The organism is Salinicola socius, from assembly GCF_001937195.1.
Classification (GTDB): Bacteria; Pseudomonadota; Gammaproteobacteria; order Pseudomonadales; family Halomonadaceae; genus Salinicola; species Salinicola socius.
This window is the reverse complement of the sequence record NZ_MSDO01000026.1, coordinates 1-56,493: the sequence shown is the minus strand read 5'-3', so window position 1 is coordinate 56,493 and position 56,493 is coordinate 1. Positions and strand designations below refer to the sequence as shown.

54 protein-coding genes are annotated in these 56,493 nt (G+C 63.5%); 33 read left to right on the top strand and 21 right to left on the bottom strand.

All coding sequences use genetic code 11. From position 1 onward, the window contains the following. The first annotated feature begins 127 nt into the window (after positions 1–127). From BTW07_RS16850 to BTW07_RS16810, 9 genes are all read left to right on the top strand, one after another. Positions 128–436, top strand: coding sequence for a hypothetical protein (locus BTW07_RS16850; protein ID WP_075571343.1), 309 nt, complete (start codon positions 128–130; stop codon positions 434–436). Between the two features lie 16 nt (positions 437–452). Next, complete coding sequence (locus BTW07_RS16845; protein WP_110661618.1) at positions 453–1,409, top strand: hypothetical protein; 957 nt, start codon at positions 453–455, stop codon at positions 1,407–1,409. Between the two features lie 34 nt (positions 1,410–1,443). Continuing rightward, positions 1,444–1,758 carry a TM2 domain-containing protein gene (locus BTW07_RS16840; protein WP_208605429.1) on the top strand — a complete coding sequence of 105 codons (315 nt, stop codon included), beginning with the start codon at positions 1,444–1,446 and terminating at the stop codon, positions 1,756–1,758. 3 nt (positions 1,759–1,761) lie between these two features. Continuing rightward, entirely contained in the window at positions 1,762–2,067 is a 306-nt protein-coding gene (locus BTW07_RS20215) for a MerR family DNA-binding protein (protein WP_083941991.1), read from the top strand. 70 nt (positions 2,068–2,137) lie between these two features. After that, the gene (locus BTW07_RS16830) at positions 2,138–2,521 is read left to right on the top strand and encodes a nuclear transport factor 2 family protein (protein WP_075571341.1); all 384 of its coding nucleotides are present in this window, start codon (positions 2,138–2,140) and stop codon (positions 2,519–2,521) included. Positions 2,522–2,997: 476 nt separating this feature from the next. Continuing rightward, positions 2,998–3,378, top strand: a complete 381-nt coding sequence (locus BTW07_RS16825; RefSeq protein ID WP_144076948.1) for a hypothetical protein — start codon at positions 2,998–3,000, stop codon at positions 3,376–3,378. Between the two features lie 132 nt (positions 3,379–3,510). Beyond that, a complete protein-coding gene (locus BTW07_RS16820; protein ID WP_075571339.1) occupies positions 3,511–3,909 on the top strand; it encodes a DUF6228 family protein in 399 nt (132 codons plus the stop codon). Positions 3,910–4,064: 155 nt separating this feature from the next. Next, complete coding sequence (locus BTW07_RS16815; RefSeq protein ID WP_075571338.1) at positions 4,065–4,610, top strand: hypothetical protein; 546 nt, start codon at positions 4,065–4,067, stop codon at positions 4,608–4,610. Positions 4,611–4,712: 102 nt separating this feature from the next. Then, entirely contained in the window at positions 4,713–5,408 is a 696-nt protein-coding gene (locus tag BTW07_RS16810; protein ID WP_075571337.1) for a class I SAM-dependent methyltransferase, read from the top strand. 244 nt (positions 5,409–5,652) lie between these two features. Here the strand turns inward: BTW07_RS16810 and BTW07_RS19685 are convergent, their stop codons facing one another. From BTW07_RS19685 to BTW07_RS16785, 6 genes are read right to left on the bottom strand one after another with little or no spacing between them, the layout of a single operon-like run. Further along, positions 5,653–6,204, bottom strand: a complete 552-nt coding sequence (locus BTW07_RS19685) for a hypothetical protein (RefSeq protein WP_144076946.1) — start codon at positions 6,202–6,204, stop codon at positions 5,653–5,655. Between the two features lie 50 nt (positions 6,205–6,254). Then, a complete protein-coding gene (locus tag BTW07_RS16805) occupies positions 6,255–7,172 on the bottom strand; it encodes a hydroxymethylglutaryl-CoA lyase (RefSeq protein WP_075571336.1) in 918 nt (305 codons plus the stop codon). Position 7,173: 1 nt separating this feature from the next. Beyond that, positions 7,174–9,276 carry an acetyl/propionyl/methylcrotonyl-CoA carboxylase subunit alpha gene (locus BTW07_RS16800; RefSeq protein ID WP_075571335.1) on the bottom strand — a complete coding sequence of 701 codons (2,103 nt, stop codon included), beginning with the start codon at positions 9,274–9,276 and terminating at the stop codon, positions 7,174–7,176. After that, complete coding sequence (locus BTW07_RS16795) at positions 9,273–10,130, bottom strand: enoyl-CoA hydratase/isomerase family protein (protein WP_075571334.1); 858 nt, start codon at positions 10,128–10,130, stop codon at positions 9,273–9,275. The genes BTW07_RS16800 and BTW07_RS16795 overlap by 4 nt, the downstream gene beginning before the upstream one ends. Before the next feature lie 7 nt (positions 10,131–10,137). Further along, a complete protein-coding gene (locus BTW07_RS16790; protein WP_075571333.1) occupies positions 10,138–11,760 on the bottom strand; it encodes a carboxyl transferase domain-containing protein in 1,623 nt (540 codons plus the stop codon). A gap of 9 nt (positions 11,761–11,769) precedes the next feature. Beyond that, on the bottom strand, positions 11,770–12,939 hold the full coding sequence (locus BTW07_RS16785; protein ID WP_075571332.1) for an isovaleryl-CoA dehydrogenase: 1,170 nt from the start codon (positions 12,937–12,939) through the stop codon (positions 11,770–11,772). A 221-nt stretch (positions 12,940–13,160) separates the two neighbouring features. Between BTW07_RS16785 and BTW07_RS16780 the strand changes: the two genes are divergently transcribed. From BTW07_RS16780 to BTW07_RS16770, 3 genes are all read left to right on the top strand, one after another. Further along, positions 13,161–13,619: a hypothetical protein gene (locus tag BTW07_RS16780; protein WP_075571331.1), complete on the top strand. Its 459-nt coding sequence runs from the start codon at positions 13,161–13,163 to the stop codon at positions 13,617–13,619. After that, the gene (locus BTW07_RS16775; RefSeq protein ID WP_075571330.1) at positions 13,616–13,903 is read left to right on the top strand and encodes a type II toxin-antitoxin system RelE/ParE family toxin; all 288 of its coding nucleotides are present in this window, start codon (positions 13,616–13,618) and stop codon (positions 13,901–13,903) included. The genes BTW07_RS16780 and BTW07_RS16775 overlap by 4 nt, the downstream gene beginning before the upstream one ends. A gap of 76 nt (positions 13,904–13,979) precedes the next feature. Then, on the top strand, positions 13,980–14,405 hold the full coding sequence (locus BTW07_RS16770; RefSeq protein WP_075571329.1) for a hotdog fold thioesterase: 426 nt from the start codon (positions 13,980–13,982) through the stop codon (positions 14,403–14,405). Here the strand turns inward: BTW07_RS16770 and BTW07_RS16765 are convergent, their stop codons facing one another. From BTW07_RS16765 to BTW07_RS16755, 3 genes are all read right to left on the bottom strand, one after another. Continuing rightward, complete coding sequence (locus tag BTW07_RS16765) at positions 14,406–16,136, bottom strand: AMP-binding protein (protein WP_075571328.1); 1,731 nt, start codon at positions 16,134–16,136, stop codon at positions 14,406–14,408. A 78-nt stretch (positions 16,137–16,214) separates the two neighbouring features. Next, the gene (locus tag BTW07_RS16760; RefSeq protein WP_075571327.1) at positions 16,215–17,405 is read right to left on the bottom strand and encodes an acetyl-CoA C-acyltransferase; all 1,191 of its coding nucleotides are present in this window, start codon (positions 17,403–17,405) and stop codon (positions 16,215–16,217) included. 27 nt (positions 17,406–17,432) lie between these two features. Next, positions 17,433–18,203 (bottom strand): SDR family NAD(P)-dependent oxidoreductase, encoded by a 771-nt coding sequence (locus BTW07_RS16755; RefSeq protein WP_075571326.1) that lies wholly within the window; start codon positions 18,201–18,203, stop codon positions 17,433–17,435. 241 nt (positions 18,204–18,444) lie between these two features. Between BTW07_RS16755 and BTW07_RS16750 the strand changes: the two genes are divergently transcribed. The 5 genes from BTW07_RS16750 to BTW07_RS16730 all read left to right on the top strand — a co-directional run bounded on the left by BTW07_RS16750 (position 18,445) and on the right by BTW07_RS16730 (position 25,505). Next, the gene (locus BTW07_RS16750; protein ID WP_075571325.1) at positions 18,445–19,686 is read left to right on the top strand and encodes a thiamine pyrophosphate-dependent dehydrogenase E1 component subunit alpha; all 1,242 of its coding nucleotides are present in this window, start codon (positions 18,445–18,447) and stop codon (positions 19,684–19,686) included. Further along, positions 19,683–20,660: an alpha-ketoacid dehydrogenase subunit beta gene (locus tag BTW07_RS16745; RefSeq protein WP_075571324.1), complete on the top strand. Its 978-nt coding sequence runs from the start codon at positions 19,683–19,685 to the stop codon at positions 20,658–20,660. The genes BTW07_RS16750 and BTW07_RS16745 overlap by 4 nt, the downstream gene beginning before the upstream one ends. A 14-nt stretch (positions 20,661–20,674) precedes the next feature. Next, the gene (locus tag BTW07_RS16740) at positions 20,675–21,946 is read left to right on the top strand and encodes a 2-oxo acid dehydrogenase subunit E2 (RefSeq protein ID WP_075571323.1); all 1,272 of its coding nucleotides are present in this window, start codon (positions 20,675–20,677) and stop codon (positions 21,944–21,946) included. A gap of 4 nt (positions 21,947–21,950) precedes the next feature. Then, entirely contained in the window at positions 21,951–23,798 is a 1,848-nt protein-coding gene (locus BTW07_RS16735) for a protein kinase domain-containing protein (protein WP_075571322.1), read from the top strand. A 360-nt stretch (positions 23,799–24,158) separates the two neighbouring features. Continuing rightward, positions 24,159–25,505, top strand: coding sequence for a sodium-dependent transporter (locus BTW07_RS16730; protein WP_075571361.1), 1,347 nt, complete (start codon positions 24,159–24,161; stop codon positions 25,503–25,505). Positions 25,506–25,691: 186 nt separating this feature from the next. Here the strand turns inward: BTW07_RS16730 and BTW07_RS16725 are convergent, their stop codons facing one another. Beyond that, positions 25,692–25,880 (bottom strand): PA3496 family putative envelope integrity protein, encoded by a 189-nt coding sequence (locus BTW07_RS16725; RefSeq protein ID WP_075571321.1) that lies wholly within the window; start codon positions 25,878–25,880, stop codon positions 25,692–25,694. Positions 25,881–26,321: 441 nt separating this feature from the next. On the opposite strand from BTW07_RS16725, the gene hexR reads away from it, so the two are divergent. The 10 genes from hexR to BTW07_RS16675 all read left to right on the top strand — a co-directional run bounded on the left by hexR (position 26,322) and on the right by BTW07_RS16675 (position 39,906). Next, entirely contained in the window at positions 26,322–27,179 is an 858-nt protein-coding gene (hexR, locus tag BTW07_RS16720) for a transcriptional regulator HexR (RefSeq protein WP_075571320.1), read from the top strand. 292 nt (positions 27,180–27,471) lie between these two features. Further along, positions 27,472–28,083 carry a translesion DNA synthesis-associated protein ImuA gene (imuA, locus tag BTW07_RS16715; RefSeq protein ID WP_075571319.1) on the top strand — a complete coding sequence of 204 codons (612 nt, stop codon included), beginning with the start codon at positions 27,472–27,474 and terminating at the stop codon, positions 28,081–28,083. A 4-nt stretch (positions 28,084–28,087) separates the two neighbouring features. Then, positions 28,088–29,602 (top strand): Y-family DNA polymerase, encoded by a 1,515-nt coding sequence (locus BTW07_RS16710; protein WP_075571318.1) that lies wholly within the window; start codon positions 28,088–28,090, stop codon positions 29,600–29,602. Beyond that, positions 29,599–32,832: an error-prone DNA polymerase gene (locus tag BTW07_RS16705; protein WP_083941989.1), complete on the top strand. Its 3,234-nt coding sequence runs from the start codon at positions 29,599–29,601 to the stop codon at positions 32,830–32,832. The genes BTW07_RS16710 and BTW07_RS16705 overlap by 4 nt, the downstream gene beginning before the upstream one ends. A 199-nt stretch (positions 32,833–33,031) precedes the next feature. Further along, on the top strand, positions 33,032–33,679 hold the full coding sequence (locus tag BTW07_RS16700) for a ZapG family protein (RefSeq protein ID WP_075571317.1): 648 nt from the start codon (positions 33,032–33,034) through the stop codon (positions 33,677–33,679). A gap of 120 nt (positions 33,680–33,799) precedes the next feature. Continuing rightward, positions 33,800–36,040: a DNA helicase II gene (gene uvrD / locus BTW07_RS16695; RefSeq protein WP_075571316.1), complete on the top strand. Its 2,241-nt coding sequence runs from the start codon at positions 33,800–33,802 to the stop codon at positions 36,038–36,040. A 147-nt stretch (positions 36,041–36,187) separates the two neighbouring features. After that, the gene (phoU, locus tag BTW07_RS16690) at positions 36,188–36,913 is read left to right on the top strand and encodes a phosphate signaling complex protein PhoU (protein ID WP_075571315.1); all 726 of its coding nucleotides are present in this window, start codon (positions 36,188–36,190) and stop codon (positions 36,911–36,913) included. Between the two features lie 111 nt (positions 36,914–37,024). Continuing rightward, entirely contained in the window at positions 37,025–37,753 is a 729-nt protein-coding gene (gene cysZ / locus BTW07_RS16685; RefSeq protein ID WP_075571314.1) for a sulfate transporter CysZ, read from the top strand. Between the two features lie 308 nt (positions 37,754–38,061). Beyond that, positions 38,062–38,673 (top strand): superoxide dismutase, encoded by a 612-nt coding sequence (locus BTW07_RS16680; protein ID WP_075571313.1) that lies wholly within the window; start codon positions 38,062–38,064, stop codon positions 38,671–38,673. Positions 38,674–38,856: 183 nt separating this feature from the next. Further along, positions 38,857–39,906 (top strand): siderophore-interacting protein, encoded by a 1,050-nt coding sequence (locus BTW07_RS16675; RefSeq protein ID WP_075571312.1) that lies wholly within the window; start codon positions 38,857–38,859, stop codon positions 39,904–39,906. Between the two features lie 144 nt (positions 39,907–40,050). Here BTW07_RS16675 and BTW07_RS16670 read toward each other — a convergent pair whose 3' ends face one another. From BTW07_RS16670 to BTW07_RS16645, 6 genes are all read right to left on the bottom strand, one after another. Then, complete coding sequence (locus BTW07_RS16670) at positions 40,051–40,902, bottom strand: M23 family metallopeptidase (RefSeq protein ID WP_198651222.1); 852 nt, start codon at positions 40,900–40,902, stop codon at positions 40,051–40,053. Positions 40,903–40,991: 89 nt separating this feature from the next. Continuing rightward, positions 40,992–42,677, bottom strand: coding sequence for a methyl-accepting chemotaxis protein (locus tag BTW07_RS20285; RefSeq protein ID WP_075571311.1), 1,686 nt, complete (start codon positions 42,675–42,677; stop codon positions 40,992–40,994). A 128-nt stretch (positions 42,678–42,805) separates the two neighbouring features. Continuing rightward, complete coding sequence (gene phoR / locus BTW07_RS16660) at positions 42,806–44,155, bottom strand: phosphate regulon sensor histidine kinase PhoR (RefSeq protein ID WP_075571310.1); 1,350 nt, start codon at positions 44,153–44,155, stop codon at positions 42,806–42,808. A gap of 8 nt (positions 44,156–44,163) precedes the next feature. Continuing rightward, positions 44,164–44,853 carry a phosphate regulon transcriptional regulator PhoB gene (gene phoB / locus BTW07_RS16655; protein WP_075571309.1) on the bottom strand — a complete coding sequence of 230 codons (690 nt, stop codon included), beginning with the start codon at positions 44,851–44,853 and terminating at the stop codon, positions 44,164–44,166. A 141-nt stretch (positions 44,854–44,994) separates the two neighbouring features. After that, positions 44,995–45,945, bottom strand: coding sequence for a 4-hydroxybenzoate octaprenyltransferase (gene ubiA, locus BTW07_RS16650; protein WP_083941987.1), 951 nt, complete (start codon positions 45,943–45,945; stop codon positions 44,995–44,997). Positions 45,946–45,977: 32 nt separating this feature from the next. Next, positions 45,978–46,679 (bottom strand): chorismate--pyruvate lyase family protein, encoded by a 702-nt coding sequence (locus tag BTW07_RS16645; protein ID WP_075571308.1) that lies wholly within the window; start codon positions 46,677–46,679, stop codon positions 45,978–45,980. Positions 46,680–46,715: 36 nt separating this feature from the next. On the opposite strand from BTW07_RS16645, the gene BTW07_RS16640 reads away from it, so the two are divergent. The 3 genes from BTW07_RS16640 to BTW07_RS16630 all read left to right on the top strand — a co-directional run bounded on the left by BTW07_RS16640 (position 46,716) and on the right by BTW07_RS16630 (position 48,905). Next, entirely contained in the window at positions 46,716–47,954 is a 1,239-nt protein-coding gene (locus BTW07_RS16640; protein WP_075571307.1) for an NAD(P)/FAD-dependent oxidoreductase, read from the top strand. 168 nt (positions 47,955–48,122) lie between these two features. Next, complete coding sequence (locus tag BTW07_RS16635; protein WP_071230476.1) at positions 48,123–48,398, top strand: HU family DNA-binding protein; 276 nt, start codon at positions 48,123–48,125, stop codon at positions 48,396–48,398. Between the two features lie 150 nt (positions 48,399–48,548). Then, positions 48,549–48,905, top strand: coding sequence for a hypothetical protein (locus BTW07_RS16630; RefSeq protein ID WP_075571306.1), 357 nt, complete (start codon positions 48,549–48,551; stop codon positions 48,903–48,905). A 142-nt stretch (positions 48,906–49,047) separates the two neighbouring features. Here the strand turns inward: BTW07_RS16630 and BTW07_RS16625 are convergent, their stop codons facing one another. The 3 genes from BTW07_RS16625 to trpB all read right to left on the bottom strand — a co-directional run bounded on the left by BTW07_RS16625 (position 49,048) and on the right by trpB (position 52,032). Further along, positions 49,048–49,761 (bottom strand): pirin family protein, encoded by a 714-nt coding sequence (locus BTW07_RS16625; RefSeq protein ID WP_075571305.1) that lies wholly within the window; start codon positions 49,759–49,761, stop codon positions 49,048–49,050. Between the two features lie 130 nt (positions 49,762–49,891). Then, the gene (gene trpA / locus BTW07_RS16620; protein ID WP_075571357.1) at positions 49,892–50,731 is read right to left on the bottom strand and encodes a tryptophan synthase subunit alpha; all 840 of its coding nucleotides are present in this window, start codon (positions 50,729–50,731) and stop codon (positions 49,892–49,894) included. Between the two features lie 62 nt (positions 50,732–50,793). After that, entirely contained in the window at positions 50,794–52,032 is a 1,239-nt protein-coding gene (gene trpB, locus BTW07_RS16615; protein ID WP_110661639.1) for a tryptophan synthase subunit beta, read from the bottom strand. 127 nt (positions 52,033–52,159) lie between these two features. On the opposite strand from trpB, the gene BTW07_RS16610 reads away from it, so the two are divergent. Beyond that, positions 52,160–53,137, top strand: coding sequence for a LysR family transcriptional regulator (locus tag BTW07_RS16610; RefSeq protein ID WP_075571304.1), 978 nt, complete (start codon positions 52,160–52,162; stop codon positions 53,135–53,137). On the opposite strand, the gene nanR is transcribed toward BTW07_RS16610, so the two are convergent. After that, positions 53,095–53,835 carry a transcriptional regulator NanR gene (gene nanR / locus BTW07_RS16605; protein ID WP_075571303.1) on the bottom strand — a complete coding sequence of 247 codons (741 nt, stop codon included), beginning with the start codon at positions 53,833–53,835 and terminating at the stop codon, positions 53,095–53,097. The two genes, BTW07_RS16610 and nanR, sit on opposite strands and share 43 nt — an antisense overlap. 102 nt (positions 53,836–53,937) lie before the next feature. Then, on the bottom strand, positions 53,938–55,002 hold the full coding sequence (locus BTW07_RS16600; RefSeq protein ID WP_075571302.1) for a Gfo/Idh/MocA family protein: 1,065 nt from the start codon (positions 55,000–55,002) through the stop codon (positions 53,938–53,940). Positions 55,003–55,206: 204 nt separating this feature from the next. On the opposite strand from BTW07_RS16600, the gene BTW07_RS16595 reads away from it, so the two are divergent. Together BTW07_RS16595 and BTW07_RS16590 are read left to right on the top strand one after the other, a co-directional pair. After that, positions 55,207–55,956: a D-apionate lactonase family protein gene (locus BTW07_RS16595; RefSeq protein ID WP_144076944.1), complete on the top strand. Its 750-nt coding sequence runs from the start codon at positions 55,207–55,209 to the stop codon at positions 55,954–55,956. After that, on the top strand, positions 55,953–56,493 hold a 541-nt coding region (locus tag BTW07_RS16590), incomplete at its 3' end, for a D-apionate lactonase family protein (protein ID WP_208605428.1). The genes BTW07_RS16595 and BTW07_RS16590, both read left to right, overlap by 4 nt.

Genomic DNA, 56,493 nt, shown 5'->3' with positions numbered 1-56,493 from the left:
TGTAAGATTAACGATAATATTAGATGTGCGCGAACTACTGCTTGAGTCGAAAAGTGGTATGTCTTAATCTCCCGGCTTCCGCTCGGCCCCGGTTTTCCGCAGGAAAACGCTTACAAGGAGACTCCTCATGGGACTTGCCATCGCTGGCGTTATTTTGAATGTTCTGTTGGCTATAGCCGTCGTTCTCAACGTCGTTGAAGATCTTTCAGGTACAGCTTCGACGGTGTTTCTGACTCTCACCGCAGCTTCATTGGCGGCAACGATTGTCGGGTTTTTCATCGCCCTGAACCAACGTGATAAGCGATTGGGCCCGATTTTGATGATTGTGGGTTCTATCATTTTCGTTCCTGGCGGACTGGTTGCCATGTTTGGAGCGAAACGGCTGATGAACCAATCCAAACAGGATCAACGTGCCCAGGAAAAATTCAGCGACTGAGCGTCACGAGTGATGAATGAGTTCAGCCCAATTACATAAAGGATACTCCGTGTCAGAGTCTGAGCCCTTCGAAGATCACTGGTATTATCAAGGACGCAGGAAGATCAACGGGCCCTTCAATAAAGAAGCCATGATCGTTGCGATCATGGACCAAGATGTGGATTCGGATACACAAGTCTGGAACACAAGCTGGACTGAAAATGCTCCGACACAGGCGTTACGTGAGACAGAACTCGGTGGTTATCTAACCGATGAGGCAAGAGAAAAATATACGCCCACGCCCGTATCGGATAGGCTGGCTTGGGTACTGGCTTTATTTCCCCTTGCGTTTCTGTTTATCGATAGCGTACTTATTTATAACTACAACCCCATCGCTTTTTCCAATGGTTACATGTTGGCGGTGCCGCTGGTCTATTCACTAATCGCCTTGGTGGATGCCTTGAGTATACGGGATAGCGGCCGCAGTAGGGCGCCCCTTTACTGGTTTTGGATGATCCCTGTCTATCTGGCAGTAAGAGCCAATAAGCTAAGAAGAGGTGGCATTTATTTCTGGCTGTGGCTGCTTTCGACGGTGCTTTATCTCATTGTCGTTTATGGGGTAGTCGATGGAGGGTATTTTATGCCATCGACTCGCCCATTGCCTTCATGCTCGAATTCCATGATCATCGATACCAATAAAGAGCTCTTTGACGACGCGGTGGCGGAAAACAGGAGGTCTCCTAATTCTCTGGCGAGATCGATCCAGAATGCATTGGGTACGGACTATGGTAATCCCTACTACGATATCGGATACAACGGCTTCAGGCAGAGCCCAAAAGCCAATGATATCGTGGAGATTGCTCAGATAACAGAAACGCAAGAAACGCGCTCATGCCAGGCCGTAGTGATCGCATCGCGAGGCCCACGGATCCCGATTGATTACAGTATCACTCGGAGAAGCGGCGGTATCGAAGTCACAATGCAGTCCCGTTAGTGCTCACTATAATCGTTTCAGGGATCTATTAAGAATGGACAGTGATAATCTACAAATCCGAAAGAAAAACCGAATCGTTGCGTTGATTCTATCCATGTTTCTTGGCGTTCTCGGAGTTGACCGGTTCTACTTGGGTAAATGGAAATCAGGCTTGTTGAAAGCATTGACTCTGGGCGGTCTATTTTTATGGTGGTTCATCGACGGTGCCATGCTGCTTTTCGATGCCTTCTTTTACTCGCTGGGCAAGGAGAAAGGCATGATGAAGGACGCCAAGGGAAGAGAGCTGAAATACGGACTTTCCATGTATCGATTCAAGAATGGGCGCTTTGAGCAGGATTGGTTCAAATAGGTCATCGATGTCCTGCAATCTTGGGGCCCGTGGCGGCGGCGGTCGGCGCGATGTGATGGCCGACTGTCGCGCGGCAAGCGCCTGGGTTTCTCGCTGATCGAGATCCGCGAAGTGCTCGACCTCTACGACACCCGCGTTGATGGCAGCGTGCGCCAACTCGAACGCCAGCTCGAGATCCTCGCTGACAAACGCGCCAACCTCGAGCGCCAGCTCGAAGACATCCGCGTCATGCAGCGCGAGCTGGATCAGGTCGAAGAACGGTGCAAAGGTGCATTGGGGGAATTGAAGGCGGCGGAACAGGGTCACTGAGCGCTAGTTGATACACACGGTTCTGCTCTGTGGCTTCTTCGATGGCAGTCAATCTGCACGGAGCAACGGCATGCAACATGACCTGGAAGCCAACAAGCGCAATGCTATCGCCTTCTATCGCACGGCTTATCTCGGTGATCCTACCCTTGCCGTCGCGACGTATGTCGGCGCCGATTACATCCAGCACAACCCGGTAGTGGGTAATGGAAAGCAGGCGTTCATCGATTACTTCACGGCAATGGCAGAGCAGTATCCCGGGAAGGAAATCGAGTTCGTGCGCGCGGTGGCCGAAGCCGATCTGGTATCTCTCCACACGCACCAGACCTGGCCCGGCGGCGATGAGTACGTCACGATGGATTTTTTCCGTTTCGACGACAACGGCAAGATCGTGGAACACTGGGATTCCATTCAGAGAATTCCGCATGAAACCAAGAACGGAAACCCGATGTACTGAGTACCGGCGGGCTAGCGCTTCAATCTGGCCGTTCCCGTGACGGCAAGCGGCCAGTGGCCCTCCTACTTCCTAAATGATCTTCGGCTTCTGACGAAACAGCGCAGGCCTCTCAAGCCACAGTTGATTCATGCTTTCGTGGCGTTGTTTCTAATGTAATGCTTGGTTACTGTGTGTAGAACAGCACAAGAGATGGCTTACAAAGTCACAAGCTCACAAGGGACAGCCGCGCTGGGACGAAGGGGATCATCGTCCTGCCTGTATGGCGTGCGGTAGCGTGGCGAATTGCGCCAAAAGCCAACCGAACGGGCCTCCACCGAATAACTGTATCTATGCACAGCCATATCTGACCGCGCAAAACGCGCGAATTCTGTATAACGCGCCGAATTATTCTGAGCATTATTCAAAATCAATGCTTTAGGCGTGAAAGAGCGTGCTAGATAAGATTATTGAACGCGCACGCTCGTTCAAGTGATAAAATGAGCGTGCATAATCCAGTTGTTACAATAACTCTAGCCTGCCTGTATGGGAATGCTTCTGCTAAGCGTCTGATGAAATTCAAAGCTTCTCCTGATAAATTTGAGGCAGAAAACGCGTTGGCTGATATTATGGAAATTACAAAATTCTCTCAAATCAAACTGCAAATTGAGTATTATGGTCGTCAAGGAGGGCGATTTTTACACTCGGACTTTATAACTGATGATGATGGGTTCAGCGAGATAATTAAATGCTATAAAGCTGATGGCGTTAAGCATGAAGATACAGACGATGGTCTTAAAACTCAGTTCTCGTTTAATGTGGATCTAAAGAGGCTGCTGACAGAAATTGAGATAGATGAGCATGGACACATTCTTGATTGATTGGAGCAAGGCTCGGAAACGAGTTTCAAAGAGCTTAGTTGCTAACAAGGCCAAGCACGGCGACGCCTTTTTCGTTGCGGCTTCGCCTCCACTTCAAAGCCGCGCATGCTAGCGGCGTTAGCTGGAGAAAGGATGCAAGAGTTTCGAGTTCAATCGTCAGAAACAGAAGCTGAATTGATTTTTATCGGCATCAATGGCGATAATTTCTCAGTGGCATTCTCGTCGGGTACGGTCAATTGCCAGAGGGAAGTGTGGGCCTACACCGATGCACATGGACTTGCAGATCTATTCGAATGGATGGCATCGCAAAGTAAACCTTGGAAAACATCGGAAGGCTGGGAGTCTATTGAAGGTGAGTTCAAGTTGTATGTCAGCTGCAACGTACGCGGGAACATAATCTTTGACTTGGAGATGAAACAGTTGGGTGGTGCTGAAGAATGGCGGGTGAAAACCCAACTCAAGTCTGAGTTTGGCCAACTTCCTAGCCTCGCCAAGAAGGCTCGAGCTTTCTTCGGGCCATCGCCAAGCTAACTAGGCGGTCGATGAGACCGCTTTTCCGCGCCGCCTTCATCAGCCGCCTCCAACTGAGATGGCTCGCAATTTCTCGATCCCTGCACCAACCTGAAACTCTGACTGCCAGATCGCGCAGTCACGACCATGCATGCGGGATCAACCGAGTACTGACGATGGATTGGCTGACATTCATTTCGAGCCTAGTCCGGTCGCTGGCCTGGCCGGTGTTCGCCCTGATTCTCGCGCTTCTTTTCCGCGACCAGATTCTGCAGTTTGGGTCCTTCATCAAGAAGCTGCGGGCCGGGCCCATCGAGGCTGAATTCGAGCACGACCTTGAGCAGTTGCGCTCGCTGTCTCCAAGTCAGGGTAATGTCGTCGGTGTGCGTGGCGGTGAGAAGGAGACATTTCTTACCGAGCTGGCCGAGCGCCATCCCCGTACGGCGATACTGGAGGCGTGGACCCGACTGGAGCGCGCGGCCCGCGCGTCGCTATCGTCACAGGAAGGCGGCGAGAGGGAGCCGGGAGGCGTATCAGCAGCTCGGCTGCCGGAACTGCTCGTAAGGGCAGGGCTGATCGATCAGCCGCAGGTCACGCTGTATCACGAGCTTCGGCGTCTGCGTCGTGAGGTGGCTCGCGACCTGGAGCCGACGAAAGAGGCGGCACGCACCTACGTTGAGTTGTCTCGCGCGCTTCAATCCCAGCTAGATCGCGGAGCCTAGAGTGGTTGAACCATGATGACTAGCGCGCCGCCAACGCCACGTCCACCTTCGACCAATTTGGACTGCCGAGTGTCAGCATCGGGATTAACCGCGGGAAATAAGATGAACCAGGACGAGATCAAGGCACTGTTCGACCAGCAGGCGGCAAGTTACGACCAGCAGTGGGCCAAGACGTCACCGATTCGGAATTGTCTGCATCTGTTGCTGGGGTCTTTGTTCGCGGATTTGCCGGCGGAGGCACGGATTCTCTGTGTCGGGGTGGGGACGGGCGATGAGCTGTTCTATCTCGCCTCACAGCACCCTGATTGGCGTTTTACGGCCGTGGAGCCGTCGGGGCGTATGCTCGACGTCTGTCGGGAAAGGGCCGAGAAGGAAGGCGTGACGTCTCGCTGCACCTTCCATGAGGGGTATCTGGCGTCACTCCCCACCGCCGAGCTACACGATGCGGCGACCTGCCTGCTCGTCTCGCAGTTCATCACGAATCCCGACGAGCGCTCCGGTTTCTTCCGTGGCATTGCCGCGAAACTCAAATTGGGAGGTATTCTCGCGAGCGCCGACCTGGCGTCAGACATCGCGTCACCCGAATATGACGTACTGCTTCACGCGTGGATGAACATGATGTCCGCGGCCGATGTCTCCGAAGAGACGATAGCGCGGATGCGCCATGCCTATGCGCATGATGTCGGTGTGCTACCGCCAGCGCGGATTGCCTCGATCATCGAGGAAGGCGGTTTCGAACTTCCCGTGCCGTTTTTTCAGGCGGGGTTGATCCATGCATGGCTTTCCCGCCGGGCTTGAGTGAGCGCCAATCGCTTCCTGCGAGCCCCCTCAGTGATTGAGTTCCGCGAAACGCTTGAATTTTAACTTTCCCTGTCCGGTGGAATTATCTGCGTGCTCTAGCGCCTATCCGAAAACCTCCTAGGGAGGCGGTGCCAATCCGGGTGGGGAAATGAAGGGAATGTCTGCATGTTTATAGTTTTGAAAGCTTCATGCTTTTATCTGAAATGGAAAATACCTGGGCATATGCTGGGTTGTGGTTTGATTATTTAACCATGACCCTTTGTAGGTCTTTCTCCACGTAAGAGTTTCTAAATACACCAATCCAGTGATTTCGCTCTTGGTTAGCCATCTCGGCTCCCTTTTTAACGTACGCAACACGATGAAGACCATCGTTACCTTTCATCAGTTTAGCAATTTCGTGCTGATCATTTTTCCCAAGACATCCATTCGTTAGCCATTCATAAATAATGCTGTTTTTAGATTGTTCAATGGTGTTGAATGAAGCAGTGTGACATTCTAAGTTATTTTTTGCCTTTTCAGTCAAGGTTGTTTTATACTTTTGATAGTATGAAGATACGCTTTCGGTAACACCTTCCATGAACTGAATGGTTAATAATTGGCTCCACGAATCTACGCTTTCGTCGTTCTTGACCAGTTCAATAAGAGTACCTTTCCCCAGAAATCCGTCATCATAAGCATATCCAACTTTCCAGTTGGAAGTGTCGACTGGGACATAAGACGTTTCCAATGGAATGGGGCTGCAAGCCGATAAAATTAAAAAGGCGGCAGGGAGTAGCTTTTTGGCTAAAGACATTTTGAATCAGGTTTTTGTGGGATGATTACTCTATTGTCGGCAGGTTTTTTTTATTCTTTAATGAGTTTTATCTTCGCCGCCAGAGCCACACCCACCTTCGACCGGTTCGGCTTGCCGATGGTTTGGGTTATCCACACCCCTGTCTCTGCCAGGTTATCCAGATCCACGCCGCTGTCGATGCCGAGGCCGTTGAGCAGGTAAATCACGTCTTCCGTGGCGACGTTGCCGGTGGCGCCCTTGGCGTAGGGGCAGCCGCCGAGTCCGGCGATGGCGCTGTCGATCACGCTGATGCCCTCTTCGAGCACGGCGTAGAGATTGGCCAGCGCCTGGCCGTAGGTGTCGTGGAAGTGGGCGGCGAGCTTGTCCCTGGGGATATCCCGGCCCACGGCGTCGAGCAGGCGCTTGGCCTTGAGCGGGGTGCCGACGCCGATGGTGTCGCCCAGCGAGATCTCGTAGCAGCCCATCTCATAGAGCGCTCTCGAGACTTCGGTGACCCGGGCGGGTTCTATCTCGCCTTCATACGGGCAGCCGAGCACACAGGAGACATAACCGCGCACGCGCACGTTAGACTCGCGGGCGCGTTCGATCACCGGAGCGAAGCGGTCCAGGGATTCGGCGATGGAGCAGTTGATGTTCTTCTGGGAGAACGCTTCGCTCGCCGCCGCGAAGACGGCGACTTCCTCAACGCCGCACGCCAGCGCGGCTTCCAACCCTTTGAGATTGGGCGTCAGTGCGGAATAGACCACGCCCGGCCGGCGTCGAATGCCGGTCATTACCTCGCGGTGATCCGCCATCTGCGGCACCCACTTGGGCGAGACGAAACTCGCCGCTTCGATCCGTTTTAGCCCCGCCGCGCCGAGCCGGTCGATCAGTTCCAGCTTGGCGGCGGTGGCGATGGGTTCGGCTTCGTTCTGTAGCCCATCCCGCGGGCCGACTTCCACCACGCTGACCTGGTTTGGCATCCCCATCTCACACCCCCTCAGTCGCGTCGGCACTGGCGAACGCCAATAGCTCATCCCCCTGCGCCACGGCGTCGCCCACCTTGAAGTGAAACGCTTCCACCGCGCCGGCGGCGGGCGCGCTCAGGGTGTGTTCCATCTTCATCGCTTCCACCACTACCAGCGGCGTGCCTTTCTCGACGGGCTGGCCGGGTTCGACCAGCAGCGCCACCACGGTTCCGTGCATGGGCGCGCTCAGTTTGGCCTCGACCTCATGCGATAGGTGATCGACCCGGTCCGAGCGCTGCCAGATCAGGCGGGATTCGAAGCCGGCGGCGGTGAGAATGATCGTTTCGCCCTCGGGGGCAGAATCGGTGCGCGCCAGCAGGCGGCGGCGATGACCATCCAGGGTGATCGCCACGGCGTCGCCGTCGAGCCGCTGCAACTTCCCCTCGTAGTCATTTGACTCTTTTCCATCCCGATTCACGCTCAGTTGCCAAGTTGACTGCGATCCAGAGCGTGTCGCGGTCACGGGGATCGGCGGCGCGCCCTCGGCCTCGGCAAACGCCAGTCGAACGTGCTGCCGGGCGTTGAGCCGCCAGCCGTCACGGCGCTCCCACGGTGAACGTTCATCGTTGGCTCGATCCAACTGGTCGAGCGCCACCAGCGCGGCGCAGGCGAACTCCGCATCGGTGACCGGTGCACTCGCGAACAGCTCGTCGTGGTGGTGTTCGATAAAGCGGGTGTCGAGCCGGGCGGCGATGAAATCCGGATGCGTGACCAGCCGCTGCAGAAAACGGCGATTGGTGGTCACGCCGGAGATATCCAGCGCCGCTAGCGCGCGATCCATCTCCGCCAGGGCCTGGCCGCGATCCTCGCCGTGGACGATCAGCTTGGCCAGCATCGGGTCGTAGTGCATCGAGATGTCATCGCCGGCTTCGACGCCGCTATCCAGCCGGACGCGATCCGGCGCCAGGTCGCCGGCTTTCAGATCGAGACCGAACCGTTCGAGCGTGCCGGTGGCGGGCAGGAAGTCGTTGTCCGGGTCTTCGGCATAGAGCCGCGCTTCGATGGCGTGGCCGGTTAGCGTCAGTTCCTCCTGGGCCTTGGGCAGCGGTAGCCCGGCGGCCACGCGCAGCTGCCACTCGACCAGATCCTCGCCGGTGATCATCTCGGTGACCGGGTGCTCGACCTGCAGGCGGGTGTTCATCTCCATGAAGTAGAAAGGCGCCGCTTCTCTCGTCTCGGTGTTTGAGACAGGTTCAGAGGCGGCATCCAGCAGGAATTCCACCGTGCCGGCGCCGACATAGCCGATCTCCTGGGCGGCGCGCACGGCAGCGTCGCCCATTTGCTGGCGCAGTGCGGGGGGCAGGTTGGGCGCAGGAGCTTCTTCCAGCACCTTCTGGTGGCGGCGCTGCACGCTGCAGTCGCGCTCGAACAAGTAGACGCCGTTGCCTTGGCTATCGCAGAACACTTGCACTTCGACGTGGCGCGGCTGGGTCAGATATTTCTCGATCAGCATGCGTTCGTCGCCGAACGCCGCGCGGGATTCACGGCGGCAGCCATCGAGGGCGGCCTGGAACTCGCGGTCGGATTCGACCACCCGCATGCCCTTGCCGCCGCCGCCGGCGCTGGCTTTCAGCAGCACCGGGTAACCGATCTTGCCGGCTTTCTCCCGGAGCAGTTCGTCCTCCTGCGCTTCGTCGTGGTAGCCGGGCACCAGCGGCACGCCGGCCTTAAACATGCGCGTCTTCGCCGAGGCCTTGTCGCCCATGGCGGCGATGGCGCTGGCCGGCGGGCCGACGAAGATGATACTGGCGGCCTCGCAGGCGGCGACGAAGTCGGCGTTCTCGGAGAGAAACCCGTACCCCGGATGAATGGCGTCGGCGCCGCTGCGCTGGGCGGCGGCGATGACCTTGTCGATATCGAGATAGCTCTCCCGCGCGGGCGCCGGGCCGAGACGCACGGCCTCGTCGGCCTCGCGAACGTGGAGTGCGTTGGCGTCGGCATCGGAATAGACGGCGATGGTGCGAAGCCCCAGGCGGCGGGCGGTGCGCATCACGCGGCAGGCGATCTCGCCGCGGTTGGCGATCAACACCGAACGTAGCGGGCGAGGCGCGTGGGTCAGGCTCATGAGCGCGATTCCTTGTTATCCGGGTTGCCGTCCTGATCCCCGTTGGCATCCCCCGTGCGTTGCCAGGCGGGTGGGCGCTTGTCGAAAAACGCCGCGAGCCCTTCCTGACCTTCGCGGCTGACCCGCAATTCGCTGATCGTGCGGCAGGTGGCATCCACCGTGGCGTCGCTGTCGGGATCGCCGTCGACACGGGCCAGCAGCGCCTTGGTGGCGCGCTGGGCCTGGGGTGAGGCAGCGAGCAGCCGATCGATCATCTGACCGATATGGGCGTCCAGTGTTTCTCCGTCGGTGACTTCATGCACCAGGCCCAAGGACTGCGCGGTAGTGGCGTCGATCACCTCGGCGGTGAGCGCGTAGCGGCGCATCTGGCGCGGGCCGATGGCGCGCTGCACATAAGGGCTGATCACCGCCGGCGACAGGCCGATACGCACTTCCGACAGGCAGAATGTCGCCTTGTCGGACGCGATCACCAGATCGCAGCAGGCGGCGAGCCCCACCGCGCCGCCGTAGGCCGCGCCCTGTATGCGGCACAGGGTCGGGCAGGGCAGCCCATCCAGCTGTTGCATCAGGCGCGCCAGTTCGCGGGAATCCTTGAGGTTGTCGTCGAAGCCGTAGTCCACCATGCGCTTCATCCAGTGCAGATCCGCCCCGGCGGAGAAGTGCTTGCCGCCGGATGCCAGCACCACCAGCCGCACCTCGTCGCGCTCGGCCAGCGCGTGCAGGCGCTCGAGATGGGCGTTGAGCTCTTTGATCAACGCATCGTCGAAGGCGTTGTGAACCTCGGGCCGATCCAGCATCAGCCGCGCGACGCCGCGATCGTCGATTTCCAGGCGGGAATGGTTCGAAGTCGTCATGGCATCCTCACATCCTAAACACGCCGAAGCGCGTCTCCTCGATCTCCGCATTCATCGCGGCGGAGAGCGCCAGGCCGATCACGTCGCGGGTCTGCAGCGGGTCGATCACGCCGTCGTCCCACAGCCGGGCGCTGGCGTAGTAGGGGTGGCCCTGGCGTTCGTACTGTTCGCGAATTGGCGCCTTGAACGCCGCTTCCTCGTCTTCCGGCCAGTCGCTGCCGTCGCGTTCGAGCTGCTCGCGCTTGAACTTTTCCCTTTGAACTTGGGCCAGCACGTTGGCGGCCTGCTCGCCGCCCATCACCGAGATGCGCGCATTGGGCCACATGAACAACAGATTCGGGTCGTAAGCGCGGCCGCACATGCCGTAGTTGCCGGCGCCGAAGCTACCGCCGATCAGCACGGTGAACTTGGGCACCTTGGCGCAGGCCACGGCGGTGACCAGTTTGGCGCCATGCTTGGCGATGCCCTCCTTCTCGTACTGGGAGCCGACCATGAAGCCGGTGATGTTCTGCAGAAAGATCAGCGGGATCTGGCGCTGGGCGCAGAGCTCGATGAAGTGCGCGCCCTTCTGGGCGGATTCCGAGAACAGCACCCCGTTGTTGGCGACGATCCCCACCGGATGGCCGCACCAGTGTGCAAAACCGGTGACCAGGGTGTCGCCGTAGTAGCGCTTGAACTCGTCGAAGTCGGAGTCGTCCACCAGCCGTGCGATCACCTCGCGGACGTCGTACGGCTTGCGCAGGTCGGTGCCGACGATGCCGTAGAGCTCCGACGGGTCGAGACGCGGCGGTGCGGATTTTTTCATCGCCAGCTGGCCGCGCTTGTGCCAGTTGAGACGGGAAACGGCGCGGCGGGCGAGCTGCAGCGCGTGGGCGTCGTTCTCGGCATAGTGGTCGACCACACCGCTGATCTTGGCGTGAACGTCGGCGCCGCCCAGGTCCTCGGCGCTGATGGTCTCGCCGGTGGCGGCCTTCACCAGCGGTGGCCCGCCGAGAAAGATGGTGCCCTGGCCGCGCACGATGATCGATTCGTCGGCCATCGCCGGCACGTAGGCGCCACCGGCGGTGCAGGAGCCCATCACTACCGCGATCTGCGGGATGCCGGCGGCGGAGAGCGTGGCCTGGTTGTAGAAGATACGCCCGAAGTCGTCGACGTCGGGGAAAACCTCGTCCTGTTCGGGCAGGTAGGCGCCGCCGGAGTCCACCAGGTAGAGACAGGGTAGCCGATGCTTGCGGGCGATCTCCTGGGCGCGAAGATGCTTCTTCACCGTCAGCGGGAAGTAGGTGCCGCCCTTGACCGTGGCGTCGTTGGCGACGATCACGCACTCCACGCCGCTGATCCGGCCGATCCCCGCCACCACGCCGGCGGCGGGCACGGGGGAGTCGTAGACCTCGTGCGCCGCCAGCGCGCCGATCTCCAGAAATGCCGAGCCCTCGTCGAGCAGGTGGTCGATCCGGTCGCGGACGAACAGCTTCCCGCGGGATTCATGCCGCTTCCGGGCCTTGTCGCCGCCACCCCGGGCGATGCTGGCGGTCAGTGTGTGGAGCTTATCGACTTCGCCCCGCAGCGCCGCCTCGTTGGCCTGGAACGCTTCCGTACGCGGGTTGATCTGGGTGGTCAGGATAGCCATGAGATCGCCCTATGCTGACTCGGAGAATAATTCACGGCCAATCAACATCCGCCGAATCTCGCTCGTTCCCGCGCCGATCTCGTAGAGCTTGGCATCGCGCAGCAGGCGTCCGGTGGGGTATTCGTTGATATAGCCGTTGCCACCGAGCAGCTGGATGGCGTCCAGCGCCATCTGGGTGGCTTTTTCGGCGCAGTAGAGAATCACCCCGGCGGCGTCCTTGCGGGTGGCGCGGCCACGGTCGCAGGCGCCGGCCACCGCGTAGAGATAGGCGCGGCAGGCGTTGAGCGTGGTGTGCATGTCGGCCAGCTTGCCCTGCACCAGCTGGAATTCGCCGATGGGCTGGCCGAACTGCTTGCGCTCATGGACGTAGGGCACCACCACGTCCAGGCACGCCTGCATGATGCCGACAGGCCCGGCGGCGAGCACGGTGCGCTCGTAGTCCAGCCCGCTCATCAGTACTTTGACGCCGCGGTTCTCTTCGCCCAGCACGTTCTCTGCCGGCACCTGGCAATCCTCGAACACCAGCTCGCAGGTGTTCGAGCCGCGCATGCCCAGCTTGTCGAGCTTCTGGGCGGTGGAGAAACCGGCGTACCCCTTCTCGACGATGAAGGCGCTGATGCCCTTGGCGCCGGCCTCCGGGTCGGTCTTGGCGTAGACCACCAGCACGTCGGCGTCGGGGCCGTTGGTGATCCACATCTTGTTGCCGTTGAGCACGTAGTGATCGCCGTGCCTGTCGGCACGCAGGCTCATCGAGACCACGTCCGACCCGGCGCCGGGCTCGGACATCGCCAGGGCGCCGACATGCTCGCCGCTGATCAGCCGAGGCAGATATTTGGCCTTCTGCTCTGCGCTGCCGTTGAGCTTGATCTGATTGACGCAGAGGTTGGCATGGGCGCCGTAGGAAAGACCCACCGACGCGCTGGCCCGGGAGATCTCCTCCATGGCGATGCAGTGGGCGAGATAGCCCATGCCGCTGCCGCCGTCTTCTTCGGCCACGGTGATGCCGAGCAGGCCCATGTCACCGAACTTCCGCCATAGATCGGCCGGGAAGACGTTGTCGTGGTCGATCTGGGCCGCACGCGGGGCGATCTCGTCGCGGGCGAAGGCGTTGACCTGCTCGCGCAGCATGTTGAGCTCGTCGGCGAGCCCGAAATCGAGCTCGGTATAGGGGGCGTGCATGGTGGAATCCTCGCTGTCCGATACCGCTTCTACATCTTGGTATATGTGTCTTGGTACGTTGACGTTAACGTCAATAGGCGAAGGCGGCTAGAGCCCCTCGACCATGGTCTAGGACCCAGACACGGTTACGGGGTTTTAGCGCAGGATCAATATCAAGATTTGAGTTTATTCGTTATTTGCGTGACGATTAATCATTAACGTTGATGCGGAGCGCACCACTGATGTCTCAGACATTGAGCTTGGACCAGTTCCGAACCGCCTTTCATGCTGGCGGCCTGGTTTCCGTGGCCATCAGTGCCAGCGGTGGGGCTTTTTTCATCACGGCTCGATCGCGGGAAGGGGAGTCTTTGATACTGGGAACCACCCGCGACAAGAAGCGGCGAGCGTTTCGCGATGCGGGCAAGGCGGTGGCTGTCATGCACAAGATCGGCGCGCGTCATTTCGAAGTGGATACCTCCCATTGGGAACCGGAGCGAACGGACGACACCAGAGTGCGTCGACCGGATGCTGCCGAGCGCCAACATCAGGCGCAGCAAGCACGGTCTCACGATGCGTGGTTTAGGAGGCAGGTTCAGGCGGCGCTGGACGATGACCGCCAGCCAGTCGACGATCAAACCGTGCAGGCACGTTTCGCTCAGCGCCGCGCCGAGGCCCGACGTTTGCTCGAGAATGATACGTGAAGTTGGCTTGGCACCTGCTGGCGTTCGAGGACCGCGAAGCTATCTTCGATTATCTGGTAGTTCGTAACCCGCAGGCAGCCGTCGACACCGATGAGAGGATCGAGACGGCATTGAACCGTCTGATCGATCACCCTGATAGTGGCCGTGAAGGGCGCCTGGCAGGCACTCGTGAGGTGGTGATTGACGGCACCCGCTATATCGCCGCCTACCGTGTCCAGCGGGATGCCGTGCTCGTCCTGCGGCTGCTTCACGGTGCCAGACAATGGCCAGATTCCGTTCCCTGACTCCTGCTGGCCCGCCAAGTCGGGCTTTGATCGACGCGCCGAACTCGCAGTTTGTTCCTACTCTCGAGGTTTCACCATGCCCATCTGGAAACGTGAGTCATCACTGGAAGCGCTCACCGCCGAGTGCCGGAACACCCTGGTCAGCCATGTCGGTATCGAATTCACCGAGCTGGGTGAAGACTGCCTGCGCGGGCGGATGCCGGTGGATGCGCGTACCCACCAGCCCTACGGCCTGCTCCACGGCGGCGCCTCGGTGGTGCTGGCGGAGACGCTGGGCAGCATTGCGGCGAACCTTTGCCTGGCCGACGAGAGCAAGATGGCGGTGGGGCTCGATATCAACGCCAACCACGTGCGCGCGGTGCGCGAAGGCTGGGTCGAGGGCTGCGCCCGGCCGCTGCATCTCGGCGCCACGACTCAGCTGTGGGAAATCCGGATCGAAGACGAGCGTGGCCGGCTGGTGTGCATGTCGCGGCTGACCATGGCGGTGGTCAATCGGGGGTGATCACTCCAGCCCCAGTTCGTGACTGGTGGTCTGGCGCATGCGGAATTTCTGGATCTTGCCGCTGACGGTCATCGGGAACTCGTCGACGAAGCGGACGTAACGCGGGATCTTGTGGTGATCGATGCGATTGCGGCAGTAATCGCGGATGGCCTCTTCGTCGAGTTCGACCCCCTCCACCAGCCGCACCCAGACCGCGACCGCCTCGCCGTACTTCGGGTCCGGCACGCCGAAGACCTGGGCGTCCGATATCGCCGGGTGGGTGTAGAGAAACTCCTCGATCTCGCGGGGATACAGGTTTTCCCCGCCACGGATGATCATGTCCTTGATGCGCCCGGTGATCGCGACGAAGCCATCGTGGTCCATCATCGCCAGATCCCCGGTATGCATCCAGCCCTGCGGGTCGATCGCCTGGCGGGTCGCGGCGTCGTTGTTCCAGTAGCCGAGCATCACGCTGTAGCCGCGGGTGCAGAGCTCGCCGCTGACGCCGCGCGGCACGATCCGGCCGCTGGCGGGGTCGATGATCTTCACTTCCAGGTGCGGATGGATGGTGCCGACGGTGGAGACCCGTTTCGACAGCGGGGCGTCAGGCCGTGTCTGCAGGCTCACCGGGCTGGTTTCGGTCATGCCGTAGCAGATGGTGACGTCAGACATGTGCATGCGCTCGATCACCCGCTTCATCACTTCGATCGGGCAGTTGGAGCCGGCCATGATCCCGGTGCGCAGGCTGGAGAGATCGAACTCGCCGAAGCGCGGGTGCTCGAGCTCGGCGATGAACATCGTCGGCACGCCGTAGAGTGCCTGGGCGCGCTCGGCCTCCACCGCGCGCAGCGTCGCTTCGGGATCGAAACCGTCGTTGGGATAGATCGCCGTGGCGCGATGGGAAAGGCAGGCCAGATTGCCCATCACCATGCCGAAGCAGTGATACAGCGGCACCGGAATCACCACCCGCTCGCCGGGTTGCAGATTCATGCCGCCGCCGACGAAAAAGCCGTTGTTGAGAATGTTGTGATGGGTCAGCGTCACGCCCTTGGGGGCCCCGGTGGTACCGGAGGTGTACTGGATATTGATCGGGTCGTCGAACTGCAGCTCGGCCTGCCGCGCGGCGAGGCGTTCGGCAGGCACGCTGTCGGCAAGGTGGTGAAGATCGGACCAGTGCCACATGCCCGGGGTGGCGAGTTCAGGGTCGAGACATACCACCTGCCTGAGCTGGGGCAGGCTGGCGCAGTCGAGTCGGCGCTGCTCGTCGGTAGGGGCGTCGCGTAGTTCCGCGGCGATTTCGCAGAGGATGTCGACGTAATGCGACTTGATCGCGCCGCCGACCCGGTACGCACCCTGCAACACCAGGGCGGAAAGGCCGGACTGGGTGAGCGCGTGCTCGAGTTCGTGGGCGCGATAGCTCGGGTTGAGATTGACCAGGATCGCGCCGATCTTGGCCGTCGCCAGATGGGTGAGCGCCCACTCGGCGCCGTTGAGTGACCAGATGCCGACCCGGTCGCCGCGTTCGATGCCTAGCGCGAGCAGGGCCCGCGCAACACGGTCGGCTGCGTCGCGCAGCTCGGCATAGGTATAGCGCAGATTCTGGTGGCAGCTGACCAGCGCTTCACGCTCGGGGCATTCGCTGGCGGCAGCATCGAGGCAGTCACCGATGGTCATGCCGATCAGGGGCAGATCGCTGGTACCGCTGACGTAACTCCTGGACCCAGGGTCCTTGCGGGTGTCGATTGCTGACATGCCGATATCTCCGAGAGAGCGTCTGAATGTCGGGGCTCGTATAAGGGGGCTCGCACAGGGGGCTCGTATTAGCACGACTCAGCTGAGCCGTTCGATGCCGATCGCCGTGGCCTCGCCGCCGCCGATGCAGATGGCCGCCACGCCCCGCGTCACTCCGTGATGGGTCAGCGCATTCAACAGCGTGACCAGAATTCGCGCGCCGGAAGCGCCGATGGGATGACCCAGGGCGCAGGCGCCGCCATGGACGTTGACTCGTTGGTGATCGAGCCCGAGTTCGTGCATCGCCGCCATTGCCACCACCGCAAAGGCCTCGTTGATCTCATAGAGATCGACGCTTTCCCGCGACCAGCCGAGCCGTTCATAAAGCTTGGTGATGGCGTGGATCGGCGCCACCGGGAAGTCGCCGGGGCGCATGGCGTGGCTGGCATGACCATGCATTCGGGCCAGCGGTGTCAGCCCCAGCCGTTCGGCCTCGCGCTGGCGCATCAGTACCAGCGCCGCGGCGCCATCGGAGATCGAGCTCGAGTTGGCGGCGGTGACCGTGCCGCCGTCACGGAAGGCCGGTTTCAACTGGGCGATACGGTCGATGTTGGCCTTGTAGGGTGGTTCGTCGTGCGCGACGCGATCCGTGCCGCGTCCGGCCGGCGCTTCCAGTGCCACGATCTCGCTGGCGAAAACGCCGGATTCGATCGCTCGCCTGGCCCGCGTCAGCGAGGCGATGGCGTAATCATCCTGCGCCTTGCGGGTGAAGCCGAAGGCCTGGGCGCACTCCTCGGCGTAGGTGCCCATCAGCCGACCCGGCTCGTAGGCGTCCTCGAGACCGTCGAGAAACATGTGATCGCGCACCTGCGCATGCCCCATGCGCAGCCCGGCGCGGGCCTGGGGCAGCAGGTACGGCGCGTTGCTCATGCTCTCCATGCCGCCGGCGATGGCGTGAATGGCGCTCCCCACGCGCAGCGCATCGACGGCCTGCATCACCGCCTTCATGCCGGAGCCGCACATCTTGTTGATCGTGGTGCAAGGCGTCGATTCGGCGAGCCCCGCCCCGAGTGCCGCCTGGCGTGCGGGAGCCTGGCCGAGGCCTGCCGGCAGCACGCAACCCATGACCAGTTCATCGACGGCGTCAGGCACCAGCCCGGCGTGTTCGAGCGCGCCACGAATCGCCGCCGTGCCCAGCTGCGGGCAGCTCAGGCCACTCAAGGCGCCCTGGAAAGCGCCCATCGGCGTGCGTTTGGCGCCGACGATCACGATCGGGTCTTCGGATTTCATCGCGTTTCTCTCTGTGAGTTCGTGGCATCAACTGGCATTCATTCGAATGCCGCCGTCGAGCCGAATCACCTCGCCGTTGAGATAACGGTTCTCGAGGATCTGGCGCACCAGCGAGGCGTACTCCTCGGCGTGGCCCAGGCGCTTGGGAAACGGCACCTTGGCGTTGAGGCCTTCGCGTACCTCGGCGGGCATGCCCTGCATCATCGCGGTATCGAAGATGCCCGGTGCGATCGCCATGACCCGAATGCCGGAAACCGCCAGCTCTCGGGCGGCGGGCAGGGTCAGGCCGATAACGCCGGCCTTGGAGGCGGCATAGGCGGCCTGGCCGATCTGTCCTTCGAATGCGGCCACCGAAGCGGTATTGATCACCACGCCGCGTTCGGCGTCGTCAGCGTCGGTGGAATTTTCCTGCATTGCCGAAACGGCCAGACGCAGCATGTTGAAGGTGCCGATCAGGTTGATATCGATCGTGCGCCGAAAACTGTCGAGGCCGTGCACGCCGCGCTTGCCCTGGATCTTCTCCGCCGGGGCGACGCCGGCGCAGTTGATCAATCCGTGAACGGCGCCGAAGCGCGCCAGCGTTTCGGCGATGGCGCGCTCGCCGTCGTCCCCGCAGGTGACGTCTGCCGGCACCGCCAGGGCGTTCTCGCCCAGCGTTTGCGCCTGGGCGCTGGCCGCTTGCGCGTCATGATCGACCAGCGCCACGCTGGCGCCGGCTTCGATCAGCATTCGTGCCGTCGCCGCCCCCAGCCCGGAGCCGCCGCCGGTAACGATGAAGGTGTGCTCAGCCAGCTGCATGGGGTGATCTCCCGGGTGGAACCTTGGCCTGTTCTAGCGGGGCCGACGCGACCGGGAAATAGGACCTAGTGCTGAAAGACCAAGGTCGGATGGCGACAGGTTGACATTAACGTCAAGGTCATAGGCCAAGGCGACCGTCGAACCGGTGGCTTCCCGACTCGTCGGGCATGCGTGAGGAGACGTGGGAAGGGCCGCTCACGAGGCCGCTCGAACCACGGCCATCGATCTCGGGGAAGTACAGATGAAGAAGACCCAACCCACGGTGAAACCGGTGCACACACCGGTTTTCGCCAACGGCGACGACATCCAGATTCCCGTTTTTACCCTGCTCAAGCCCGATGGCACGGTGTACGCGGGCGCCGGGCCGATCTCTCTCGACAAACCGACGGCGCGGCGCATCTATCGCGCGATGCTTTACACCCGGGTGCTCGACGAACGCATGCTGGCGGCCCAGCGTCAGGGCCGGCTGAGCTTCTACATGCAGTGCACCGGGGAGGAGGCGGCGGTGATCGGCAGTACGGCGGCGCTGGACGACGCCGACATGATCATGGCGCAGTACCGCGAGCAGGGCGCGCTGGCCTATCGCGGCTTCACCACCGACGAGTTCATGGATCAGCTGTTCGGCAACGAGCGCGACCCCGCCCATGGGCGTCAGATGCCGATCCACTACGGCTCGAAGGATCTTCACTACCTGACGATCTCCTCGCCGCTGGCGACCCAGATTCCCCAGGCCACCGGCTATGCCTACGGCCAGAAGCTGGCCGGCAACGGCAACTGCACGCTGACGATCTTCGGCGAGGGCGCCGCCTCGGAGGGGGATTTTCACGCGGCGCTCAACATGGCGTCGGTGCACAAGGTGCCGGTGATCTTTCTGTGTCGCAACAACGGTTACGCCATCTCCACGCCGGTCACCGAGCAGTTCGCCGGTGACGGCATCGCCGCCCGCGCCTTCGGCTATCGGATGCAGTCGATCCGCGTCGACGGCAACGACATCCTGGCGGTGTTCGAAGCGACTCGCGAGGCGCGACGGCTGGCGGTGGAGGAGAACGAGCCGGTCCTGATCGAGGCGATGACCTACCGCCTGGCCGCCCACTCCTCCTCCGACGATCCCTCCGGCTATCGCAGCAAGAAGGAAGAGGAGTCGTGGCACAGGAAAGACCCGCTGCGCCGGATGCAGCGCTGGCTGATCGAGCGCGACTGGTGGCACGAGGAGGAGGAGCGCGAGCTGACCGAGTCGCTGCGGCGCGAAGTGCTGGAAACCATGAAACAGGCGGAAAAACGTCGCCCGCCGGCGCTCGAGACGCTGGTCACCGACGTCTATACAGAGACACCGCCGCTGTTGCGCGAGCAGCTCGACGAGCTGGAAGCGCATATTCGTCGTCACCCCGACGCCTACCCCAAGAGTGCGCCGTGGCTGGATGAAGCGCCTGCCGGACGGGCCGGTCACCCACAAGCCGCTCATTCAGAGGAGGGCGGCGCATGAGCCGAATGAATCTGCTCCAGGCCGTCAACGATGCCCTCGATACCGCCATGGCCGCCGATGAACGCGTGCTCTGCTTCGGCGAGGATGTCGGCATTTTCGGTGGCGTTTTCCGCGCCACCAGCCATCTTCAGGAAAAGTACGGCCGCGCACGCTGCTTCAATACCCCGCTGGTCGAACAGGGCATCGTCGGCTTCGCCAACGGTCTGGCGGCGCAGGGCTCGGTGCCGGTCGCCGAGATCCAGTTCGCCGACTACATCTATCCGGCGTTCGATCAACTGGTGAACGAGACCGCCAAGTTCCGCTATCGCTCCGGCAACCTGTTCGATGTCGGCGGCCTGACCGTGCGGGCGCCCTACGGCGGCGGTATCGCCGGCGGCCACTACCATTCGCAGTCGCCGGAAGCCTATTTCGCGCATATGCCAGGTATCACCGTGGTGGTGCCGCGCAATCCGCATCAGGCCAAGGGGCTGTTGCTGGCCTCGATCCGCGCGCCGGACCCGGTGATCTTCTTCGAGCCCAAGCGTCTCTACCGCGCGTCGGTGGGCGAGGTGCCGGACGACGACTACGAGCTGCCGCTGCGCCAGGCGGAGGTGGTCAAGGGAGGATCGGATATCACCCTGTTGGCCTGGGGCGCGCAGATGGAAGTGATCGAGCAGGCGGCCGAGATGGCCGAGAAGGAAGGCGTTTCCTGCGAGCTGATCGACCTTCGCACCATCGTACCGTGGGATATCGAGACGGTGGTGCAGTCCGTGCTCAAGACCGGGCGGCTGATCGTCAGCCACGAGGCGCCGCTGACCGGGGGATTCGCCAGCGAAATCGCGGCGACGGTCCAGAGCCGCTGCTTTCTCTATCTGGAGTCGCCGATCGAGCGAGTCACCGGGCTGGACACGCCATTCCCGCTGACGCTGGAAAAAGAGTACATGCCGGGGCCGTTGAAGGTTCTCGACGCCATCCACCGTACGATGAATTTCTGAGAGAGGAGGTGATAGTGAGCGATTTCCTGCTGCCCGATCTCGGTGAAGGCATCGTCGAATGCGAAGTGGTGGCCTGGCACGTCCAGGAGGGGGACGAGATCGCCGAGGATCAACCGGTGGTCGAGGTCAGCACCGACAAGGCGGTGATGGAGATCACCGCGCCGGAGGCGGGGCGGCTGGTGCGGCGCTACAGCCAGCTTGGCGAGATCGCCCGAGTGCATTCGCCGCTGTTCGCCTACTTGACGCACGCCGGTGATGCCGAGGACGTTGCCGTTGAAACCGCGACGACCCGGGCGAGTGACGAGACTTCCATGGCGTCGTCGTCCCCAGTCGCGCAGGCCGCGACGGCGATGTCTTCGTCGGATACCGGCCGCCGACGCATTCCGGCCAGTCCGGCCGTGCGCCGGCGAGTGCGTGAACTCGGTGTCAGCCTCGAGGAGATTCCCGGTAGCGGCAAGGATGGCCGGGTGCTCAAGGAGGACGTGCTGGCGTTTCGGCAGCAACAGCATCAGGAATGGCGCCCCGAGCCGGCCGCAATTTCGGATCCCCAGACTACGACGGCTACCGATTCTGCCTCCTGCGGCGAACGCGTCGAGCCGCTGCGCGGCGTGCGCGCGGTGATGGCCCGGCGGATGAGCGAGGCGGCGTCGACGATTCCGCATTTCGCCTATGGCGACGAGTTCGATGTCACCGAACTGCTGGCGCTGCGGGAACGCCTGAAGGGCGATTTCGAAGCGCGCGGCGAGCGGCTGACGCTGATGCCGCTGCTGATGAAAGCGCTGGCCCTGGCCGTGGCGGAGTTTCCGCTGCTCAACTGCCGGCTCGGTGCGGCTGCCGACGCCATTCATTACCAGGCCGCCTGCCATATCGGCATGGCGGTGGACAGCGCCAGCGGACTGCTGGTGCCCAACGTCAAGCACGTCGAGCGGCTGAGCCTGCGCGAAGTGGCGGCCGAGGTGGAGCGTCTGACCCGTGCCGCCCGCGACGGGCGGGTCGAACCGAGCGATCTCAAGGGCGGCACCATCAGCATCTCCAACATCGGCGTGCTGGGCGGCACCTATGCCATGCCGATCATCAACGCGCCGGAGGTGGCGATCGTCGCGCTCGGCCGCGTTCAGCGTTTGCCGCGTTTCGCCGTGGACGGTTCGGTGGTCTCCCGCGCGATCATGACCGTGACCTGGTCCGGCGATCATCGGGTGCTCGATGGCGGCACCATGGCGCGCTTCTGCAATCGCTGGAAGGGCTACCTGGAAGCGCCGGAGACGATGCTGGCGGATCTGCGCTGACCTCATGGCCACATCCGGGCACAGGCCGACGGAGCTGCAGCAGTTCTACATCCCCGAGGAGCAGTCGGTCTATCTGCTCAGCCAGAGCCAGGCACGCCAGCTGCGCGAGTGGATCGAGCGCTGCCGTCACCAGCTTGCCCAGGTCGGCTATCGCGAGGTCGAGCTGGTGGGCAAGGGGGCCTACGGCTTCGTCTTCGCGGGCATCGATGGTGCCGGCAACAGCCATGTTTTCAAGTTCACCCGCCAGAATCTGCCGCAGTCGTTCCACGAGCGCCTCGAGGAGGAGGCGTTCATGCTCGAACAGGTCGATCATCCCCGCGTTCCCAAACTGATCGCCTATCGCACCCTGCGCCATCAGGCGATGCTGGTGATGGCGCGTGCGCCGGGCATCAATCTGGAGGAGTTTTCGCTACGCGAGGGACGGCTGGCACCGCGCCTGGTGATCAGGATCGCGGCGCAGCTGGCGGACATTCTGCGCACGCTGCGCCGCGAATCGGGAGAAGGGCGACTCGTGGTACACGGGGACATCAAACCCTCGAATCTGATGTTCGATGCGCGAACCGAGCAGGTCGCGCTGATCGACTGGGGCTCGTCGGTCTTTGCCCAGCTCGATGCCGAGGGCCAGTTCCTGTCGCGCAACGTGATGGCGCTGATGTCTGCCGATCTTCAGCACACCAACGCCCGCATGGGCGATGTCTACTACATCGGCGAAGAACAGCTGAACGGCGCGCTGTCGTCGCCGCGCTTCGATGAACAGGGCACCGCCGCCACGCTCTATGCGCTCGCCACCGCGCAGTCCAGCCGCTTCGGCCACGGCACGATCCCGGCGACCTCGCTGGGCCTGCCGATCGAGTTCGCCCGGATGCTGGAGGCCATGCTCAGTGATGATGCCGCACTGCGTCGCCGGGCCGGAGACTATTTCCTCCGGCAGATGCCGCGGATCGCCCGCACCATTCTGCGTGAGCCGTCGCCGGCGCCTGAGATCCCGCTGGTGCCGGTGTGGGTGCGCTCGCTGGAGCAGGAGATCGAGACGGTGGTCTACAGCTCGCGCAAGGCGTTTCTGCGCGAGGACGTTCTGCATGACACGGCCTTGCGCGGGCGGGACCGCGACGACACCTTGAGCGCGATCAATGACGTTCAGTTCGACCGTTACTACAAGCATTTCATGCAGGGCATGGGCGATCTCGAGAAGGCCTTCCTGGTGGCGGTGGGACGACTGGGAAAGTATCCGGTGGTCGGTGGTCTGGCGGTGCGCTGGAGCGACGCCGGCGTCGAGTTCGATACCACCTTGAGTCTCAACGAACCGTCGCTGCGGACGGCCTTCGTCGCGGCGGTGAACAACATGATCACCCTGGCCCGGGCGATTCGCCGCCGCGACGGCGTGTTCAAGGCGTGCCTGTTCAACGCCCGGCGAACCCTGCACGTCGACCGTGACGACGCCTCGCAGCCTTTCGTACCCGCGGCGGCCAGCGTCATTCCCTACGAGGTCAGCCCCACGCCGGAGCTGGAGGACACCGGCCGCGAACACTCCTACTTCGAGGACGGCCCGGACCCCGAGGAGTTTCTGCGTCTGCCACCGGTAATGATCGAGGCGCTGTCCCGGCTCAACGCCATCCATCACACCGGCATGATCATCTTCGAGGCGTTGCCGACGCATCTGAAGATCCACAGCTACTACCGCCTGCTCGATCCGGCCCGGGAGCACGAGTTCCGCAACTGTCTGGAAACGCTGCTGGCGGCGGTACCGCAGATCGACGGGCTCGGCGTGTCCGGCTACATGAAGATGCCCTACAAGAACACGCGACATTTCGCGCACCAGTCACGGCTGGCCGATTCCGGCCACCGCGCCTGACCCAGCGCTCGAGCCCGGAAAGTTCGGGCGCCCCCGCGCTTCGCGCGCGATCGTTGCGTTTTCGGGACGCTTTTCACCTGTTTTGGCCATTTTGCGGAGGAAAAACGGATGAAACGAGATCGAGTCGGTATAATCCGCGCGTTTCTGTTCAAGCGGCCCGACGCTGCCGCCAAAGCTTTCAAGCGGCCTGACGCTGCCGCCAAAGCTTTCAAGCGGCCTGACGCTGCCGCCAAAGCCAAACTGCCCGAAGCTGCCGCCAACGCCAAGCGGCCGGAGACGCTCCGGGTTCTAACAACGACACCGGGTCCGGCCTCCCGAAGGGGCGGTATTCCGACAACAGCAATACTCGATGGTGAATTCATGGCCAAGCAATCCCATACCCATGCGCAGTGGTCCTCCCGCACGGCCTTCATCCTGGCCGCGACCGGTTCGGCGGTGGGTCTCGGCAACATCTGGAAGTTCCCCTACATGGTGGGCGACAGCGGCGGCGCCGTGTTCGTGCTCGTCTATCTGGTCTGCATCGCACTGATCGGTCTGCCGATCCTGGTTTCCGAATGGCTGCTGGGCCGACGTGGGCAGTCCAACCCGATCAACACCATGCAGAAGCTCAGCCGCGACTCGAAGCTGTCTCCCGACTGGGTACTGGTGGGGATCGCCGGTGTGCTGGGGTCGTTTCTGATTCTGTCGTTCTACAGCGTCGTCGGCGGCTGGTCGCTCAACTACACCTGGAGCACGCTGACCGGCGATCTGGGCCGGTCGAGTGGCGTCGATGTCGGCGACTACTTCACCACGCTGCTGGGCCAGCCGGGCACGCTGCTGTTCTGGCACACGATCTTCATGCTGCTGACCTTCGGCATCGTCGCCGGCGGCGTCAAGGGCGGTCTAGAACGGGCGGCCAAGTGGCTGATGCCGCTGTTGATCGTGGCGCTGATCCTGCTGATCGGTTTCGGTGCGACCACCGCCGGTTTCGGCGAGGCGGCCCGATTCATGTTCTCGCCCGACTGGAGCAAGCTGAACGGCGGCGTCGTGCTCGCCGCGCTGGGTCATGCGTTCTTCACGCTGTCGCTGGGGATGGGGATCATGATGGCCTACGGCTCCTACCTGGGGCAGGAGGTCAACCTGATCAAGACGGCGCGCACCGTGGTGATTCTGGATACGGTCATCGCGCTCGGCGCCGGCATGGCGATATTCCCGGTAGTGTTCGCCAACAACCTGGATCCGAGCGCCGGGCCGGGCCTGCTGTTCGTCACCCTGCCGCTGGCGTTCATCGACATGCCGTGGGGGTTGGCGTTCGGGACGCTCTTCTTCGCGCTGTTGACCGTGGCCGCGATCACCTCGGCGATCTCGCTGCTGGAGCCGGTGACCGAATTCCTGGAAGAGCGCACGCCGCTGTCGCGTATCGCCTCGGCCTTCGTCGCGGCGCTGGCGACCTGGGCGCTGGGCATTGCCGCGCTGCTGGCGTTCAACGTCTGGTCCGGCTTCCAGCCGTTCGGCCTCAACGTCTTCGATCTGCTCGACGCGCTGACCAGCAAGCTGATGCTGCCGCTGACGGGGCTGGCCGCCATCGTCTTCACCGCCTGGTTCCTGGATAGCGAAGAGGTGAAACAGGAGCTGGGCCTGGGGCCGAAGGGGCGGGTGCTGTGGCACTACGTGACGCGCTACGTGGCGCCGATCGGCGTGATCGTGGTGTTCTTCAACAGCCTGTGAGACAACGCGCAACCGTGGTGAGCCGTCGCTCGCCACGGTTGCCGCCGGCCTGTCGCGAAGATCACATCTCTTTGGCGTGAAACGAACGCTCCCGTCGGTGCGAGTGCCGACAGGGCAGGCCGCGGCCGTTGTCCTTCTAGGGTAACGGCCGCCGCTCGTTGGGAGCGGTATTCGCGCTGCCGGCTGCTACTCCGGCAGTTCGGCAATCTCTTCCGCCAGCTGGCGCTTTTCCCGACGCTGCTCGATACCGCGGCGGGCCTTCAGATAGCGAACGGCGGCCTTGCGCTTGCGCTGCTCGTGTTCGCTGACTTCCAACGTCATGAAAATGTCGAGAATTTCGCTCTTCAGGGAGTGAAGATGTTCGATGGTAGGCATGATCGAATCTCCTGGCATCCTCGGATCTGTCGGGTCGCGCCCGACATGCATACTATACAGAACATTACAAGGTCGTGACGGTTAGCTTTTTTCATGCTGCCGACGCGCCGTGCCGAGGTGTTCCGCCAGCACGACTCGGGCATACTAGGCATGTCTGAACAGTACTGCGCTCGCCCATGCGGCGTTAAAAATCGGCTGGTGCGTCAGCCCGGTCAAAATGCTCATTGACACCCCGTAAGCGTTTTCGCCGATTTTTGCCTTGCCTGGCCTTCGCTCGTCGACTTTTCAGGCAGCACCTAAGTGTTGAAAAGACAGTGTTGAAAAAACAGTGTCGAGGAGACAGTGTCGAAAAGACGGAGACGTCGAAAACACTAGCCGTCGATCTCCCTATGGAAACCTGAAGAGACGAGACCGCCTGATGCCGTCACCCGAGGGCCAGTCATGAGCCGTTCACTGTTCGATGAATTGCGTGTGCACATGGATCGTCTGCGCCGCTCCGAGCAGAAGGTGGCGCGCTTCGTGCTGCGCAATCCGGAAGAAGTGATCCTGATGCGGATCACCGATCTGGCCAGCGAGGCACAGGTCAGCGAGCCGACGGTGGTGCGCTTCTGCCGCGCCATGGGCATGGCCGGCTTCCAGGAGTTCAAGCTCAAGCTGGCGCAGATGATGGCCAAGGGCAGCCAGTACGCCCAGTTCACCATGAACGATGGCGACAGCGTGGCCGAGTTCTCCCACGGCATCTTCGACGGCACCATCGAAACCCTCGAGCGAGTCCGCGATTGCCTCGACAACGAGGCGCTGGGCAAGGCGATCGCCGCACTGGCGGTGGCCAACCGGGTAGAGTTCTACGGATACGGTGCCTCGGGAATCGTGGCCGCCGACGCCCAGCACAAGTTCTTCCGTCTCCAGATCCACACTTCGGCCTATTCCGATCCGCACTTGCAGGCGATGTCCGCCGCGACGCTGAAAGCGGGTGACGTGGTGGTGGCGATCTCCCAGACCGGCCGTACCCGGGCGCTGATCGCCAGCGCCAAGACCGCGGTCAAGGCCGGCGCTACCGTGATCGGCCTGTGCCCCAGCGATTCGCCGCTGGCCCGCGAGGTGACTCTGCCATTGCCGGTCGACGTACAGGAGGACACCGAGGTCTACATTCCGATGACCTCGCGTATCGCTCATCTGTTGACCATCGACGTGCTGGCCGTCGGCGTGGCCAAGAATCGCGGCCCGCAGATCACCGATCAGCTCAAGGCGATCAAGCGCAGTCTGGGGTCGCTGAGAGTGTCCAACAACGTTTCCTGATTTTTCTGCTCCACCGTCATTTTTCTGTCCCCACCGGCCATGCGAGCCAAGCCTCGACTTTGCTCGCATGGCTCGCTGTCGGGCGAGGATTTTTGCGCTTCCTGAAACTGTATATATAGACAGTAAATGGTTTTCTAGGCGACACTGAGTCTTCCGATTCGTCACGTCTGGTCGTCACCATGTCGCTTCGTCACGATTATCATCATCACGGATTGCCGGTTTGGCGCCCCTGCACGTTGTCTTCCCGTACTTTGCCTTCCGGTACGTTGCCTTACTGCACCAGGAAGCCGCGATGAACGGCTTGAAGGCTCTGCTCGACAGCCGCCAGGTCTGGCGCGCTCAGGCTGGCGTCGATAGCGATCGTGGCGAAGCGGTTGCCAGCGGACATGCCCAGCTCGATGCGATCCTGCCGGGCGGCGGCTGGCCGCCGGCCGCGATCAGTGAGCTGCTGTCGACGGGCGCCGGTAACGGGGAACTGGCCTTGCTGTGGCCGGTACTCTCGCGGATGACCCGCGAAGGCCGTCCGATAGTACTGGTGTCGCCACCGGGCGTGCCGTATCCGGCGGCGTGGCGGCAGGCGGGGGTAGCGCTCGAACAGTGCCATTGGCTGGACGTGCAGGGTCGCGAAGCGCTGTGGGCGACGGAGCAGTGCCTGCGCGCCGGCTGCTGTGCCGTCGTCGTTGCCTGGCTGCCACAGGCCGATAGCCGTCTCATGCGCCGGCTGCAGGTGGCGGCGGCGAGCGGCGATACGCTGGCGTTCGTCCATCGGCCGCTGGCGAAAGTGCCCGAAGCCTCGCCGGCGCCGCTGCGAATACGACTGCACCGGCATGCCGAGCTGGAGATCCTCAAGTGTCGCGGTGGCTTTGCCCCTGCGCGGCGAATCGCCTTCGGCGCCGGAGCGTGACCCCATGCGCTGGGTCTGCCTGCTGTTTCCGCGCCTGGCCCTGGAGGGCGCGCTGCGCCGCCGGGCCAATCCCGAGGCACCCTTTGCGCTGATCGACGGGCCGGCACCGCGTCAATGCATTCGCGCTGCCAATCGTGCCGCCCGCGATCAGGGGGTCAAACCCGGCCAGGCGCGCGGTTTCGCCGAGGCGCTGTTTAACGCGCCGCTTTTTAAGGCGCCCGACGCCGCGCCGCTTTCCAAGGCGCCCAACGCCGCGCCAGATAGGGGGTCTCGATCCGGTTCGAGTCAGCGGCTCGAGACGGCGCCCTTCGACGCCGAGTCGGTGGAGCGCTGGCGGCGGCGTCTGGCGACCTGGGCCTACGGTTTCAGCGCTCAGGTCAGTCTTCACTATCCCCACGCGCTGGTGTTCGAGATCGCCAGCAGTCTCGACCTGCTGGGGCCGTGGCCGCGTCTGGAAGCGCGACTGCGGGCGGAACTCGCCGAGCTCGGTTTTTCCCACCGCCTGGTGATCGCGCACAATCCGGCGGCGGCACGCGTGCTGGTCAATGCCCACGACGGCCTGGCGGTGGACGAGGGCGGGCTGGAGTCGGCGTTGGCGACGCTACGCCTCGAGCGTGCCGGGTTGGGGAGCATCGATGCCGATCGAGACATTGTGCAGACCCTGAAACGCAGCGGATTCCAGCGTCTGGGCGAGCTTTTCGCCCTGCCCCGCAGTGCGCTGGCCCGACGTTTCGGGGCCGGCCTGATGCGCCATCTGGGCGAACTGCGCGGGGAGTGGCCGCTGGCGCTCGACTACCACCGCCCGACGCCGCGGTTTTCGCGCACTTTCGAATTCGATCGACCGGTCTATGCCATCACGGGCCTCACCTTTCCGCTCAAGCGCTTGTTGCAGGAGCTGAGCGTGTTTCTGATGGGCCAGGATGCGGGCGTCGAGCGGTTCCGGCTGATGTTCGAGCTGGAAGATGGCCCGGCCCAGCCCGTCGAGATCGGCCTGGTGTCGGCGCAGCGAGATCCCGACACCCTGCTCGAGCTGACCCGTTCGCAGCTGGAGCGCGTGCGTCTCGCCGGCCCGGTCATGCGCCTGACGCTTTTCGCGCCTCGATTGTCGGCCTATGCGCCGATCCGGCGGGAACTGCTGGAGGGGCCGGCACGTCAGGCCCAGGCCTGGGCAACGCTGCATCAGCGGCTGGTGGCGCGATTGGGCGAGCCGGTGCTCAAGCCGCTGGTGGAGTATCGCGAACACCGCCCGGAAATGGCGGTGCTCCATGGCGCTGGCCCGCGGGCGCGAGACGCCCGCGCCGGCGCGCCGCGCCCGGGCTGGCTGGCCAGCGTGCCCCAGCGCTGCGATGACGACGTGGTGCAGCTGCTGGCGGGCCCGGAGCGGATCGAAAGCGGCTGGTGGGACGGCGGCGACATCCGGCGCGACTACTATCTGGCCCAGTGGGCCGACGGTCGTCATGCCTGGGTCTGGTGCGAACCAGGGCGGCAGGGATGGTATCTGCACGGGTGGTTCGGATGAACGATGGATTTTTACAGCGGCCCGACGCTGCCGCCTTATCGCGGCCCGACGCTGCCGCTTCGGGCGCCCGTGAGTCGACAGGCGCGGGTTCGGGCGCCTTTAGAGAGCCCTACGCCGAGCTGCACTGTCTCTCCGCCTTCAGCTTCCAGCGCGGGGCTTCCACCGCGGAGGAGCTGTTCGAGCGCGCCGCCCGGCTCGGCTATCGGGCGCTGGCGATCACCGACGAGGCCACGCTGGCGGGGATCGTGCGTGGCTGGCAGGCTGCGCGGACGCATGGCATCGACCTGATCGTCGGCGCCGAGTTTCGCACCGAATGCGGCATCAAGCTGGTGCTGCTGGTGGAGAACCAGCGTGGCTACGAAGCGCTCTGCGGCTTGATCACCCGCGTACGCGGTCGCGCGCCCAAGGGCGAGTATCGGCTGCTCGAAGCCGACCTTGACGAGCTCGACGGCGGCGAGGGCCTGTTCGCGCTGTGGATCCCCTGCGCCGTGGCGGATTGCGAGATGGGTGATCATGAGGTGGGCGAGCGGCTGGCACGCGCCTTTCCCGATCGGCTGTGGTTGGCGGTGGAGCTCCACTACGGCTTCGAGAATGGCTGCGACAACGCCGCGCGCCTGGCCCAGCTGCAGGCCCTGGCCGACGCGCTGGGCATACCGGCGCTGGCGACGGGGGACGTTCACATGCACGCCCGCGGCCGGCGGGCGCTGCAGGATTGCCTCGCCGCGATTCGCCATCATCGAAGCGTGTTCGAGGCGGGTGACACCCTGTTCGCCAACGGCGAGCGCCATCTGCGCAGCCGCGACGCGCTGTCCGCGATCTACCCCGCCGAACTGATGGCCGCGAGCGCGGCGCTGGCGGCGCGCTGCGATTTCGATCTCGGCGCGCTCCGCTACACCTATCCCCACGAGGTGGTGCCGGCCGGCAAGACGCCGGCCGAGTGGCTGCGCGAGTTGACGCTCGAGGGCTGCGTTCGTCGCTGGCCGGCGGGTGTACCGGAGAAGGCTTCCCGGCAGATCGACTACGAACTCGCGCTGATCGAGGAACTTGGCTACGAGCACTACTTTCTGACCGTTCACGATATCGTGGCGTTCGCGCGCCGCCGGCAGATCCTGTGCCAGGGGCGCGGTTCGGCGGCCAACTCGGCGGTCTGCTTCGCGCTGGGCATCACTTCCATCGACCCGGCCGAAACGGCGCTGCTGTTCGAACGATTCATCTCCCGCGAGCGCGACGAGCCGCCGGATATCGATGTCGATTTCGAACACGAGCGCCGCGAAGAGGTGATCCAGTACGTCTTTCGCCGCTACGGGCGCCATCGCGCCGCGCTGACCGCCGTGGTCAGTCACTACCATGCCGCCGGGGCGATTCGCGATATCGGCCGGGCACTGGGCTTCGCGCCGGAGCGCATCGATCAACTGGCCCGCTGTGCCGGACGCTGGACCGATGTGATCCCCGATGCGGCACGCCTCGAGGAGCAGGGTTTCGAGCCGCAGGAGCCGATGCTCAAGCGTCTGCTGGCACTGGCCGCCACGCTGGTCGGCTTTCCGCGCCATCTCTCTCAGCATCCGGGCGGATTCGTGATTTCGGATGCGCCGCTGCAGACGCTGGTACCGGTGGAGAACGCTGCCATGCCCGAGCGTACCGTCATCCAGTGGGACAAGGACGATCTCGATCTGGTCGGCCTGCTCAAGGTCGACGTGCTGTCGCTGGGCATGCTGACGGTACTGCGGCGCAGCTTCGACCTGCTCAGACAGCATCGCGGCCGCGACTACGGCCTGGCGGATCTGCCACCCGAGGACCCCGAAACCTACGCCATGATCCAGCGTGCCGACACCGTCGGCGTGTTCCAGATCGAATCCCGCGCGCAGATGGCGATGCTGCCACGGCTCAAGCCGGCCACGTTCTACGATCTGGTAATCGAGGTGGCGATCGTGCGCCCGGGGCCGATTCAGGGCGACATGGTTCACCCTTACCTCAAGCGCCGTAACGGCGAGGAACCCGTGACCTATCCTTCCGAGGCGGTAAAAGCGGTGTTCGAGCGTACCCTGGGCGTACCGCTGTTTCAGGAGCAGGTGATGGCGCTGGCGGTGGAGGCGGCTGGCTACAGCCCCGGCGAAGCCGACCAGCTGCGGCGTTCGATGGCGGCGTGGAAGCGTCACGGCGGGCTCGAGCCTCATCGCAAACGCATCGTCGAGGGGATGCTCGAGCGCGGCTACGAACTGAGCTTCGCCGAGCGCATCTTCGAACAGATCAAGGGCTTCGGCAGCTACGGCTTTCCCGAATCCCACGCCGCCAGTTTTGCCCTGCTCACCTACGCCAGCTGCTGGCTCAAATGCCACGAGCAGGAGATCTTCGCCTGCGCCCTGATCAACAGCTGGCCAATGGGCTTCTATTCGCCGGATCAGGTGCTGCAGGATGCCCGCCGCCACGGCGTCGAGGTTCGCCCGGTCGACATTCGCCAGAGCCGGTGGGAGAGCACGCTGGAGGTTGCCCCTGACAGCACCGGCGGGCTGGCGATCCGGCTCGGCCTGCACATGATCAAGGGCCTGGCCGAGAGCGACGGCGAGCGGCTGCTGGCCGCTCGCGATACGCCTGATTGCGATAGCGTCGAACGCCTGGCGGCGAGAGCCGGCGTCAAGCGGGCGGTGCTCTCACGGCTCGCCGATGCCGGAGCGCTGGAGGGGTTGGCCGGGGATCGCCATCAGGCGCGATGGGCCGCGGCCGGGATCGAGACCTCGCTACCGCTGTTTTCCGAGGTCGAGACCGAAGAGGAGACGTTCGCGCTGCCGACCCTCGAAGTCGGGGAGGCGATCAAGGCGGACTACGCCACACTCGGCACCACGCTGGGGCCGCATCCGATGTCGCTGCTGCGCCAGCGCTGCCGGGCGGAGGGCACTCGCGGTCTGGGCGGCGTGGTGGATTCGAAACGCCTCGCCGAGCTACCGAGCGATATCGGCGTGGCGATCGCCGGCCTGGTGATCGGGCGCCAGCGCCCCGGTTCCGCCAAGGGGGTGACTTTTCTTACCCTCGAGGACGAATTCGGCATGGTCAATGTCGTGGTCTGGCCGCATCTTGCCGTGCGTTATCGCCGGATACTGCTCGAATCCCGACTGCTGCGGGTGATCGGCAAGCTGGAGTCCCAGGCGGGCGTGCGCCATGTCATTGCCAGGCGTCTGACCGATCTTACCGGGCTGCTGGAGGGTCTGAGTACGCGGAGTCGCGATTTCCATTGAGGCCATGGCGAGACCGTATCGAGGTCGTATCGAGGCCGTACCGAAACCACAGGGCCGGGCCCGGACTGGCAATCGGGTTTCCAACTATGCTTAGGTAATGAACCAATCCGCTATGCGACCGGTCTTCACTGTCATGCTTACGCTGGTGTAGCGACGTAGCGACGATTTTTCTTTCAATCACTCAAGAGGCGGCTGATTTATGGAGAGCATTGGCGTAGGGCCCTGGATTGCCATCGCGGTGGCCGTGGGGGCCATAGGGGTGCTGGTCGGCTACTGGCTGGGCACCAAGATGGGCGGCCACAATACCGAACCGATGCGTGAGCTCAATCGCGAGCACAAGGTCTACAAGGAAGACGTTCGCGAGCACTTCGAGCAGGTCTCCGCGACCATGACGCGGATGGTCGAGGACTATCGCGAGATGTATCACCATGTCGCCAGGGGCGCCGAGAAACTGGCCGACATGCACCACGAGACGGTGATCGAGCCGCCGCCCAAGCCCGAAGCGATCACTCAGGATCTGCGGGCCGATGGCGAGGAGAACGAGGCATCGCCTGCCGACGAAAACCGCAAGACAGCGACAGCGGCCACCTCTACCGCTTCTCCCGCATCGGCTTCCCGGGCAACGGGTCCGGTGAAGACGCCCTCGGCGACGGCGCCCACGGCGTCCGGTACGGCAGCGAAATCTTCTGCCTCGTCTTCCGCATCGCCAGCCGCCGCCTCTTCGTCGGCCGGCAAGGCATCGGCCGGGACGGCCGGTGGTAATGCATCCGGCTCGTCGAGCGCTCGTCCGCAGGATGCCGCGATCCGCGCTGCCGCCGAGGATGCCGCCACGGCGCAGAAGCGCTGATCGCCCACGCCAGTCAGCGGCGGCAGTTGCCAACAGGCGTCGTGTCAGGTGGAGCGGGCCGGCTATGTTAAGCTGGCGCGCTCTTCTCTATTTCCAGCAGCAGGCCCCGCACGGTTTCCAATGGATGATGTCTCGGCACTAATCGACTCCCTCAATGCCAATCAGCGCGAGGCCGTCGCCGCGCCGCCCGGCAATATGCTGGTGCTGGCCGGTGCCGGCTCGGGCAAGACCCGGGTACTGGTGCACCGCATCGCCTGGCTGTTGCAGGCCGAAGGCGTTTCCCCCTACGCCATTCTGGCGGTGACCTTCACCAACAAGGCCGCCCGCGAGATGCGGACGCGTCTCGAGGCGCTGCAGGGCGCGACGCTTCGCAACATGTGGGTCGGCACCTTTCACTCCATCGCCCATCGCCTGCTGCGCACGCACTGGCACGACGCGCGGCTGCCCCAGCATTTCCAGATCATCGACAGCGACGATCAGCTGCGGCTGGTCAAGCGTCTGCTGCGGGACCACAACGTCGACGACGAGCGCTATCCGCCCAAGCAGGTGCAGTATTTCATCGGTGGCTGCAAGGAAGAGGGGCTGCGTCCGCAGCAGGTGGCGACCCATGGCGACCCGTACATGGCCAAGATGGTCGAGCTCTACGAGCTCTATCAGCTGACCTGCGAGCGCGGCGGGCTGGTCGACTTCGGCGAGCTGCTGCTGCGCAGCCTGGAACTGCTGCGGGATACGCCAGCGCTGCTCAAGCACTATCGCGAGCGCTTCGGGCACATCCTGGTCGACGAATTCCAGGACACCAATACCCTCCAGTACGCCTGGCTCAAGCTGCTGGCGGGCGCCGATGGCAATGGAGGGAGCGATGACGATCGTGCCTGCATGATCGTGGTCGGCGACGACGATCAGTCGATCTACGGCTGGCGCGGGGCCAAGGTCGAGAACATTCGCCGCTTCGAGAGCGAATTCGCCAATACCCGGACGGTCCGCCTGGAGCAGAACTATCGCTCCACCAGCGTGATTCTGGATGCCGCCAATGCGCTGATCAGTCAGAACAGCGGGCGCATGGGCAAGGAGCTGTGGACCGATGGCGAGACCGGCGAAAAGATCTCGGTCTACGCCGGTTTCAACGATCTCGACGAGGCGCGCTTCATCGTCGATACCATCGGCGAGCAGTCGCGTAACGGCTTTTCCCGCCGCGAGATGGCGATTCTCTACCGCTCCAACGCGCAGTCGCGGGTGATCGAGGAAGCGCTGATTCGCAGCGGCGTGCCGTATCGTATCTACGGCGGCCAGCGCTTCTACGAGCGCCTCGAGATCAAGAACGCGCTGGCCTATCTGCGGCTGCTGCTCAACCGCGAGGACGACGCCTCGCTGGAGCGGGTGATCAACGTGCCGGCGCGAGGCATCGGCACGCGTACGGTGGAGATCCTGCGTGGCCGCGCCCGCGATACCAACGTGTCGCTGTGGCAGGCGCTGCACGACAGCCTGAGCGACGGTACGCTGAAGGGTCGCGCGGGCAATGCGGTTAACGCCTTCGCCGAGCTGATCGAGCGGCTCGATAACGACACCGCCGGCATGGCGCTGTACGAGATCATCGACCATGCCCTCCAGATTTCCGGTCTGATCGAACATCATCGCAGCGAGAAGGGCGAGAAAGGTCAGGCGCGGGTCGAGAACCTGGAGGAACTGGTCAACGCGGCGCGGGCGTTCTCGCAGAATGCGCAGGCCAACCCGATCGATCTGCAGGAGGTCGGCGAAGGTGCCGCGGCGCTGGAACCGTTCCTGGCCGAGGCGGCGCTCAACGCGGGCGATCACGAGGCCGACGAGTTCGAGGACTGCGTCCAGATGATGACGCTGCACTCGGCCAAGGGGCTGGAATTCCCGGTGGTGTTCGTGGCCGGCATCGAGGAGGGTCTGTTCCCGCACAAGATGTCGCTGGAGGAGCCGGGGCGCCTCGAGGAGGAGCGCCGGCTCTGCTATGTCGGCATGACCCGCGCCATGCGCAAGCTCTATCTGACCTACGCCGAGATTCGCCGTCTGCACGGTCGCGAAACGATGGCGCGCCCGTCGCGCTTCCTGCGCGAGGTGCCCGAGGAGCTGCTCGAGGAAGTGCGCCTGCGCGGCCAGATATCGCGACCGGTGACGTCGCGGCCGAACGTGGGGCCGGCACGCCAGCAGGGCATCGAAGGCGGCGACGATCTGCCATCGCTATCGCTCGGTCAGCGGGTCAGCCATCCGCTGTTCGGCGAGGGCGTGATCCTCGATGCCGAGGGCGAAGGCGCGCGCGCCCGGGTTCACGTCAGCTTCGAAGGCGAGGGTGACAAGTGGCTGGTGCTGGGCTTCGCCAAGCTCACGCCGCTGTGACCAGGCGCGGGTCACGCCGCTGCCGGGTCAGCCCAATGCCGACGTCGTCATCTGTTTGCAATACTGTTGTGCCAGAATGGCGAGATAGGTCGTAAAACGTTCGTCGCGTCCCCTGTTTTTCGTCGCGCCTCTCATTTGGAGCCACGCATGGATATCACCAGCGATACCCACAGTCAGCACATCTCGCAGCAGTTCAATCAGGACCTGGAAGCCATCAAGACCCAACTGATGGCGATGGGCGGACTGGTCGAGAAACAGCTTCAGGAAGCCCTGACGGCACTGCTGGATGGCGATAGCCAACTGGCGATACGGGTGCGCGACAACGACAGCAGCGTCAACGACATGCAGCTCAAGATCGATGAGGAGTGCGTGCGGATTCTGGCCCGGCGCCAGCCGGCTGCCTCCGACTTGCGCCTGGTCATTGCGGTCATCCGGGCCACCAACGATCTCGAACGCATGGGTGATGAAGCCAACAAGATCGCGCGCAATGCGATCGACCTGATCGAGGCCGGACGGATTCCCCAGGGCAGCATCGAGATCCGTCATATCAGCGAGCACGTCGGCCATATGCTGCGCGATGCGTTGACCGCCTTCGCCCGTTTCGATACCGAACTGGCGCTGAAAGTGGTTCAGGAAGATGCCTCGGTGGATAGCGAATACACCACCGCCATGCGTTCGCTGGCGACCTTCATGATGGAAGATTCACGCTCCATCGGCGGCGTGCTGAGCGTGATGACGGTACTGCGAGCGCTGGAGCGTATCGGCGATCACGCCGACAACCTCGCCGAGCATGTCATCTATCTGGTCAAGGGCCACGATATTCGCCATATCTCGAAGAAAGAGCTCGACGCGGAAGCCCTGCGCGGCCGCTAGCGCCGAACCGGTACCAGGGGCGGCACTGGCTGTCGCTGCATTGACGCCTCATCGGCGGGACTGTGTTAGCGTGTCGATCACGCAACATACTGTCTGGTCGACGGATTCGGCATGATCTATCCCCTGAAAGCGATTATCGAAGGCACGCGTCTGGTTTTCGAACCCGGCCTGCGCCGCTACGTGATTGGCCCCATCGTGGTCAACGTGCTGCTTTACGGTGGCACCCTTTTCTATCTGTTCGAGAATTTCGGCGGCTGGCTGGATTACGGCATGCGCCAGGTGCCGGAGTGGCTCACCTGGCTGGAGTGGCTGATCTGGCCGCTGCTGGTGGCGGCGCTGGCCCTGATCGTGTTCTTCACCTTCACGCTGGTCTCCAATCTGATCGCCGCGCCGTTCTACGGGTTCCTGGCCGAGAAAGTGGAAACCCGCGTCACCGGGCGGCCACCGAGCGACGAGCGCGGCCTGGTCAAATCCGGTGTCGATGCGCTGGGGCGTGAACTGGTCAAGCTGGGCTACATTCTGCCGCGCATGGCGGCACTGTTCCTGCTGGGCTTCGTGCCGGGCCTGAATCTGATCACGCCGTTTCTGTGGGCGGCGTTCTCGGCCTGGATGATGGCCGTGCAGTATCTCGATTACCCGATGGACAACAATCAGGTCGGCTTCACCGACATGCGCCGTCGCCTGCGCGCGCGCTGGTGGCCGACGCTGACCTATGGCGCCTGCATGTCGGTGGCGACCTGGGTGCCGGTACTCAACCTGATTCTCTTGCCCGGCGGCGTTGCCGGTGGCGTGCTGTTGTGGGATCGCTACTACCGGCCGATGGTGCCGGCCATTCGCTGAAGCCTGGCCGCCTGACCGCGTTCCGGGTGTTCCATTCGGCAAGAAAAATGCCGAACGGGGTTGAAAGCCGTCGCCGGGCACGCCATCTATCAGAAACGCGCTGGAGATTTGCCGAAGCGCTGAGGACAGTGGTTCAGCGCTTCGAAAAATCTTTGGAAATAGGCTTTAAAATCAGGGTACTGCTCTGAATGCGCAACGCGTGACAGCCTTCGGGCCTGCTTGACACCGAGACGCGTTGCTCACTATTTTGATTGACCCGAGAGGCGCCCACGCCGGGCAATGCCTCCTCATGAATGGGAGTTTTGATCATGGCTCATAGCCTACCGTCGCTACCTTATGCATATGACGCGCTGGAACCCAAGATCGATGCAATGACGATGGAGATTCATCACACCCGTCACCATCAGACCTATATCAACAACCTCAACGCCGCGCTGGAAGGTACGGGCCTCGAGGACGTGCCGGTCGACAAGCTAATGGCCGATATCGACAAGGTGCCGCAGGACAAGCGCCAAGCCGTTATCAACAACGGTGGCGGGCATGCCAACCACTCCCTGTTCTGGACCGTGATGTCCAAGGATGGCGGTGGCGAGCCGACCGGCAAGGTGGGCGAAGCCATCGAAAGCGAGCTGGGCGGTTTCGAGGCCTTCAAGGAAGAGTTCAAGAAAGCGGCTACCGGGCGTTTCGGTAGTGGCTGGGCGTGGCTGGTGGTCACCCCGGAGAAGAAGCTCAAGGTCATCAATACCTTGAATCAGGACAGCCCGCTGATGGAAGGCCTGACCCCGATTCTGGGCCTGGACGTCTGGGAGCACGCTTACTACCTGAAGTATCAGAACAAGCGTCCGGACTACATCGCTGCGTTCTTCGACGTCGTCAACTGGGACGAAGTCAATCGTCGCTATGCCGAAGCGGCCGCCTGATCGGCGAATCGTCGCCACAGGCTTGAGCGATTTCGAGATGCCCCCGTCCCGGTTATAGCCCCGGAGCGGGGGCATCCTGCGCTGATTCCCACCATCACGCCTTTTCTGATAGGCTGAGGCCGTCGGCTTCCTGCCGGCTCGTTGCCCGACTCTCGTTCCCACTCCGCCAGACGATCCGACATCATGACTGCACTTCGCTGCGACGCCACACTGACGCTCACTGATGTAAATAATTTTCAATTGCGCCTGAGAGCGTTTCTGGATGAGTACGATGTGCTCTATCAGGGTGATGACACGCGAACGGTCATCGAGCTACCGGGGGGCGAAGCGCATTTCGCCAACATTCGCGTGGGTCTGCACATGGAAGCCCGTGCCGAGGCGCGGGACGGCCTGGAGACGCTGCGCGGGATCATCGAATACTACGTGTCGCAGTTTGCCGGCGAGAATGCGCTGCCGCTGCACTGGCACGGTGACGTCGTTGCCGCGCCCACTTTCGCCAACTTCCGCGAGATGCGAGTGGCGCGAATCGAGGACCTTAGCCCCAGCATCCGCCGACTGACGCTGGCCGGCGAAAACCTGGCACGCTTCGATCATCCGGAAGAGTGGCACGTACGCCTGCATTTTCCACCTGAGGGCATCGATCGTCCCCAGTGGCCGCGGCCGACCGCGGAAGGCGGCACCCAGTGGCCGCCGGAGGATCAGCGGGCCGAGATTCGCTACTACACCATTCGCCGCCTGGATGTCGCCAGCGGCGAGATCGAGATCGACTTTCTGCTCCATGACGCGCCGGGGCCCGGTGGAGATTTCGCGCGTCGCGCCAGGCCGGGCGATGTCTGCGGCATGGCCGGTCCGTACGGTCGTGGCGTCGCCGATGCGTCGCATTATCTGCTGGCGGGGGACGAAACCGCCATTCCCGCCATTGCGCGGCTACTGGAGACGCTGCCGGCCCACGCCCGTGTCGAAGCGTGGCTGGAGGTCGAATCGCCGGTGGATGAGGTGGAGCTGCCGATTTCGGATCACTGCCGCGTCAGCTGGCGTCACCGCTGTCGCGGCCATGCGCCCAGCGAGCAGCTCGCCTCTGCGGTGGTCAAGGCGATGCCGGCGGTTCGAGACGACCTGTTCGTCTGGTTCGCCGGCGAAGCGGACGTCAGTCAGCGCCTGCGCAAGCGTCTCAAGCAGGAGTTCGGGCTGCAGAAGGGGCAGCATCTGGTGACGGGCTACTGGAAACGTTGAGCGTCGGCTGAAAAATGCCTGCGCTCGCCCATGCGGCGTTAAAAATCGGCTCGAACGCCAGCCCGGTCCGTTTTCGCCAATTTTTGCCTTGGCTACGCGCCCCGGTCTGGCCATCGCTCACCGATTGTTCAGACGAAGCTCAGCTCATTGTGCCCTGTCGAGTACGAGCAGCGGGTCGATGCGGGTATCGAACCAGTTCATGCCCCAGTGCAGGTGGGGCCCGGTGGCGCGTCCGGTCGATCCCACCAAACCGATCACGTCTCCTTGCTCGACGCTGTCGCCGACATCGACGTCGATCCGCGAGAGGTGAAGAAAGTTGGAGCTGACGCCGTAGCCGTGGTCGAGCAGTATCGTGCCGCCGGTCAGATAGAGGTCATCGGCAAAGGTGATCACGCCGCTGGCCGGGGCCTTGACCGGCGTGCCCTCGGCGGCGGCGATGTCCATCCCCGAGTGCGCCGAACCCGGCGTGCCGTTGTAGATTCGCTGGTTGCCGAAGCGTCCGCTGATGCGGCCCTCGACCGGCCGTAGGAAGGTCTGGGCGAAACCCACCCGATCGTCGTTGCGCGCGCGCTCGGCGCTGACGGCGGCCTGCTCGCGCCGAATGCGCTGGGCGATCTCCGGTGGCGGCGAGACCGTCTTGGGCGGCACGCCGTCGATGCGCTCGATCGGCCAGTCCCGAGGCGTGATCGCAACCGATATCTGGCGACTGCGCCCGTCGGGTGTCGTGATATCGACGGTCTCGGCGCCGCTGGCATCGCGCCCGACGCCGAACACCACGGTGCCATAACCGGTGACACGCAGCGCATGCCCGGCTACCTGAACCCGGCTGCCCGGCGGCACGCGACCGATCACCATCGAGCCCTGCTGGACGCTGTCGGGAAAGGTGATCGGAATCGCCTCGCCGCGCGCCTCGGTCATGACGCCCGCCAGCAGCAGCATGAAGACGATGGCGCCGACGAGTCGGCGCCACGAAAGAGAGATTGGGATGGTCGCCACCTGTGGGCACTCCGTATCGCGAGATGCCGCCACCATAACCCGATGTGCCGTGCGGATCATCTCGCGCCGCGATGGGCTCGGAGATTCTCCTAGAACGATTCCCAGTCGTCGTTATCGTCCGACGTCGAGCGCGCTGTCGACACGGGGCTTGGCGACACGGGGCTTGGCGACGAAGCCGACGGCAGCTGCCGTGGCGTGGCCGCCGGGGTCGGCGAGCGGTATCGCGCCACCAGGTTGTCGTAGTCGACGCTGGCGATCTTGAAGCCGGCCAGGGCCTGTTCCAGCGTCGCGACCTGGGCGTTGAGCGTCGAGGCGGCGGCGGAAGCCTGCTGTACCAGCGAGGCGTTCTGCTGGGTCACCTGATCCATCTGTACCACCGCCTCGTTGACCTGATCGATCCCGTTGGACTGCTCGCCGGAAGCGACCGAGATCTCCTCGATCAGATCGGTCATGCGCGACACGGCCTCGACCACGCGGCGAATGGTATCGCCTGCCGTCGCCACGATCTCGGAACCGGCATCGATCTTGCGATTGGAGGCATCGATCAGCCCGCGAATCTCGCGGGAGGCATCGGCGCTGCGGCTGGCCAGCGTGCGCACTTCGTTGGCGACCACCGCGAAACCCCGCCCCTGCTCGCCGGCCCGGGCCGCTTCGACGGAGGCATTGAGCGCCAGGATATTGGTCTGGAAAGCGATCGAGTCGATCACGCCGACGATCTCGGTGACCTGACGCGAGCTGTCGGTGATGCCCTGCATGGTCGAGACGACCTGATCCATCATCTCGCCGCCTTCGGTGGCGGTGGTACGGGCCTCGCCAGCCAGACCGCTGGCCTGGCGGGCATTGTCGGCATTCTGGCGCACGGTCTGGGTCAGTTCCTCCATGCTGGAGGCGGTCTCGCCGATGGAGGCCGCCTGCTGCTCGGTTCGCGCTGCCAGATCCTGGTTACCGTTGTGAATCTGGCCGACACCGACGGTAATGGTGGTCGAGGCGTGGCGAATGTTGCCCATCGATTCGGCCAGGTGGGTGCGCATGCCTTCGATGGCGGCGAGCAGACTGCGCTGGTCGCCCGTTCGGATGCTCAGCGAGGTGGTGAGATCGCCTTCGGCCATGCCCTTGACCGCATCGCGGGCCTGCCGCGGATCGCCGCCCAGATCGCCCAGCACGCTGCGGATGATCCAGCCCATGATCAGCGTGATGATCGCACCGATCACGCCGGCGATGAGGCTCATCTTGAGCACGCCGGCCCAGAACGCCTGCTGGATGTCGCTGATGTAGACGTTGGCAGCCAGGTACCAGTCCCACTCGGGCACGTAGCGCACGTAGTTGAGACGGGACACATCTTCGCCATCGGCATTGGTCGAGTTGTATTCCAGCGTGCCATCGTCGGGCGAGTCCGCCAGCGCCTTGAGTTCACGATAGAAATAGACCCCGTTGTCATCGCGGAACCCGCTCATGTCGGTGCCGATCTCGCGCTTGGGGTGATAGACCAGATGAATGTTGCTGTCGAAGGCGTAGACATAGCTGCCGTCGAGGTCCAGCGCCGATAGATTCTTGCGTGCGAAGTTCTGGGCAGCTTCGGTAGAGAATTCGCCGTTGGCGGCGCGTTCGACGTAGCGCTCGACCAGGGTGTGGGCGCTACCCACGAAGCTCTTGAGGCTGCTCACGCGTTCGGCCATCAGCGTCTCGCGCTTCTCCAGGGCCATCCAGCCCACCAGAATCAACATTCCCAGCCACATCAGGCCAACCGTGATCCAGAGTTTTTGTCGCATCGTCATCGTGAAGCATCCTAGTGGTCGCGATAAGCGCAATTCATATAAACAATTAAATGGATATGAGCTGCTGGCACTATCGGCCGCCGATGCTGAAGATTGAGAGGAAGTTATTGAAAAAAGCGGGAATGGCGTCAGGGCGAGATGTCGGAAGGGAGCGAGGCTGACCCGGCGCTGGGCGCCAGACGCGGTGCGGGGAAGACGCAACGGAAGCGCGCGCCGAGGCCTGGCCGGCTGACGATCTCCAACTGGGCATCGTGGCGCAGCAACACGTGCTTGACGATGGCCAGTCCCAGGCCAGTACCGCCGGTGGCGGCGCTGCGGCCCTTGTCGACGCGATAGAAGCGCTCGGTCAGCCGGGGGATATGAATGGGGTCGAAACCGTCACCGTCATCCTCGACTTCGATGGCAGCGCCGTCGTGCCAGGGCCGCCAGCGCAGGGTGATGGTACTGCCCTCCGGCGTATAGCGGACCGCATTGAATGCCAGATTGGAGACCGCGCTGCGAATCTCCTTGGTGTTGGCGAGCAGACGCCCCGATTCCTCGATTTCTACCGACAGCTGGTGGCGACCGGCGCTGAGATCGCGGGCATCGGCAGCAATCCCGTCGAGAAGCGAGGGGACATCGATGGTATCGCGGTCATCGTTGGGGCTATCGATCTCCAGGCGCGACAGCAGCAGCAGATCCTCGACCAGATTCTGCATGCGCGTGGTCTGTGCCTGCATCTGACCGAACCCTCGCTGCCAGCGCTCGGGCAACTGGTCGGCATGATCCGAATAGGTCTCCAGATAACCCGCCAGCACCGTCAGCGGCGTGCGCAATTCATGGGAGACATTGGCGACGAAGTCGCGGCGCATCATCTCCAACTGATGCAGACGGGAGACATCGCGGGCCATCAGCAGACGTTCGTTGTCGCCGAACAGGGTGAGATGGAACTGCAGCGTGCGATTGCCTTGCAGTGGCGAGGGGATCAGCAGCGGCTCGCGGTAATCGCCGGCTTCGAAATAGTCGATGAAGCGGGGGTCGCGCAGAAAGTTGGTGATCGGCTGGCCGCGATCGTGGTCGGGCTGCAGGCCCAGCATGTCGCAGGCGGCGCTGTTCCACCACTCGAGGTCGCCGTTGGGGTCGAGCATCACCACGCTGTCGCGCATCGCCTCGCAGGAATCCTGGATGCGACGCAGGATATCGCGCAGGCGCTGCTGCAGTTGGGTCTGGGCCTTCTGGTAGCTGTACAGCCGGTCGAACAGATCCCCCCACACGCCGGTGCCGGGCGGCGGCGCTTCGCGCGGATTCTTCAGCAGCCAGACGTAGAGCAGACGTACGTGGCGCAGGTGCAGAAAGACGTAGAGCCCGAGCCCCGCGGCCAGCCCCCATCCCAGCCCGGCAAACAGATTGCCGCCCAGTTTGCCGAGCAGCATGCCCAGCGCGCCGAGCCCGAACCGCATGTAGCCGAGACGCCACAGTTCGTTGATCCAGTAGCGCACGTCCGGACTTACTCCCTGATCGAAAAGCGGTAACCGGTGCCGCGCACGGTCTGGACCAGGTGCTGATGCGCTTCGCCGAGCGACTTGCGCAAGCGGCGAATGTGCACATCGACAGTGCGCTCTTCCACGTACACATTGCCGCCCCAGACCTGATCCAGCAACTGACTGCGGGTGTAGGCACGCTCCTGGTGGGTCATGAAGAACTGCAACAGGCGATATTCGGTAGGGCCGATCTCCAGCGCGCCGCCGTGGGAGGTGACGCGGTGACTGGAGGGATCGAGCCGCAGCCCGTCGACTTCGACGGCTTCCTCGATGCCCGGCGGCGTGGCGCGGCGCAGCACTGCCTTGAGCCGGGCCACCAGTTCGCGGGGGGAGAACGGCTTGGTGATGTAGTCGTCGGCGCCAGCTTCCAGCCCCTGGACCTTGTTGTCCTCCTCGCCCTTGGCGGTGAGCAGGATGATCGGCATCTCGGCGGTGGCTTCCTCGCGCTTCAGGCGGCGCGCCAGTTCGATGCCGCTGGTACCGGGCATCATCCAGTCGAGCAGGATCAGGTCGGGCTTCTGGTCGAGCGCCATGGCGTGGCCGGTCTGGGCGTTGTCCGCCTCCAGCACGCGATAGTCGGCCATCTCCAGGGCCACGGCGATCATTTCGCGGATGGGTGCTTCGTCGTCAACGATGAGTACGGTCTTGGAGCTCATGCACATGCCTCGGGTGAGCCGCCGGCAGGCTTTCCCGCGTGACGCCAGTGGTGCATCGGGATCGCTTCCGGCCGTGACAGAACGGTGACGATTACATCGTGAAAATATGACAGCGATATGACAGTCACGCCAGGCGTTGCGTCAGAGCGTCGGCCACAAGGTCAGAACCAGCCCTGCAAACAGTAGCAGCCCGGACCAGAAATTGTTGAGGAAAGCGCGGAAACAGGCGTCGCGCTCGCGTTCGCGGATCAGCCACTGTTGGTAGACGAAGGTCGCCGCCATCGCCGCCAGGCCCAGCCAGAAAAATCCGCCCAGCGTTCCCAGCGCGCCGACCCAGACCAGCAGTGCCAGCGTCAGCAGCTGCAGCAGGCCGATGATCCGCTTGTCCCAGGCCCCGAACAGCCGGGCGGTGGATTTGATGCCGATCTTGATATCGTCGTCGCGATCGACCATCGCGTACTGGGTGTCGTAGGCCACGGTCCAGGCGACGTTGGCGACCAGCAGCAGCCAGGCTTCCAGCGGTACCTCGCGGCTCACTGCCATGAACGCCATCGGAATGCTCCATGAAAAAGCCATGCCCAGCACCACTTGCGGCAGATGGGTGTAGCGCTTCATGAAAGGGTAGATCGCGGCCAGCGCGACGCCGACGACCGAGAGCAGCACGGTGGCCAGATTGGTCAGACAGACCAGTACGAATGCCAGCACCACCAGGCCCGCGAACAGGATCTTGGCTTCCTTCTCGCGGATCCGACCGGTCGCCAGCGGGCGCGCCTTGGTGCGTTTGACGTGGCCGTCGAGATGCCGATCGGCGTAGTCGTTGACCACGCAGCCGGCGGCGCGCATCAGATAGACCCCGAGCACGAAGATGATCAGCGTGGCGCGATCCGGCAGCCCGTCGGCGGCCAGCCACAGCGCCCACAGCGTCGGCCACATCAGGAGCCAGGTGCCGATCGGCTTGTCCAGGCGCGTCAGGCGCAGGAAGTCGGGCAGGCGCGCCAGTCCGCGGGGGCGGGCGGACAAATCGTCGCCGCGGGGGCGGGCGGACAAATCGTCGCCGCGGGGGCGGGCGTCTGAATCGTTGGCGCGGGACATGCAGTTCTCCGTAACGGCGGGCCGCAGAGACCTTATCGTAGATGGCACTCGGCTTCGAGATTGGCGTGATCGCGGCGAGGTGGAGGAGAGCCGGCCAGTCCCAGATCTTCGGCCATCTCGCGGCGAAAGCACTCCTGCACCAGCAGTTGAATGTCGCCATGGCGAAAGCGTGAACGCCGTAGCCACACGCCCTCGGCCTCCGCGGAGACGCGTGCCACCTCGATCGGATCGCGCTCCAGATCAGGCTGCGCGAACAGCCAGCTGCCCAGCGAACGTTCTCCCAGCGTGCGCAGACGACGACAGCCGATGCGATCCAGCGGTGCGATCGAGCGTGCCGCCACCCACGGCCGCTCGCCGCTCATCAGCATCACCTCGCGCACCCAGGTAACGTCGGTAGGGGCCAGCCCCAGCGCCCGAGCTTCGTCGCGACGCGGCCGTTCGACGCCCTGATGCATCAGCTTGACTCGAAAGGGGCGCTCGGAGGCCGCGATCAGCCGCGCGGTCAGAGAGTCGGTGGACGCCACCCACCGCCACCAGGCGGCGCTCATCCGAGGGCGCTGAGCGGGGGCGGGAGACCAGCGGACCCAGCGCCAGGCGCGTTCGGCGGATGACAGGGCGTGGCAGTGGCAGGTCGAGGGCACGCGAGACGACTCCCTGAGAAGCAGCATGAAAGCGCCGGAAAAATGGCCGTCAACCGCCGGATGGCGCGGGCCGAAGGCGGCGTAGTGTAACATGAGGTCTCGAGACGACCGACCGAACGAGCCTTTGTCATGCGTCAAATCGATCACCCCTTCGCCCCGCTCACGATCATCGGCACCGGGATGGCGGGCCTCGGCCTGGCCCGGGCGGTTCGCCAGCGCGACCCTGACCGTCAGATTACCCTGATCAGCGCCGATAGCGGCGACGACTATGTCAAGCCGCTGCTCTCCAGCGCCTTCACCAAGCGTCAGACGGCGCAGGCGCTGGTCATGCGCGATGCCGTCGAGGTGGCCGACGCGTTGCAGGCCCGAGTTCGTACCCACACCACGGTGGATGCCATCGACACCGTCAGCCGGCAGCTGCGGATCGGCGTCGAAAGCCTGCCCTACAGCCAGCTGGTGCTGGCCACCGGTGCGGCGCCCCGGCAGCCGTGCACTGCCGAGGCGTCGCGGCACTCCCGGGTGTTCTCGATCAACGATCTCGACGACTACCGACGTTGGCGCGGCGTGCTGGAGCGTCATCCCGGTCGTCAGGCCCGCGTCGCCATCATCGGGGCCGGGCTGGTGGGCTGTGAGTTTGCCAATGACCTGCAGGCTGGCGGTCATCGGGTCACGTTGATTGCGCCCGAGACGACGCCGTTGCCTCGATTGTTGCCGCCGCCGTTGGGGCGAGCGTTGGGGGAAGCCTTCGCGGCCGCCGGCATTCGTGTCAGGTTCGAGCGTCAGGTAACGGCAATCCACGATACCGGCGAGGGCGTGGCGCTGACGCTCAATGACGGCGAATCGCTGGAGGCGGATCTGGTCCTGATGGCTACCGGTCTGCGTCCGCGAACGGCACTCGCCGAGGCGGCGGGGCTGGCGGTCTCGCCGGCCGGCATCCTCACCGATCGCCGGCTCACCACCAGCGACCCGAACGTTTTCGCGCTGGGTGACGTGGCCTGCGTCGGTGGTCTCGAGGCGACGAGCGATAGGTCGGGCAACGCGCGGGGCAACGCGCAGCACCATGGCCTGAATGCGATGTACGTTCAGCCGCTGCAGGCCAGTGCCAAGGCGCTGGCGGCAACGCTCACCGGCACGCCGACCGAGGTCAGCTACGCGGCCTGGCCGGTGATCGTCAAGACGCCGCTGTTGCCGGTTGCCGTGTTGCCACCGCGACAAGCGCCTCAGCGCTGGCGAATCGAGGGAGACGGTGATGATTTCACCGCACTGGCCGAGGACGAAGCCGGCCGGCTGCTGGGTTTTGCGCTCACCGGCCGCTGCGTTCGTCGTAAAGTCGAACTGGCGCGAGTCGCCCCCCCGTTGCTAGGCTAGCCTCGGTGGCTGCAAATGCGTAAGCCACGAATCGTCACCTGATGCTGGACAAACCGCGCCCCAAGCGGCCTATTATGCGATCGGAGGGCGTCGCCCTCATCGAGAACAACAACTCGTTTCAGATGCGAGGCGTGTCAGGTGACGCCATTGCCAAATTAGGAGGGCTCTATGCGTAAGCCAGAACTCGCTGCGGCGATTGCCGAGCGTGCTGATCTTTCGAAGGACAAGGCCAGTCAGGTGCTGAACGTCATTCTCGACGAGATCACCGGTACGGTTTCCAAGGGTAGCGATGTCACTTTGATCGGTTTCGGTTCATTCACGGTTCGCGAGCGCGCCGCACGGACGGGCAAAAACCCGCAGACTGGCAAGCCGTTGGACATCCCCGCCAGCAAGACCGTGGCGTTCAAGCCCGGCAAGGCTCTCAAGGACGCCGTCAGCAAGTAAATTCGGTCAGCAAGTCAATTCGGGTTCCGGGTTCCTGAGTCGCTCATCCGCCAATGGGCGAAGCGATAGCCGATCCCCCCAGAGGCGGGTGGGTCGGCATTCTTGACCAAGCGATATTCCTATCCTGATGATCGGTTCGTGCGAGGTGGCATGAAGCTCAAGTTGATGCTCTGGTGGCTGGGCGTGATGCTCAAACGAGCACGGGCTCGCAAGACGGCGTTTCGCGACACCCTGGAAAAGCTGCAGCGATTCGATTGGGGCGTTGCGACCGAAGATCTGTCGATCGCCCGGCACTATCGCATGACGCCGCAGACGATCCAGAGCGATGTCGGCCTGCCGGTGGATCTGGCGCTGGAACTGCGCTTCCGCGATGCCGACAGCGCCACGCGCTTTCTACGCAAACCTTCCCAGCGCGCCTTTCGCGAAGGGCTGTTCAAGGGGCAGCTGCGGCTGGTGGGAGACTCCCGCGATCTGGAGCGATTGCAGAGTTTGCTCAAGCATTTGTAACGCTGATACCCGACGATAAAAACCGGCAACGTCTCCGTCGCCGGTCAGTACTATCGCTCGCAGCCAGCTATCTCCCGAAACTGACTCTCGAGGCTGACGGCCTCCCAGAACTCACGATCGCTGGAGCTCACGGCCTCGACGCTCAGCGCGGGTTCACGCCGGGCAGATCGAATACCAGCACCTCGGCATCCTCCCCCTGTTCCAGCGTCACGCCCGGTTCATCCACGAGCATCAGCGCATCGCCGCCTTCAAGCGCCTGGCCATTGACCGTGATACTGCCCCTGACCACATGCACGTAACTCTGGCGATCGCCCGCCAGGGTCAGTTCGGCACGCTCCTCGCCATCGAGGAGCGAGGCGTAGATGAAGGCGTCCTGCTGTAGGGTCAGCGAACCGTCACGGCCGTCCGGTGACAGAATCAGACGCAGCTGGCCGCGCTTGTCGGCTTCGTCGAAGTCCTTCTCGGCGTAGTTCGGCGTCAGCCCGCGCTCCCGCGGAAACAGCCATATCTGCAGAAAATGCACCGGTTCGCTGGCGGAGTGATTGAACTCGCTGTGCTCGACGCCACTGCCGGTGGTCATGATCTGTACGCGTCCCGGACCGATCGATGAACCGTTGCCCAGCGTATCCCGGTGACCCAGTTCGCCGCTCAGCACGTAGGAGAAAATCTCCATGTCCTGGTGGCCGTGCTGGCCGAAGCCCTGCCCGGGCGCCACGCGGTCCTCGTTGATCACCCGCAGCGCGCTGAAGTGGACGTGCTTCGGATCGTGATAGCCGGCGAACGAGAACGAGTGATAGCTCTTGAGCCAGCCGTGATCGGCATAACCGCGCTCGTTACCGCGTCGAATCGTCAACATGGCCTGTCTCCTGGTTTTGGGCGCCGAGCGACAGCGACGGCGCAATGGAGACAGTTTATCGACTATATAATCGAACAAAAGCGCGTTTTTGCGCACGGATACGTGCGCAAAATCGAACGATCTGGCGCGCTCACGATTCTCCTCTCCGCGCCCCATCAATCGACTCGGCCAGTTCCCGCGTCAATCCCAGCGCGCCTTCCAACCCTGACTCGGCGAGCCGCTCGACCAGCGCGCTGCCGACGACGACGGCATCGGCAATCCGGGCAACGGCGGCGGCCGTCTCGCCATCGCGCACGCCAAAGCCGACGGCGACCGGCAGGGGCGAGCGTCGTTTGAGCTCGATGAGGGATTCGCCCAGCGAATCCGCGATATCGGGTCGTCGGCTGCCGGTGACGCCATTGAAGGCGATGCGATAGACGAAGCCATCGCCCTGGGCGAGCAGCGCCGACAGCCGTTCCGGCGGCGTGGTCGGCGCTACCAGCGGAATCCGCGCAAGCCCCAGGTCGCGCGCTTTCGCTGTCAGCGAGGCGCCATGTTCCGGCGGAAGATCGACCAGAATCAGACCATCGACGCCAGCATCGGCTGCCGCCTGTAGAAAACGATCTTCACCGAAGCGCTGAATCGGATTGAGATAGCCCATCAGCACGATCGGGGTCTCATCGTCGCGTTTTCTGAAATCCCGCGCCATCTCCAGTGTGCGAGCCAGGCTCTGGCCGTTCGCCAGGGCTCTCTGGCCGGCCCGCTGGATCGCCACGCCATCGGCCATCGGATCGCTGAACGGCATGCCGAGCTCGATGATATCGGCGCCCGCGGCCGGCAAGCGTTCGAGCAGCTCACGGCTGGTCTCGGGATCGGGGTCGCCGGCCATGACATAGGTCACCAGCGCGGCGCGGTTCTCGACCCGCAGTGCCGCGAAACGACGCGTCAGGCGCGAGTCGACGATCAAGGCCTCGGTATTCGAGTTACTCATATTCAGGACCTCCGTACTCAAGACATCCGTATCCAAGACATCCGTATTCAAAGACGAAACGCTCATGATTCGGCCTCCTCGGGCATCAACTGGCGGGTGATGGTGTCCATGTCCTTGTCGCCGCGACCGCTCAGGCAGACCACGATGACCTGGTCCGGCCCCTGCGCCGCCGCCAATTGTCCCGCATGATAGAGCGCATGCGCCGACTCCAGCGCCGGCAGAATGCCCTCCCGCCGGCAGCAGAGCGCGACGGCCTCCAGCGCTTCGTCGTCGGTAACCGCGACGTAGCTCGCCCGGCCGCTGTCGTGAAGATGGGCGTGCTCGGGGCCGACACCGGGATAGTCGAGCCCGGCGGAAATCGAGTGCGCATCACGGATCTGGCCGTCGTCGTCCTGCAGCAGATAGGTTCGATTGCCGTGCAGGATGCCGGGAGTGCCACCGTTGATGCTGGCGGCATGGCGGCCACTCTCGAGCCCTTCCCCGGCCGCCTCGACGCCGACCATGGCGACGTCGTCGTCGAGAAAGGCGTGGAACAGTCCCATGGCGTTGGAGCCGCCACCGACACAGGCGACCAGCGTGTCCGGCAGACGGCCCTGTGTCGCCAACAGTTGCTCGCGTGTCTCGACGCCGATCACCGACTGGAAGTCCCGCACCATGCGCGGATAGGGCGCCGGTCCGGCCACGGTGCCGATGATGTAGAAAGTGTCGTCGACATTGGCGACCCAGTCGCGCAGCGCCTCGTTCATGGCGTCCTTGAGCGTCGCCGTGCCGCTGTGGACGGGTACGATCTCGGCACCGAGCAGGTGCATGCGCTGGACATTGGGCTGCTGGCGCTGGATATCGGTCGCGCCCATGTAGATCACGCAGGGCAGGCCAAGCCGGGCGGCGACCGTGGCGACGGCAACCCCGTGCATGCCGGCCCCGGTTTCGGCGATCAGCCGTTGGCGGCCCATGCGTTGTGCCAGCAGTGCCTGGCCCAGGGCGTTGTTGATCTTGTGCGCGCCGGTGTGATTGAGATCCTCGCGCTTCAGATAGATCCGCGCGCCGCCGAAGTGCTCGGTCAGACGCTCGGCGAAATAGAGCGGCGTGGCGCGGCCGACGTAATCGCGCTGCAGCTCCTGCAACCGCGCCCGGAAGACGGGATCGGCGCGTGCTTCGTCGTAGGCGGTTTCGATCTCGCCAATCAGCGGCATCAGCGTTTCCGCGACGTAGCGCCCGCCATAGCCCAGTCTTTGCGGGTCGCCATGGCCGCGATTCGAGCTGCCACCAAAGAAACCATGCGGGTCGGGAAGGTCAGTCATCATCGAGTTCATCAGTCAGATCCGGTCGGCCGATTCAATGGATTCAGATTAGGCTGGTCGCGCGTCGGAAAAAATCGATAAACTCTCGTCTTCATGTGAGAAAAAATCACCGATTGGCGGAGAAGACATGACGACGCTACCCTCGCTCAATGCGCTGCGCGCGTTCGAGGCCACGGCCCGTCTGGGCAGCGTCGGCGAAGCTGCTCGGGAATTGCATGTCACCCATGGCGCAGTCAGCCGCCAGCTGCGGACGCTGGAGCACCATTTCGGGATCGCGCTGTTCGTCAAGGCCGGTCGCGGGCTGGTGTTGACCGCCCACGGCAGATCGCTGTATCCCGCGGTGGGTGATGCTTTCTCACGCTTGAGCGAGGGGTGTGCGGCGCTTGCGCGGCGCCTCGACGAGGCGCCGTTCGCCCTGGCCTGCCCGGGAAGTCTGCTGGCACGCTGGCTGATCCCGCGGCTCGACCGGCTCAACGCCGAGCTGCCCGAGCTGCGACTGCGCGTCGTTTCCAGCGAGAACGAGCTCGACCCGCGCCGCGAGGATATCGATGCCACGCTGCGCTTTGCGGCGCCACCGTGGCCTGACGACATGGCGGTGATCCCGCTGATGCCGGAGCGAATCGTTGCCGTGGCGACGCCGGAGATCTGGACGACGGCGTCGAAGGCCTCGGCCAGGGCGACACTTGAACGGCTCACGCTGCTGGACACGGCGTCGCGGCCGCAAGCCTGGCCCGAATGGGCGGCTGCCATGGGCGTCGACGATGCGACGCTGTCCGAGGCGCGCGCCAGGGGCCGCAGCTTCGAACATCTCTACTATCTGCTGGAGGCCGCGCTGGCGGGGCTGGGCGTTGCCATTGCCCCGCAGCTGCTGGTGGCGGGCGAGCTACGTCAGGGGCGGCTGCTGGCGCCGTGGCCGGTGATCGAGACCGACGCCTCGCTGGGACTGTGGCTGGCCCCCGGCGTCGATACGCGCCGCGGCGAACGGCTTGCCGAATGGTTGCGTCGCGAGCTGTCCCTTACCGCGATGGAGAACGACTCGATGATGAGGCGCGAACGGTCGAGTCAGTCACGACTGTCCTCCTCCTCGAGGGATGCCGCGCGCTGACGATAGAGCTCGCTGGCTCGGGTGAGGTGATCTCGCATCGCCTGTTCCGCCGCATCGGGATCGTTGTCGGCCAGGCAATCGACGATCTGGTGGTGTTCGCGAAGGGAGACATCTTCCGCCCCGCGAAAACTGACGATGCCGAGATGATAGTCCTTCAGCCAGTGCAGCATGGCGCGGGCGGTCGCCGAAAAGATCGGATTGCCGGTCATGTCGGCGATGGTGCTGTGAAATTCCATGTCGCGCTCGATGAAGGCATCGCCGTGTCGGCTCTGCTGCATCTCGTCGATCAACCGACGCAATGTGGCGATATCCTCGACTGTCGCCCGTGTCGCGGCCATGCGCACCATGCCGGCTTCGAAGAACACCCGGGCCTGCTTGAGATGGTCGATGTTCTCGGCATCGTCGTCGAGCAGAAAGCGGGCGGTGGTATCGAACTGGGAAATCATGGCGTCGACGGTGACTTCGCTGACCCGAGCGCGTTCGCCATGGTTGATGGTGATCCGGCCCATCGACGCCAGTTGCTGCATGGCTTCGCGAATCGCCGGTCGGCCCACGCCGTAGAGCGTCATCAGCTCGCGCTCCGGGGGCAGCTGGTCGCCGGGTTGCAGCTTCTGAGTGCGAATCAACGCCAGCAGGCGTTCCAGGACTTCATCCGATAGCTTGCGTCGACGAATCGGTCCCGCGGCGATGTCATTCATGGCGTTCCTGTGTAATGGCGACGGCTTCGCGCACCGTCCTGTCGATACGCACCCTAGCATAGCCGTTTCGGCCAACGGGAAAACAGTCATCGTGGCTGACGCTCATCGACTCCAGCGCGCCGGAACGACGCTCTGATGCGCCGCCGCCGCGCGATAGGCGGCTTCGACCAGCGCCAGCGTGTTGAAGTTGTCCTCGCCATGGGTCTCGACCGCACGACCATGACGACGTGCCTTGAGCCAGTCGGCCTGGAAGGCGAGCACGCTCTCCTGAATCGGCCACCACGGAGCTTCACTCCAGGCTGGAGGCTCGGGACGAACATCGCGCCTGTCGCAACCGCCCTCGGCGCCATGGATCTCCAGCTCGAAATCCTGACGCAGGCGCAGCGAGCCGTTGTCACCGTCGATCTCGATCAGGCTCTGGGGAAACGGGTCGTCGGCCAGCCGGGTGGCGTAACTGCAGTCCACCACGGCGGTCACGCCGTCGTCGTGATGCAGCATCAGGGTGGCGACGTCCTCGCCGTTGATCCCAGGATTGACCCGCGCGGTCTCGCAGCTGAGCCGCTCTACCTCGCCGAACAGGGCGCGGGCGATATCCAGCACGTGAATGCCCAGATCCTCGATGATGAAGCGCTCGACGCGAGCCAGATAGGGTTGCGCCTTGTAGACGTCGAAGCCGCTGCGATAGCTGATCCGGCCGAAGAAGGGCCGGCCGATCCGTCCGGCCCGCAACACCTCGATCGTCTGGCGCACCGCCCGTTGCCAGCGGAAGTTCTCGTGGATGCTGAGACTCACGCCGTTCTCTGCGCACTGGACGATCAGTCGGCGGGCCATTGCCAGCGAACCGGCAAACGGCTTCTGGCAGATGATGTCGACGCCGTGGCGTGCCGCCAGCGGCACCAGCGCCGCGTGGGCCTGCGTGGTCGTCGCGATATCGACGAAATCCAGGCCTCGATTACCGGAGCCGGTGAGCGCCGCGAACATCGTCTCGGCGTCGGTGAACGTATCTTCGATACCGAACAATGCCTGAAAATGTGCCAGCCGCCGTGGATCGCGGTCGCACAGGGCCACGATGCTAACGCCTTCCAGCTCCTGCCATGCCCGCATCTGATTCTCGGCGAAAAAGCCGCAGCCGATCAGCGCGCCCTTTACGATTCGTTCTCCGGCCATCCAGGTCACTCCTGCAATCACTGCTTCCGATGGTCCTCTCCCGGTCTGGCTTTCCCGGAGTGGACAGCGTAATGGCATTAAATCGGGGCATGGAGATCATGTCATCATACCAAAGGTCGAATGGCATCCCCTGTCAAACCCGCCATCATCGAAGACAGGCGGGTCAATCACCGCATGACGATCGTCGATCAGGGAGACCAAGGCGTGGCAGAGAATGATATCCCGATAGCAGGCGACTCTCTGGCCATCGCTCGTTACGGCACGTCCAGCGCCGATCCCGATCTGCGTGATATCGGGCTGGGCCCGCTGTCGTTCAGCTGGCAGGCGGGGGCGCTGCGTTGGCTGCGATACGGTGATATCGAGATCGTTCGCGGTATCGCCGCCGTTCTTCGCGATCCGCAGTGGGGGACTTTCGCGCCGATCGTCGATGACGACTGGATCGCGTTTTCCGAGGACGACGCCACGCTGACGCAGACGTTTCATCTGCCATCGGGGAAGGGCGCCGAACCCTGTCTTCACGGCCAGCTGAGAGTCGCGGCCAGCGTGCGTCAGGTCACGGTCACACTGATGCTCGAAGCGAACGCCTCGTTCCCGACTGCGCGTAGCGGCTTGAGCGTGCTGCTACCGCTGCGTGGGATTGTCGGCGCGCCGGTGAAGGTCACCCATACGAATGGCCGCAGCGAAGCGGATCGCTTCCCTCGCCTGATCAGCCCGTCCCAGCCGCTGTTCGATATTCGACGGCTTGAGTTCTCTCCAACGCACGATGTCACGTTGAGAATCGATTTCGATGGTGATGTCTTCGAGATGGAGGATCAGCGCAACTGGTCGGATGCGTCGTTCAAGATCTACAACCGACCGCTGGCCTGGCCCACGCCCTACGTGCTGAAAGCGGGCGATCGGATCATGCAACAGGTCACCGTTTTGCTGCTAGATCGCGACGGAGGCTCGCCATGAGTGTCGCCGGTCGGACGATCCGGCTCGGAGAACCGCTATCGCTGATGCTGCCGTCCATCGGATGCGGCGTGTGGCTGGATCGTCTTTTCGATCTGGATCCGACGCTCGAGCGCCTGTCGCGGCAGCTCGAGGCCGTCGCGCCACGGCATCTGGACGTGCTGCTCGATCTGCGCGATCCGCTGACACTCGAACGGTTGGCCGGTCTGATGTCCCTCGCCAGCGAACGCCGCGTGGCGATATGGCTCTACGTGGTCTGCGAGGACAGCGATCCCGGACGGTCGCTGGCCGCGCTGGCCAGGCGGCTGGAGAGCGTGTCGCTCGTACCGGCAGGGATGCTGGTGACGCCGGCGGCCTATCTCAAGAGTCACCAGCCGGATGGCGACTGGCCTTCGGGTACCTCGCCCGATCAGGCACTGGCGGCAGCGCGTCCGTTATGGCCGGAGCTGACGCTGGGCGGCGGCGTGCCCACCTACTTCACCGAGCTCAACCGCTGCCGCCCGGACCCCACGACGATCGACTTCATCACCCATGCCGTCT

Bases quoted from the DNA above. Each gene is read 5' to 3' on its own strand.
- BTW07_RS16700 (WP_075571317.1), top strand. From the start codon at position 33,032: ATGGAGAGCATTGGCGTAGGGCCCTGGATTGCCATCGCGGTGGCCGTG.
- BTW07_RS16815 (WP_075571338.1), top strand. From the start codon at position 4,065: ATGGATTGGCTGACATTCATTTCGAGCCTAGTCCGGTCGCTGGCCTGG.
- BTW07_RS16610 (WP_075571304.1), top strand. From the start codon at position 52,160: ATGACGACGCTACCCTCGCTCAATGCGCTGCGCGCGTTCGAGGCCACG.
- imuA (WP_075571319.1), top strand. From the start codon at position 27,472: ATGAACGGCTTGAAGGCTCTGCTCGACAGCCGCCAGGTCTGGCGCGCT.
- BTW07_RS16735 (WP_075571322.1), top strand. From the start codon at position 21,951: ATGGCCACATCCGGGCACAGGCCGACGGAGCTGCAGCAGTTCTACATC.
- BTW07_RS16800 (WP_075571335.1), bottom strand. From the start codon at position 9,276: ATGAGCCTGACCCACGCGCCTCGCCCGCTACGTTCGGTGTTGATCGCC.
- BTW07_RS16745 (WP_075571324.1), top strand. From the start codon at position 19,683: ATGAGCCGAATGAATCTGCTCCAGGCCGTCAACGATGCCCTCGATACC.
- BTW07_RS16705 (WP_083941989.1), top strand. From the start codon at position 29,599: ATGAACGATGGATTTTTACAGCGGCCCGACGCTGCCGCCTTATCGCGG.
- BTW07_RS16635 (WP_071230476.1), top strand. From the start codon at position 48,123: ATGCGTAAGCCAGAACTCGCTGCGGCGATTGCCGAGCGTGCTGATCTT.
- BTW07_RS16600 (WP_075571302.1), bottom strand. From the start codon at position 55,002: ATGGCCGGAGAACGAATCGTAAAGGGCGCGCTGATCGGCTGCGGCTTT.
- BTW07_RS16630 (WP_075571306.1), top strand. From the start codon at position 48,549: ATGAAGCTCAAGTTGATGCTCTGGTGGCTGGGCGTGATGCTCAAACGA.
- BTW07_RS16730 (WP_075571361.1), top strand. From the start codon at position 24,159: ATGGCCAAGCAATCCCATACCCATGCGCAGTGGTCCTCCCGCACGGCC.
- BTW07_RS16645 (WP_075571308.1), bottom strand. From the start codon at position 46,679: ATGTTACACTACGCCGCCTTCGGCCCGCGCCATCCGGCGGTTGACGGC.
- BTW07_RS16840 (WP_208605429.1), top strand. From the start codon at position 1,444: ATGGACAGTGATAATCTACAAATCCGAAAGAAAAACCGAATCGTTGCG.
- BTW07_RS16785 (WP_075571332.1), bottom strand. From the start codon at position 12,939: ATGCACGCCCCCTATACCGAGCTCGATTTCGGGCTCGCCGACGAGCTC.
- BTW07_RS16725 (WP_075571321.1), bottom strand. From the start codon at position 25,880: ATGCCTACCATCGAACATCTTCACTCCCTGAAGAGCGAAATTCTCGAC.
- BTW07_RS16825 (WP_144076948.1), top strand. From the start codon at position 2,998: ATGAGCGTGCATAATCCAGTTGTTACAATAACTCTAGCCTGCCTGTAT.
- BTW07_RS16755 (WP_075571326.1), bottom strand. From the start codon at position 18,203: ATGCAGCTGGCTGAGCACACCTTCATCGTTACCGGCGGCGGCTCCGGG.
- phoB (WP_075571309.1), bottom strand. From the start codon at position 44,853: ATGAGCTCCAAGACCGTACTCATCGTTGACGACGAAGCACCCATCCGC.
- BTW07_RS16810 (WP_075571337.1), top strand. From the start codon at position 4,713: ATGAACCAGGACGAGATCAAGGCACTGTTCGACCAGCAGGCGGCAAGT.
- BTW07_RS16710 (WP_075571318.1), top strand. From the start codon at position 28,088: ATGCGCTGGGTCTGCCTGCTGTTTCCGCGCCTGGCCCTGGAGGGCGCG.
- BTW07_RS16845 (WP_110661618.1), top strand. From the start codon at position 453: ATGAGTTCAGCCCAATTACATAAAGGATACTCCGTGTCAGAGTCTGAG.
- BTW07_RS16850 (WP_075571343.1), top strand. From the start codon at position 128: ATGGGACTTGCCATCGCTGGCGTTATTTTGAATGTTCTGTTGGCTATA.
- hexR (WP_075571320.1), top strand. From the start codon at position 26,322: ATGAGCCGTTCACTGTTCGATGAATTGCGTGTGCACATGGATCGTCTG.
- BTW07_RS19685 (WP_144076946.1), bottom strand. From the start codon at position 6,204: ATGTCTTTAGCCAAAAAGCTACTCCCTGCCGCCTTTTTAATTTTATCG.
- BTW07_RS16765 (WP_075571328.1), bottom strand. From the start codon at position 16,136: ATGTCAGCAATCGACACCCGCAAGGACCCTGGGTCCAGGAGTTACGTC.
- nanR (WP_075571303.1), bottom strand. From the start codon at position 53,835: ATGAATGACATCGCCGCGGGACCGATTCGTCGACGCAAGCTATCGGAT.
- BTW07_RS16675 (WP_075571312.1), top strand. From the start codon at position 38,857: ATGACTGCACTTCGCTGCGACGCCACACTGACGCTCACTGATGTAAAT.
- phoU (WP_075571315.1), top strand. From the start codon at position 36,188: ATGGATATCACCAGCGATACCCACAGTCAGCACATCTCGCAGCAGTTC.
- trpB (WP_110661639.1), bottom strand. From the start codon at position 52,032: ATGACTGACCTTCCCGACCCGCATGGTTTCTTTGGTGGCAGCTCGAAT.
- BTW07_RS16830 (WP_075571341.1), top strand. From the start codon at position 2,138: ATGCAACATGACCTGGAAGCCAACAAGCGCAATGCTATCGCCTTCTAT.
- BTW07_RS16790 (WP_075571333.1), bottom strand. From the start codon at position 11,760: ATGGCTATCCTGACCACCCAGATCAACCCGCGTACGGAAGCGTTCCAG.
- cysZ (WP_075571314.1), top strand. From the start codon at position 37,025: ATGATCTATCCCCTGAAAGCGATTATCGAAGGCACGCGTCTGGTTTTC.
- BTW07_RS16795 (WP_075571334.1), bottom strand. From the start codon at position 10,130: ATGACGACTTCGAACCATTCCCGCCTGGAAATCGACGATCGCGGCGTC.
- BTW07_RS16770 (WP_075571329.1), top strand. From the start codon at position 13,980: ATGCCCATCTGGAAACGTGAGTCATCACTGGAAGCGCTCACCGCCGAG.
- trpA (WP_075571357.1), bottom strand. From the start codon at position 50,731: ATGAGTAACTCGAATACCGAGGCCTTGATCGTCGACTCGCGCCTGACG.
- BTW07_RS20285 (WP_075571311.1), bottom strand. From the start codon at position 42,677: ATGACGATGCGACAAAAACTCTGGATCACGGTTGGCCTGATGTGGCTG.
- BTW07_RS16780 (WP_075571331.1), top strand. From the start codon at position 13,161: ATGTCTCAGACATTGAGCTTGGACCAGTTCCGAACCGCCTTTCATGCT.
- BTW07_RS16820 (WP_075571339.1), top strand. From the start codon at position 3,511: ATGCAAGAGTTTCGAGTTCAATCGTCAGAAACAGAAGCTGAATTGATT.
- ubiA (WP_083941987.1), bottom strand. From the start codon at position 45,945: ATGTCCCGCGCCAACGATTCAGACGCCCGCCCCCGCGGCGACGATTTG.
- BTW07_RS16805 (WP_075571336.1), bottom strand. From the start codon at position 7,172: ATGGGGATGCCAAACCAGGTCAGCGTGGTGGAAGTCGGCCCGCGGGAT.
- BTW07_RS16640 (WP_075571307.1), top strand. From the start codon at position 46,716: ATGCGTCAAATCGATCACCCCTTCGCCCCGCTCACGATCATCGGCACC.
- BTW07_RS16625 (WP_075571305.1), bottom strand. From the start codon at position 49,761: ATGTTGACGATTCGACGCGGTAACGAGCGCGGTTATGCCGATCACGGC.
- BTW07_RS16750 (WP_075571325.1), top strand. From the start codon at position 18,445: ATGAAGAAGACCCAACCCACGGTGAAACCGGTGCACACACCGGTTTTC.
- uvrD (WP_075571316.1), top strand. From the start codon at position 33,800: ATGGATGATGTCTCGGCACTAATCGACTCCCTCAATGCCAATCAGCGC.
- BTW07_RS16680 (WP_075571313.1), top strand. From the start codon at position 38,062: ATGGCTCATAGCCTACCGTCGCTACCTTATGCATATGACGCGCTGGAA.
- BTW07_RS16760 (WP_075571327.1), bottom strand. From the start codon at position 17,405: ATGAAATCCGAAGACCCGATCGTGATCGTCGGCGCCAAACGCACGCCG.